Here is a 56,092-nt window from a genome sequence, read left to right as displayed (position 1 = left end):
GGCGCGGATCGCCGGCGGTCTGGCTCTGCTTCAGCGCGTCGAGCACGGCGAGACGCGTCCGCGTGTTGAGTTCCTGCTTGGCCGCGAAGATCTCCTCGGTGGAGAACTTCTTGTCCTGGTTCAGCGAGATCGCCGAGAGCGAGCGGTTGTCGAGCGAGGACAGGTCGGCGAGCTGTCCGGTCTTGCGGCGGGAATCGTAGACCAGCTCCTTGCCGCTCTTCGCCGCCTCGCTCTTCTGCCGATCGAGGAAGGCGCGCACGTCGCCGGCGATGCTGCTGAAGTCGCGCGTCGTGCTCTTCGTGGGAGGCGCCGTCCCCGCCAGCGCGGCCGCGATCGGATCGCCGGAAATTCCAGATGGCGCCGTGTTCGGATCCTGCTGCGTCGCCTGATAGCCCTTCAGCACCGCGGCGCGTTGGCTGGCCCAGGTTGCGGTGGCCTTCTCCTCATCGCTCGCACCATCGAGATAATCGAGCGCGGCCTTGTAGCTGACGCTGTAGTCGCCGGTCAGGCGCGTGGTCGCCAGCGACGGTTCCAACGCCTTGTCGAAGCGCTGCTTCAGTTCGGTGGTCGCAACCGCCTGCTCGTCCGGCGTGAACTTGCCGCCATTGTTGGTCGAGATCGCAAACAGCGAGCGACGGTCCAGCGTCGAGAGATCGATGGTGGTCTTGCCGTCGACGATCGGTGCCTTGACGCCGGCGACCGTGTAGAGCCGGTCGAGCGTGATGCGCGCATAGCTGGTGACGGCGGCAAAATCCGGCAGCGGCGCCTTGGCGAGCTGCGCGCGGGCGGCGTCCGACAGTGTGAGGTTGGTTGCGGCGTTGGATGTCGAGGACGCCGACAGATCGCCGGCGGTGCCGTCGCCCGACAAGGTCGCCGCCAGCGAGGGCGTCGCTGCTGCCCGCGCATAGGCCGAACCATATTGGGCGTAGGGATTGGACGTGGTGCCGATCGAGGTCATCGGGCGGTCCCTGCATTGGCGCGAGGGGCGATGTCTTAAGAAATCGTTGCTTCGTCAGGACCTTCGCAGGGCATGGTTAACAAATTGCGAATTGTGTCGAAATATTTCCATCGCGACGCAACTCGCTGCGTCGGCGGCCTATTTGTCGACGACCCAGGCGTGGCGGCGCTGGGTAAAGACCGATTGCGACGGCGCGGGAAAATCCGGGTCCGCGAAGGCGCCGACCGCAACTCCGATCAGATCCGGCGCGCGATGCGGCTCCCAATACACCGACGATCCGCAATTCGGGCAGAAATGAAACACCACAGCAGACCCGCTGCCGCCGATGCGACTGTATTCGCGCGCTTCGCCCTGCGGCGCCACGTCGGCGCGCGGAAAGAACGCCGCGACGCCATAGGTGCTGCCGGTTCGCTTCTGGCACTCCAGGCAATGACACAGCGCTACTGTGACGGGCTCGCCCTGACAGGTGACGCGGAGCTGTCCGCAGGCGCATGTCGCGAGCCGCGCCATCATCGCCTGCCCTTGCTGGCGACCAGCCGATGAATGACCTTGCCGGACGAAGCGCTGACGACCTCCGCGTCGAGCAGCAATTCGGCTGCCGCCAGCTCAGCGCGCACCAGCGCGGTATCGAACGCCGCGTAGAGCCGGCCATGGGCATCGCGCGCATCGTCACCTCTGGTGACGCGCCAGCTCAGATAGAAGATGCCGCCGGGCTTCACGACGTCGAACATGCGACGCACCGACAGCGCGATCAGCGCGTGGTCGAGATGCATGATCACGGTCTCGCACAGCACATTGTCGAAGCTGTTGGCGGCGATGCCGGACAGATCGGGCAGTTCGGCGCGGATGAAGCGCAGCGCCGGGTAGCGGGTGCGAGCTTCCGCGAGCAGGCCATCGGAGGCATCAAAACCTTCGGCCGGGAAGCCATTGGCGTTCAGCCACGCCACCTCGCGGCCGCTGCCGCAGCCGATATCGGCGGTCGCGCCGCCCTTGATGAGGAAACGCGTGACGATGTCGTGCAGATCGACCGGGGCCGGCTGTTCGTGCCAGTCCTGCGCAAACGCCGCCGCATCCTTGTCGTAAGCGGCGAGCGTCGCGCGGTCCATCGATCAGCCCTCGATCCTGGAGAAATCCGCCACCGCACGCGTCGCGGCACGGATCTCGTTGAGCAGCTTCAGGCGGTTTTCGCGCACCTTCGGATCGTCGTCGTTGACCTTGACCTTGTCGAAGAACGCATCGACCGCCGGACGCAGCTTCGCCATCGCGCTCATCGCAGCGGCGAAGTCTTCCTTGGCGACGGCGGCGGAGGCCTCGGCCTTCACCTGGTCGATCGCCTTGGCCAGCGTCTTCTCCTCGGCGAGCTTGTAGAGCGCGGCGTCAGGCGCGCCGTCAAAGGTCCGCTTGTCCTTCTTCTCCTCGATCGCGAGAATGTTGCTGGCGCGTTTCGTGCCAGCGAGCAGGTTTTTGCCGTCGTCGCTGTCGAGGAATTTGCCGAGCGCCTCGACGCGCCGGACGACGAGCAACAGATCGTCCTGGCCGCCGAGCGAGAACACGGCATCGACGAGATCGTGACGCGCGCCCTGATCGCGCAGCTGGACCTTCAGGCGGTCGGCAAAGAAGGTTAGCAGATCGTTCGGCAGTGTTTCGGCATCGGCCTTGAGCGACAATCCGAGCAACGCGGATTTGGCCGTCTTCAGGATCGGCAGGCGCAGCGTATTCTCGACGATAAGCCTGATCGCGCCGAGCGCCGCCCGGCGCAGCGCGAACGGGTCCTTCGAACCCGTCGGCTTCTCATCGATCGCCCAGAATCCCGCGAGCGTATCCAGCTTGTCCGCCAGCGCCACCGCGACGCTGACCGGATCGGTCGGCACGCGATCGGTCGGCCCCTGCGGTTTCCAGTGCTCCTCGCTGGCGGCCGCGACGGAGGCATCCTCGCCCTGCGCCAGCGCGTAGTATTTCCCCATCAGGCCCTGCAACTCGGGGAATTCGCCGACCACTTCGGTCAGCAAATCCGCCTTCGCGAGGTGCGCGGCGCGCCTGGTCTTCTCGACGTCGGCGCCGACCAGCGGCGCGATCTCGGCGGCGAGACGTTCGATCCGCTTGATCCGTTCTGCCTGGGTGCCGAGCTTCTCATGGAACACGATCTGCTCGAACTTCGGCAGCCGGTCCTCGAGCTTGGTCTTCAGATCGGTTTCGTAGAAGAACTTCGCGTCCGACAGTCGCGGACGGATCACGCGCTCATTGCCGGCGACGATGGTCTTGCCGCCGTCGGGCGCCTCGATATTGGCGGTCAGCACGAACTTGTTGGTCAATTTCCCCGTCTTGGGATCCCTGACCACGAAGCACTTCTGGTTGTTGCGGATGGTAGCGCGGATCACCTCGTCCGGGATCGACAGGTACTGCTCCTCGAACGATCCCATCATCACGACCGGCCATTCGACGAGGCCGGAGACCTCGTCAAGCAGCACCTGGTCTTCGACCAGTTCGAGGCCCTGCGCGAACGCCAGCTCCTTGGCGTCCTCGAGGATGATGTCCTTGCGCGCCTGCGGATCGAGGATCACCTTCGCGGCCTTCAGCTTGGCCTCGTAATCCTCGAAGCGGCGCACCGAAATCGGACCCGGCGCCATGAAGCGATGGCCGTAGGTGGTCTGCCCGGCCTCGATGCCGTCGACGGAGAACTTGACGATGTCAGGCTCCTCGGTCTCCAGACCGAAGGTCGCGGTGATGGCGTGCAGCGGGCGCACCCAGGTGAGCGAGCCTGATTTGGCCGAGCGCGCGCCCCAGCGCATCGATTTCGGCCAGGGGAAGGTGCGGATGATCACCGGCAGCATTTCCGCGATCACGTCGATCGCGGCGCGGCCGGGCTTCTCGATCAGGGCGATGTAGAAGTCGCCCTTCGCATCTTTCTGGATTTTTGCTTCATCCAGCGACTTGAGACCGGTTGCTTTCAGAAAACCCTGCACCGCCGCATCCGGGGCGCCGATCTTTGGGCCGCGACGTTCAGTCTTCAAATCGGGCTGGCGCGCGGGAATGCCGTGCACGGTCAGCGCAAGGCGGCGCGGGGTCGCGAACGCCTTGGCGCCCTCATATACGAGGCCTTCGGCGACCAGCTTCTCGGTCACCATGCGGCGCAAATCGTCGGCCGCCTTGGCCTGCATGCGCGCGGGAATTTCTTCGGAGAACAGTTCGAGGAGAAGATCGGGCATCAGACCGCCCTGCCCGTTTCGGTGTGAATCCATGCCTCGCCGCAGGCCTTCGCCAAATCGCGCACGCGCCCGATATAGCTCTGCCGCTCGGTCACCGAGATGACGCCGCGGGCATCGAGCAGGTTGAACACGTGGCTCGCCTTGATGCACTGGTCGTAGGCCGGCAAGGCCATCAGATGTTCCTTACTGTTGCCACCCTCGCGCCAGCCGGCGGCGAGATATTTGCGGCAGGCCTCTTCCGCCATCCTGAATTGCTCGAACAGCATCGCGGTGTCGGCGTACTCGAAATTGTGCCGCGAATATTCCTGCTCGGCCTGCAGGAAGACGTCGCCATAGGTCACCTTCTCGGCGCCCTCGCGGCCGTTGAAGTTGAGATCGTAGACGCGGTCGACGCCCTGCACATACATCGCGAGCCGCTCGAGCCCGTAGGTGAGTTCGCCCGCGACCGGCGCGCATTCGACGCCGGCGACCTGCTGGAAGTAGGTGAACTGCGACACCTCCATGCCGTCGCACCAGCATTCCCAGCCGAGACCCCAGGCGCCGAGCGTCGGGCTCTCCCAGTCGTCCTCGACGAAGCGGATGTCGTGGACGGCGGCGTCGATGCCGATCGCGGCCAGCGACTTCAGGTACAGTTCCTGAAGGTTCGCCGGCGACGGCTTCATGATCACCTGGAACTGGTAGTAGTGCTGGAGGCGGTTGGGGTTTTCGCCGTAGCGGCCGTCCTTCGGCCGCCGCGAGGGCTGCACATAGGCCGCGTTCCAGGGCTTTGGCCCCAGCGCACGCAGCGTGGTCGCGGGATGGAAGGTGCCGGCGCCCATTTCCATGTCGTAGGGCTGCAGGATGACGCAACCCTGCTCGGCCCAGAACCGCTGGAGGGCCAGGATGAAGCCCTGGAACGAACGTTCCGGGCGCATGTGGTCAGGCAGGGCGTCCATCGTTGGAATCGATCTCGCGGAGGGGTGTGAGGCGCGCGGGACCGTATCGGCGGCAGCCAATGGAATCAAGGCGATGCCGGAAAATCCGGCACCGCCATTTTGCGGATTTTAGAGCTGGTTAGCCCGGGCGATAGGCCCCGGTCACGGGGTCGCGGCGAAGGGTCTTGATTTCGCCCGCGCGGGTGGCCTCGGCCACGCGGGACAATCGCGCCTCTTCGAGTTCCTGGTTGATCCGGACGGCCGTCTTGTACGCCCAGCGGACCACGGCCAGGCTTCCCAAGACGCCTGCGAATGCAATCAGCGGCGGCATCGGTCGATCCTTGTCGTTCACGTCTGTCAGGCCCCCAATGCCAAGCATTCTCGCGCAAGGCGGCCTGCGCCGCAATCGCGGTTTTGGGACTAAATGGCGCGCTCACATCCCTGTGTTCACAGCCCGAATCTGGCCCAAATCGCACGGGTTTCCAGCGCCGAGATCACCTCGTCCGGCAGCGCGGCCAGCCCATCCAGCGCCGCCAGCGACCCTGCCCCCGGCGCCCGGCGGCCCAGCAGGCCGGACAGCAAGCCGCTGGCCGGCGCAATCACCGGGGTCAGCACCTTGTCGCCATAGCGGGCCCGCAGCGTGGAGCGGATGTCGCCGATGCCATCGGCGAGCCCGAGACCGATCGCGGTATCGCCGGCCCAGTACTCACCGGTGAACAGCACGTCGTCGGCGCCATTGAGCCGGCTGCCGCGGCTCTGCCTGACCAGCGCGATGAAGATCGCATGGATCTCGCGCTGGATCGCCTTCAGCCGGGCGACGTCGTCGGGGTTCTCGGGAAGGAAGGGATCGAGCATCGCCTTGTGGCTGCCCGCCGTGTAGAGCCGGCGCTCGACCCCGATCTTCTTGATCAGCCCCTCCAGGCCAAAGCTGCCGCCGACCACGCCGATCGAGCCGAGGATAGAGGACGGATCGCAATAGATCTCATCGCCCGCGCAGGCGATCATGTAGCCGCCGGAGGCCGCGACGTCCTCGACGAACACCAGCACCGGCAGCTTCTTCTCGGCGGCGAGTTGCCGGATGCGCAAATAAATCTGCCGCGACTGCACCGGCGAGCCGCCCGGCGAATTGATCACCAGCGCCACCGCCTTGGCATTCCGCGTACCAAAGGCGCGCTCCAGCATCTTGGCGACGCCGGAGAGTGTCATGCCGGGCCGCAGTGGCGTCACCGCACCGATCACGCCTGCCAGCCGCACCACCGGCACGACGGCCGCCCCGCGCCTGAAGCGCGCCGGCAGCATTGCCTGCACGCGTTCGAGCAGTCCCGAACGTCCAGCGTGATCACTTCTTTGTTCACTCATGCCGTTACCTCGAATTAACCACTTTTTATCACGCCACTGTCATTGGAATCCGTGGAACGCGTTTTGCATTTTGTCATTGGGGCTGCAATGCGCGAGCGGAGAGGGACTCATGAAAATCTATCTGCTGATTTTGCTGATCGGTACACTCCTGGCGGCGATCCACTTCACGTCCACGCCGGACCGCCAGTCGGAAACGGCTTCGCAGTGATTTAGTGCCTCTGACGACGTGGGCAGCGCCCTGCCCGCTAGCGCCGCGCCAGCGGCAATTCCCCCTTCCCAGCCAACACCTCCTGCACCCATTTATTGGGCACGCCTGACTCTTCATTGAGCAGCAGTGCGGCATGGAGCCGCGTCGGCGCCCGGCCGCCCTTGGTCGCCCGCACCAGGATTCGGATCGCCGGCGACGTCCCGTCGCCGTGAACCGGCAGGATCTCGACACTGCCAAAGCCGCGGTCCAGCGCGGCCAGCACCTCGGCAATGCCGTCGGCCCGCCAGATCAGCGCAAGCTGCCCGTTCGACTTGAGAATCCGCCGCGCCGCGTGAACCCAGCCGGCCAGCGTGGTCGCGGTCGCGACATGGGCGCGCTCGCGCACACCGTCCGGCGAGGTGCGATGCCGCGACGGATCGTTAAACGGCGGGTTCATCAGCACGACGTCAGCGCTATCGGGCCCGAGGCCGGAATCATCGAAGGCCGCGGCGCCGGCTTCGACATCAAGCACGATCACCTCCGCCATGATCGCGTTGGTGCCGGCGTTATTCCGCGCAAGCTCGGCCAGGGCCGGGTCGATTTCGACCATGACGAGTTCGATCCCCCTCACCCGCCGCGCCACCGCCAGCCCGGCCGCGCCGACGCCGGAGCCGAGATCAACGACGCGGTCGCCTGATCGAGCCGGTGTCGCCGCGGCGAGCAGGATCGCGTCATGGCCGGCGCGGTGGCCGCTGCGGGGTTGCCGCAGGCGCAATTGGCCACCGAGAAATCCGTCTTCGGTGATCTCGGCGGCCGGAGACTCCTTTTTTGACGCGTTTTCTTCACGCGAACCGGGGTCCACTTCGCTTGAAAACGCTCTAATCATCGGCCCGCAATTCGTGGCCGAGGCCGGCATCGGTCAGGAGCTGGCGGGCCTCGTGGTTGTCGTCCTCATGCACCAGGATCCGCCGCGGCAGCACGCCCAGCGAGCCCTCGATGATGCTCATGTTCTGGTCCAGCACCAGATGATGGATGTTAGCGCTGTCGAGCAGCGCGCCAATGGCGGAGACCAGCACCATGTCATTGGTCCGTACCAATTCCCGCAAAATACGCTCTCCTGTCGCCCCGGCTGTGCGGCACTTGCGCCACATGTCAATAACTTGATGGCCTTGCCGCTGCACCGCGCAGTTTCTATTGTTATAGCTGAGCATAGTGCGTATTCGGCAAAATTGGAGACCAGCGTGGCGGTTATTGTACCCTTCGAAAGCCCGTCCAATGCTTCGATCGACGGGCTGGTGGGACTTGTCGCCGCCGACATGGAGCGCGTCAACGCGACGATCCTTTCGCGGACCGGTTCCGAGGTCACCATGATCCCCGAGGTCGCCAACCATCTGATCTCCTCCGGGGGCAAGCGGCTGCGCCCGATGCTGACGCTGGCGATGGCCCAGCTCGCGGACTATTCCGGCGACGGCCATATCAAGCTCGCCGCCGCGGTCGAGTTCATGCACACCGCGACCCTGCTGCATGACGACGTGGTCGACGAGAGCGAGCTGCGCCGCGGCAAATTGTCCGCGCGGATGCTGTGGGGCAACGAGGCGAGCGTGCTGGTCGGCGACTTCCTGCTCGGCCAGGCGTTCCGGATGATGGTCGAGGTCGGCTCGCTCCGCGCCCTCGACATCCTCTCGGCCGCCGCCGCCACCATCGCCGAAGGCGAGGTGATGCAGCTTGCCGCAGCCAAGAACACCGCGACCACCGAGGACGAATATCTCGCCGTGATCCGCGGCAAGACCGCGGAGCTGTTCGCCGCGGCCTGCGAGGTCGGACCCGTGATCGCCAACCGCCCCAAGGCCGAGCAGACCGCGTGCCGCTCGGTCGGCATGAATCTCGGCATCGCCTTCCAGCTCGTCGACGACGTGCTCGACTATGGCGGCAAATCCGCAAAACTCGGCAAGAATGTCGGCGACGATTTCCGCGAGGGCAAGATCACGCTCCCGGTGGTGCTCGCCTTCCGCCGCGGCAATGACACCGAGCGCAAATTCTGGATCCGGGCGCTCGAGCGCGGCGAGATCGGAGCGGCCGATCTCGACCACGCCATCGGCCTGATGACCAAGCACCGCGCCCTCGAAGACACCATCAGCCGCGCCCAGCACTACGGCGCGATGGCCGTCGACGCGCTGGCGCTGTTCCCGCCCTCACCGATGAAGACGGCGCTGGAAGAGGTCGTCGCATTCTGCCTGGCGCGCTCTCATTGATCTAGGCACTCGCGAGCAACAAGACGGTGTCGTCCCTGCGAAAGCAGGGACCGATACTCTGCGGCCAGAGTTTTAGGCGGGACTCGTCATTCCGGCGTCACCCAAATAACAACCATCGGTGGTTGTGGGTCCCTGCTTTCGCAGGGGCGACACCAGGGTTTGCTGCTCCGGCGCCCGTTACTCCTTCACCGGCACCCAGATCTCCAGCCCGCCATTGCCGGTGCTCGCGTCGAACTTCTCGTCGTAGCGCTCGAAGTTCGGCGCGTCCGCGACCTTCATGCCGGATTGCGGCAGCCAGCGATTCCAGATCGTGTTGACGGTGCGGCGGATGGTCGAGATGTGGTCGGCGTGGGTGAACACGACGTATTTCTGCTCGGGAATGCGGACGCGCGCGAACTCGCGCGGCAGGTCGGAGAAATCGGCGACCTCGACGCCGGCGATGTAATCGAAATTGCCGGCATCGTCGCCGTTGCAGCAAACGCCATAGGCGACGTTACCGACCTGGCGGGGGATGTGCGCGCATTGCTGGTGGAAGCCCTGCCACTGGTTGGGAATACCGGCATCGCTGCCATTGCCGTGATTGTAACGCTCGCCGATGCCGGCGACGAGGAACGCCTTTCCGGTGGCAATGCGCGGCGGATCGATGTGGTCGAGAGCTGTCGAGATCATGGTGATCGGCTCCTGGAGATTGAGCGTCGTCAGGCACGTTGTCGCGCGCACCGTCTCGGGCGTGACGCCGAAATGGTCGCGAAACGCGCGGGTGAATGCTTCGTGGGAGCCGTAATCCGCATCCAGCGCGAGGCTGAGAATATCGGGCGCACCGGCCGCGAGTTGGCGCGCGGCTTCGCTGAGGCGGCGCGCCCGCACATAACGCATCACCGAGAACCCGGTCGCTTCCGCGAACGCACGTACAAGATGGAAGCGCGAGACGCCCGCAACGGCGGCAATCTCGTCGAGCGTCAGCGGCGCGCCGAGATGGCTTTCGATGTACCAGAGCGCCTTCTGGGCTGGATTCATGGATGACGGCTTTCCTGTAAAGCTCGGGCATCATGCACCGCTGCCGCGCGCGGCATTTGACAGTCCTTGCTGCCCGGCGGTGAAACCGCGGTTCCGCTCCACGGAAATTTACCCGCAAAGCCGTCGCTGGCAACAATGTTGCAATCGTGCATACTCGCCGACGCATCGATCCGACGGCTCACCAAGCTGCCCGATAATCAAGACTGCAAGAGCCGCGGCCAGCATGTCAGGGAGGACAATGATGCACCACCAACGCTTGAGCTATGCCAACTGCGTCAAGTCCGCGGCGCTTGCGGGGCTTTTGACGATCGCCTTCGCAAGCGCAGCCAACGCGCAGAAGAAATACGATCCGGGCGCGACCGACACCGAGATCAAGGTCGGCAACATCATGCCCTATTCCGGTCCGGCGTCCGCCTACGCCACGATCGGCAAGACCGAAGCCGCCTATTTCAACAAGCTCAACAGTGAAGGCGGCATCAACGGCCGCAAGGTCAACTTCATCTCCTACGATGACGCCTACTCACCGCCGAAAATGGTCGAGCAGGCCCGCAAGCTGGTCGAGAGCGACGAGGTGCTCCTGATCTTCAATCCGCTGGGCACGCCGGGCAACACCGCGATCCAGAAATACATGAACGCCAAGAAGGTGCCGCAGCTGTTCGTCTCCACCGGCGCGGCCAAGTGGAATGATCCGAAGAACTTCCCGTGGACCATGGGCTGGCAGCCGAGCTACCAGGTCGAAGCGCGCATCTATGCCAAGTACATTTTGCAGAACTATCCGGGCAAGACCATCGGCGTGCTCTATCAGAATGACGATTTCGGCAAGGACTATCTGATCGGCCTGCACGACGGACTCGGCGACCAGGCCAAGAAGCTGATCGTCGTCGAATCCTCCTACGAGACCTCGTCACCAACGGTGGATTCGCAGATCGTGCAGATCAAGGGCGCCAACCCCGACATCTTCGTCAACATTGCAACGCCGAAATTCGCGGCGCAGGCGATCAAGAAAGCCGCCGAGCTCGATTGGCATCCGGTGCAGTTCCTGACCAACGTGTCCGGCTCGATCGGCGGCGTGATGAAGCCGGCCGGCTATGAAGCGAGCCAGGGCGTGCTGTCCACGGCGTATCTCAAGGACCCCAAGGATACCGAGTGGAAGAACGATCCGGCGATGACCGAGTGGCGCGCCTTCATGACCAAATGGTATCCCGAAGGCGACCTCGACGACGCCGCGACCGTATTCGGCTATGGTGTCGCCAAGGGTCTCGAGCAGGTGTTGCGGCAGTGCGGCGACAATCTTACCCGCGAGAATCTGATGAAGCAGGCGGCCAGCCTCAACTTCGAGATCGGCATCTATCTGCCCGGCACCAAGATCAAGACCGGGCCGGACGACTATGCGCCGATCGAGCAGTTGCAGATGATGCGCTTCAAGGGCGAGAGCTGGGAGCGGTTCGGCCCCATCATGAGCGGCGAGAAGAGCAGTTGAGGGCTTTCCTCCACAACTTTGCGGTTCGTGATGCCCGGCCGTGCGCCGGGCATCCACGTCTTCGACATGATTCACGAGCAAGACTTGTCGCAAGCAAGACTCGTTACGAGCAAGATTTGCGATGGCCGGAACCCAGACCAGCCGAAGCGACGCCGTTCTTCAGGCTCAAGTGTCCGGCCACCACGAATTCCAGGCACATCCTGCGATCGGAAGGACAACAACAATGAAAATCACCGACGTCCGCGCCCACCATATCCGCATTCCCTATGACGCCGGGCCCGCGAGCTTCCGCCAGGGAGCTTCCGCGATCTCGGCGCTCGACATGGTGCTGGTCGAGGTTTCGACCGATGCCGGCCTCACCGGCTGGGGCGATGCGTTCGCCTATGTCTGCCCGAAGACGAGTTGCACGGCGGTGGCCGAGATGATCGCGCCGCAGGCGCGCGGCCTCGAGGTGCCCGACGCGGCCAGCATCCCCGCCGCGATGGAGCAGATCCAGCGCAACCTGCATCTGTTCGGCCGCTACGGCATCACGATGTTTGCGATCTCGGCGCTCGACATCGCGCTGTGGGATCTCGCCGGCAAGGTGAAGGGCGTGCCGCTGCATCAACTGATCGGCGGCGCGAAGCGCAGCACGATCCCGGCCTATGCGAGCCTGATGCGGATCGGCAATCCGGCGCATATCGCCGCCGAATGCAAGAAGGCGATCAAGCTGGGCTATTCCGCGATCAAGCTGCACGAGACCACCGTGCCTGCGGTGGCCGCCGCGCGCGAGGCGATCGGCCCCGGCGTGCCGCTGATGGTCGACATGAACTGCCCGCTGGACGGACCAGCGGCGATCCAGTTCGCGCGCGACTGCAAGCAGGCCGCGCCGCTGTTCCTGGAGGAGCCGGTCTGGCCGCCGGAGGATTTTGCGACGCTCGCCGAGGTGCGCAGAGAAGGTCGGCTCGATATCGCGGCCGGCGAGAACGCCTGCACCGTGCATCAATTCCGCCAGATGATGACCGCGGGCGCGGTCAGTCACGCGCAGCCCTCCGTGATCAAGGTCGGCGGCATCACCGAATTCCTCAGGGTGGCCGTCCTCGCCGACGAGTTCGGCGTCCAGGTGATTCCGCACTCGCCCTATTTCGGGCCGGGCTTCCTCGCCACGCTGCATCTGATGGCGATCCGCGACGCAGGGCTGATCGAGGTGTTCTTCATGAAGCGTCCCGCCTGCCTGTGGGGCGACCGCATCGACGTCGACGCCAACGGCCATGTCGCCGTGCCGCAGGGCCCCGGACTCGGTTACGAGCCGGATCGCGACGTGATGGAGAAGTATCGGGTGGCGTAGCTGAGACACGCTTCCTGTCATTGCGAGGAGCGAAGCGACGAAGCAATCCATCGTTCCGCACGCGCGGTGGGATGGATTGCTTCGCTTCGCTCGCAATGACGGTTTTCTACTTCGACCCGTCCTTGGCGGCGGGCGCGGCATCCTTCGCCGGCGGCGCGTCGGCCTTCTTCTTCAGGTCCTCGGTCAGCTTGACCTGCGCGGCCTGCAGATCGGTGACGAGCTTCTGCAAGCTCGCGATCTGCCGGTTGGCGGCGTCGAGCTTCTGCCGATGATCCGATGTGAGCTTGTTGATCGTCTTCTGCAGGAAATCGACGTTGCTCTGCAGACAGCTGGTGCGCCGCTCCATGGTTTTCTCGACGGTGCAGATCTCGATGCCGGGAACGTCCTGCGCATGCGCGGTTGCGGCGACGCCGAGTGCGAGCGGTGCCAGCAAGGCGAGAACAAAACGAGCAGTCATCGGCGTCTCCAGGCAAATGCGTCATTCACAGTTTTGTGCTCGCGACGCTGAAAGCGAGGCAGACATACCACACTGAAACCGCATTCAAGCGGTGTGCTTCACCCATTACGGGACTACTCGTGGGGACGGGGGCCTCGGAACTTGTTTGGTTCGATCCCTTTTGGCTCGGCCTTGGGCAGTGGAGACAGATCGCATGGCAACGCGCGAAAAACGGATGGCGCAATTCGACGGCAATGGCGAACCTGCGCCGGAACAGCGCGTGGAAGTACTTTGTGAGGATCATAGCGGAACGTATCAGCTGCCGTTCGCCTGCCGCTTCGTCAACGGCCAGTGGCGCAATGACACCACCGGCGGCGCGCTGGAAGCCAATGTCATCGCCTGGCGGAAGCCGCGCGAGAAGCAGGCGGGCATCGCCTGAGACCGGCATCGGCGCGCGCTGTTTCAAAACGCGACGCGCGCGCACCGTGTCTTAAGATTTGGAACGCGGGTGGAACGAACCGCGTCCGAATCACTGATCGAGCAGCGTACCGCGTTGTTCACGGCTAGATGTGGTCATCAGCCCGAGGCTGCGCACCACATACAGAAGCATGACGATCGGCCGCAGCCAGCGGCCGATAACAAAGGTTAACTCCTCCGCAGACGACATTGCGATCCCTCCTCTCTGTACCCCTGGCGATCATTTCCACGGCGTGATCGGCGGCACCGTTTCGGTCGCCGGCGGCACGTCCACGGTCTTGAAATCGGCGGGGCTGACGATCTCGAGGTATTCCATGTCCTTCGAGTAATCGAACAGGTAGTGGGTGATGCCGGGACGCTGATGGATGACGTCGCCGGCCTCGACCAGCGTCTCCTTGTCCTCGTACATGAAGCGCGCCCAGCCCTTGGTCATGATGACGATCTGAAAATCGCACAGATGCTTGTGCCAGCCGGTGCCCTGCTCCGGCGGCATGTCGGGATTGGCCTTGACCAGGTGACAGATCACCTGCCCGCTGGTGGCATCGGCGATGCCGAGATCGCGATACAGGAAGAAGTCGCGCAGACCTCCGCCCTTGAACTCGGTGTCACCGGGTTTGACGTGGGAAAATTTGCTGACGACGGCGTGCTGGTTCATTTCAAGCCTCCACGGTTCTCGTGTTCGCGAGATCGCGGCGCGGCTCGGCGTCCAAATTTTCGGCAGCGTCGCATCGTCGCGGTCACAGCTCGGCCATTGCCATGCGAAATCCTTGCCAGCCGGGTTGGGCTGCGGCGAACCGTCTCGCCATGCGCTGACATCGCCGCGGAAGCATTTGGAGCGAGGCGCGAATTTGCGCTTCGACGGCTGTCGTGCACACCCGTCGCGTGGCGCCAATGCCTGACGCCGACGGCACGTCCATTGAGCAAGGCTTGCCTCGTGCTTGAGCCGCCGATGCAGGCAGGCCGGCCCGGGCACTGCCTAATATTCGACCTCGAGCTCCTCGACGTCGGCCGGCTCCGCCTTCGCGGCCTCGATCCATTCCTGCATCTCGGGCATCGTCATGATGGTGCTGGCATACACCGTAAGCGCAGGCTCGAGCTTGACGTCATAGGTCATGAAGCGGGTCACGACCGGCGCATACATCGCGTCCGCCATGGTGCGGCGTTCGCCGAACAGGAACGGCCCGCCCGATGCGCCGAGGCAGTCGCGCCAGATGGTGCGGACGCGGTCGATGTCGGCCTGCGCCCGCGACCAGATCTTGAAGCCGGGGAAATGGCCCTTGAGATTGACCGGGAGCGACGAGCGCAGCGTGGTGAAGCCGGAATGGATTTCGCCGGAGATCGAACGGCAATGCGCGCGCTGAATCCGGTCTTCCGGCAGCAGCCCGGCATGCGGCATGATCTCGTTGAGATACTCGCCGATCGCCAGCGTATCCCAGACCGTCGCACCGTCGTGGCGCAGGCAGGGCACCAGGATCGAGGACGACAGCAGCAGCAGCTCGGCGCGGGCCGACGGGTCGTCGGGCGCGGTGACCACCTCCTCGAACTCGAGCCCGGCGAATTTCGCCAGCAGCCAGCCGCGCAGCGACCAGGAGGAGTAATTCTTGCTGCTGATGGTGAGTGTCGCTTTCGCCATATCGGTCCCTCACGCCTGAACGCGTCCTCAGCTCCCGGACATCGCGCGCCGGTTCAGCCGCCGCGCACCCGGCGCCATCAGTTTTTGCAGCAAGCCACGTGCCAATTTGCCGGGCGGCCGGCCCCGCCTCTGGCGTCGATATTGCATGGCAAGCCGGGCCACGGGTGGATGCGTATGATGTCAATGCTGTACCAGGCCTATCAGAACCACATGGACCTCACCGCGCCGTGGCGAACCGGCGCCGCGGCGGCGTTGCGCTATCTCAATCTGGTGCCGCGCGGCGCGTCCTACCGGACGTTCGGCCGGCTCGCCGCCGCGCTCGAGCTGATCTCGCGCTCCAGCCTGAGCTATGCCCGTCCCGACTACGGCATCGGCAGCGTGACCGTCGGCAACAGGGAGTTAGAGGTGACGGAGGAGGTCGCCTATGCGACGCCGTTCGGCTCGCTGCTGCATTTCAGGAAGGTGGACGGACCGGAGCAGCCGCGGCTGTTGCTGGTGGCGCCGATGTCCGGGCATTTCGCCACGCTGCTGCGCGGCACCGTGAAGACGCTGCTGCAGGACCACGACGTCTACATCACCGACTGGCACAACCCGCGCGACATCCCGCGCAGCAAGGGCCGCTTCGGGCTCGAGGATTACACCGACCATCTGATCGACTTCCTCGGCCAGCTCGGCCCGCGCGCGCATATGGTGGCGATCTGCCAGCCTTCGGTGTCGGCGCTGGCGGCCGCCGCGATCATGTCGGAGGACAATCATCCGGCGCGGCCGGCCTCGCTCACCCTGATGGCCGGGCCGATCGACACAAGGATCCAGCCGACCAAGGTGAACGAATTCGCGAAGAGCAAGCCGATCAAATGGTTCGAGGACAATCTGATCAATTACGTGCCGATGCAGTGCAAGGGCGCGTTGCGCCAGGTCTATCCCGGCTTCGTGCAGCTCACGGCGTTCGTGTCGATGAACCTGGAACGCCACATCAAGCAGCATATCGATCTCGCCGATCATCTCGCCAAGGGCGAGACCGCCAAGGCCGCTGTGATCAAGACCTTCTACGACGAATATTTCGCGGTCATGGATCTGCCGGCGGAGTTTTACATCGAGACGGTGCGCGACGTGTTCCAGGAGCATCTGTTGCCACAGGGCATGCTGATGCATCGCGGCCGCCCGGTGAATCCGGCGGCGATCCGGCGCATGGGGTTGATGACCGTGGAAGGCGAGAAGGACGACATCTGCTCGATCGGCCAGACGCTCGCCGCGCAAGACCTCTGCACCGGGGTCCGCACCTATCGCAAGGTGCATCACATGCAGGCCGGCGTCGGCCATTACGGCGTGTTTTCCGGCAAGCGCTGGAACAACGAGATCTACCCGCTGCTGCGCGATTTCGTGCATGTGAATTCGTGAGAGATTCCCGGTAGCCCGGATGAAGCGAAGCGCAATCCGGGAAGGTGTTTCTGCGGAGTAGCCGGCCCCGGATTTCGCTCCGCTTCATCCGGGCTACGAAATCTCGCCTCCCGACACTGCTCCATTCCATCACTGCGCGCCTCGCAAAGACGCTGCGGCTAGCCATGCCTGCCCTCGCGCAGTAGTCTCCCCGGCCACGACGACCCGCTTCCGAAGAATCGTCCAGGGAGAAACTCCATGCGCGCGCCTACCGCCCTCCGTGCCCTCACGCTCGCCGTCATCGGCGCCCTCGCCTTCACCTCAGCCGTATCCGCCGCCGAAGTCCATGTCATGATCTCGGGCGGGCTGACGGCGGCCTACAAGGCGCTGGTGCCGGAGTTCGAGCGCAAGACCGGGCACAAGGTGGTGACCGCCTTCGGGCCGTCGATGGGCACCACGACCAATGCCATTCCGGTACGGCTGGAGCGCGGCGAGCCGGCCGACGTGCTGATCATGGTCGGCTATGCGCTCGGCGATCTCATCAAGCAGGGCAAGGTGGTGGCCGACAGCCGCGTCGACCTCGTGAAGTCGCCGATCGGGATCGCGGTGAAATCAGGCGCGGCGAAGCCGGACATCGGTTCGGCCGACACCGTCAAGCAGGCGCTGCTGGCGGCGAAATCGGTCGCCTATTCGGACAGCGCCAGCGGCGTCTATGTCTCGACCGAGATGTTCGCAAAGCTCGGCATCGCCGATCAGATGAAGGACAAGGCGCGGATGATCCCGGCGACCCCGGTCGGCGAGATCGTGGCCAAAGGCGAGGCGGAGATCGGCCTGCAGCAGATCTCCGAGCTGAAGCCGGTGACCGGCATCGACATCGTCGGCCCATTGCCGGAGCCGTTGCAGAAGATCACGGTGTTTTCCGCCGGGATCGCGACGGTTTCAAAGGAGCGTGAGGCCGGCAAGGCGCTGATCAGCTTCCTCGCCTCATCAGATGCGCGCGACGCGCTGGTCAAGAGCGGCCTCGATCCGATCGCGGCGGGTGGGACGCATTAGCGGCGTCCGACTCTCTCCCCGTTCTACTCCCTCCCCGTCATCCTGAGGAGCCCGCACTTGCGGGCGTCTCGAAGGATGCACGGCCCGGCTGGTGGCCGTCGATCCTTCGAGACACCGCTTCGCGGCTCCTCAGGATGACGGGGATAAATCAACGCAAATCAGATTCCCTACCGCAAGTGATGCGCGCCGTAGGCCAGCAGCACCACCACGACCAGCGCCAGCAGCAGGGTGGTCGACTTCCAGAACAGCACCGGATTGCGCTCGATCAGCGGGGTCGATGACGTCGTCAGATATTTTGCGTTGGGATTGCGCAGGTCGAACAGGAATTCCGAAAAGCTCTCGTAGCGCTTGAGCGGATTGGCGTGCACGGCGCGCTCCAGCGCGCCGTCGACCCAGGTCGGGACGTCGCGGCCGGCATGCGCGGCCGGTCGGTAGACCAGCCGGTTGAAGTCGGACCGCGTCCGTGCCCGCGCGATCTGCGCACCATAGGGCAAGCGTCCCGTCAGCATCTGGTAGGTGACGACGCCGAGCGAGAACAGATCGGAGCGCGCGGTGCCGCCCTCGCCGAGGAAATATTCCGGCGCGGTGTATTGCTGGGTGCCCAGGATGTCCTCGACGCCCGCCGGCACCGCGTCTGCGACACCCGCAATCCGCGTCGAGCCGAAATCGATGATCTTCACCGTGCCGGTCCTGTCGATCATGATGTTGTCGGGCCTGACGTCCTGATGCAGCATCTCCTTGCGGTGGAAGGCGCGCAGCCCTTTTGCAATTTGCTCGGTGATGTCGCGCACCGTCTCCAGCGCCGGTGCGGGATTGTCCGTGATCCACTGCGTCAGGGTCTGACCGTCGATATATTCCATCGTGACGTAGAGGAAGTTGCGCTTGCGCTGCGGCAGAAACGGCTTCAGCACATGCGGGCTGTCGATCCGCCGGGCGACCCACTCCTCCATCACAAAGCGCTTCAGATAGGCCGGATCGTCGCGCAGGTCGATCGAGGGGATCTTGATCGTGACCGTGGTGGCGCTGTCCTCATCGACCGCGAGATAGATGTGGCTGCGGTGCGATGCGTGCAGCTCGCGCACGATGCGATAGCCGTCGAACAGCATCCGTGCGTCGAGCAGCGGCGGCAGCGGCAGTTCGGTGGGCTGGCCGAACACCTCGCCGGCATCGCCGTCGGGCAATTCGTCGATCCGGACGATCTGCACGGTGAGATTGTCCGGGCTGCCGTTCTCATAAGCCTGCTCGACGATCGACTTCGCGGCAACATCGAGATCGGCGGCGCCGTCTTTGATCGCCTTCGCCAGCTGCCGCGCCGGGACATGCTCGTAGATCCCGTCGGTCACCAGCAGGAAGATATCGCCGCGCTCCAGCGGGAGAGCCTGGTAGTCGATCTCGAGCTGCGGGTTCACGCCGAGCGCGCGGCCGAGATAGCTCTGCTGCGAGGAGATCACGACGCGGTGGTCGTTGGTCAGTTGCTCGAGGCTGTTGCCGGCGACGCGGTAGATCCTGGAGTCGCCGACGTGGAACAGGTGCGCGGTGGTCGACCGAACGACCAGGGCGCTCAGCGTGCAGACGTAGCCCTTGTCCTTGTCGTAGGGATTCTGGCTGCGCCTGGTCTGCGCGTGCAGCCAGGAATTGGTCGCCTCCAGCACGCGCTGCGCCGAGGTTTTGACCGACCAGGATTCCGAGGTGCAGTAGTAGTCGGTCAGGAAGCTCTTGACCGCGGACTCGGCGGCGATGCGGCCGACGCTGCTCGAGGAGATGCCGTCGGCGAGCACCACGGCGATGCCCTTCAGGCCGAGCAGCGGCTCGTCGGGGATCAAGGCGCCGTGGAAGTCCTGATTGGCGTCCTTGCGGCCCTGATCAGAGAATTGCCCGACCGATATTTTCAGCGCGCGCGGCATCGACCGTCCCAAGCGAATGGGGCCCTCCGCGACAGGAGAGCCCCATAAGCTAGCCAGGATCAAGCCGCGAGGCGCTGGCGCTTCGGGGCCGTCTTCACATGCGTGGTGTAGAGCGTGAGCCCGGTGAAGGCGAGACCGCCGGCGAGGTTGCCGAGCACGGTCGGGATCTCGTTCCAGATCAGGTAATCCATGATCGAAAACTTCGCATGCAGCATCAGTCCGGACGGGAACAGGAACATGTTCACCACCGAATGCTCGAACACCATGTAGAAGAACACCAGAATCGGCATCCACATCGCGATCACCTTGCCGGGCACCGTGGTGGAGATCATCGCGCCGACGACGCCGGTCGAGACCATCCAGTTGCAGAGCATGCCGCGGATGAACAGCGTGGCCATGCCCGCCGCGCCATGCGCCGCGTAGCCCAGCGTCCGCCCCTCGCCGATGTTGCCGATGGTCATGCCGACCTTGTCGGGCTCCTGCGTGAAGCCGAACGTCGTCACGAACGCCATCATGAACGCCACGGTGAGTGCGCCTCCGAAATTGCCGATGAAGACGAGGCCCCAGTTGCGCAGCACGCCGCCGAGTGTGACGCCGGGGCGCTTGTCGAGCAGCGCAAGCGGCGAGAGCACGAACACGCCGGTCAATAGATCGAAGCCCAGCAGATAGAGCATGACGAAGCCGACCGGAAACAACAATGCTCCGACAAGCGGCTGACCCGTATTGACGTTGATCGTCACGGCGAACCAGGCCGCCAGCGCGAGGATCGCGCCGGCCATGTAGGCGCGGATCACGGTGTCGCGCGTCGACATGAAGATCTTGGATTCGCCGGCATCCACCATCTTGGTGACGAATTCGGACGGAGCGAGATAGGCCATTCGTAAAATCCCCTTGCGCAATTCGGCCGCGCCGGCTGCCTGCCGGAAGCGACGCGGGTTGGTTGAAATGCTCGTCCGGGGAAATGGGGCTGCAACGATTGCTCGAGACGCCCGGGCCGGGCGCCTTGATCCCCTCGCCTCGGCCAGCACTGGCCTCGGCAATCCGGAGGACGGCAGTCGTCATTGACTGGTGCAATCAAAAGCAATGGATATGCCAACCGGATTCGCTGGCGGCAGGCCTAAAATCTATTTCAATACAATGAGTTAGATAGCCAGCGCAGGAACCGTCCGGTGCGGTGGCGCGGAATTATGCATCATGCACAGATGTCGCCCACGCCAGATGTGCGGCTTACTTCACCTCGGTGCGAACCGGCGAGCCCTTCAGCCCGTTGTTGTCGTAGGCCTTGCGCAGCGTGCCGTTGGCGATCGCCTCCGTCATGAACCTGGTGGCGAAAGCCGCGGCGAGCGGATGGTTGAGCGGCACCGCGACCGCGGTGACGGTCTGCTTGAAGGTCTCGTCCAGCACGCGCGTGCCCGGAATCTTCTTCGCCATCGCATAGAGCTGATCGCGCGACAATGCGAAGGCGTCGATCTCGCCGCTCTTCAGGAGATTGAAGATCTCGTCATAGGTCTGATAGCCCGTGACCTTGGCGTGCTTGAGATGGGCGATCGCGCCGCGCATCGTCGTGGTGGCGTTGACGGCGGCCACCTTGACGCCGTCCTGGTCGAGCGCGGCGAAATTCGTGATCGTCGAGCCGGGCTTGACGATATAGGTGGCGTCGGCAACCTCATAGATCGGCCCGAACGTCATCTTGGTCTCGCGCTCGGGATCCTTGGGCAGGAAGGTGATGTCCCAGGTGTTCTTGGCCGCCGCGTCGGTGATCTGGCCGGAATTCTGATGCACGACATATTCGACCGGGATGCCGAGTTGCGCCGCCATCTCGCGGCCGAGATCGACGGGAACGCCCGCATAGCCGTTCTCGGTCTTGGTCGACCAGAACGCGCCGCCGGCCGGGCTGATCGCGATCGCGACCCGGAGCTTTCCGGTCGGCGCGATCTGATCCTTCGAGGCGTCGGCATCCGCTGATGTGGCCATGACAATCACTCCCAGAACGAGGCCAGCCAGACGCAGCAGTCGAGACGACATCGGACGTCCTCCACGCCGAATCTTGCTGTCCGGCAGGCGCGCAACAAACCGCACGGCGCGGCCTTGTGCAAGCGCCGGTTCTCGCAAGGGAGCTATCCGTATCGGCCTATCTGACCCGGATGGTGATTTTTTCGGAGACGACCGGCGGGCTGAATGGAAAGTGCTTGGCGTCGCCCAGCACCAACTGCAGGGTGTGCTTGCCGGGCGCCAGGTCGAGTTGCGTCTCGGTCTGGCCCGCACCGAAGTGCAGGTGAGACTTGTCCGACGGAATCGGCTCATTCGGATTCAACGGCTCATTCACGTCGATCAGCAGATGGTGATGGCCGCTGTTCGGGTAGTCGTCGCCGGCATGGGTGACGCCCATGTTGCGCAGCCCAAAGCGGCACCAGAACGGGCTCTTGAGCTTGGCGCCGTCGCGCGGCCAGATGAAATACAGCTTGGTGTCCTTGCCGGCCGGCTTGTTCTGGGCGTCGGCCGGGGCCGCGAACAGCGTCAGTGCCGCAGCGAGCATGATCAAGCCTGCACTTTTCATAGCCCCTCCATGAAGCCTGGCGATCAGGGATGATCGCTCAGGGAGACAGCGCGACCCGGAAACCGTGGGTCGGATAACGGACATTGGTGTCGTAATTATCGCGATTGGCCGGGCGCACATAGCGTGCGTCGTTCTTCCACGAGCCGGAGCGGATGACATGCGAGGCGCAGTCGCCGCCGGACCAGACCGCACCGTCGGTCGGCGCGCCCTGGTAGTTCCTGTGCCAGCAATCCTCGACCCACTGATCGACCCCGCCGCCCATGTCGTAGAGGCCGAACGGATTCGGCTTGTAGCTGCCGACCTTGACCGGCTGCTCGGCCGCACTGTCGCCGCCGCAATCCTTGCATCCGGCGTGGCCCGATTGCATCTGGTCACCCCACCAGTATTTCGATTGCGTTCCGCCGCGCGCCGCATATTCCCACTCGGCTTCGCTCGGAAGCCGGTAGGGCTTCTTGGTGCGCTCGGCGAGCCAGGTCACATATTGCTTCGCATCGCTCCAGCTCACATTGGTGACCGGAACGTCGTCCTTGCCGCTGGCCGAGAAGCCACAGGCCTTGGCCGTCGCGCAGGCGTTCCATTCGCGGACCGTGACCGGATATTTGCCCATGGCAAAGGGCTTGACCGTCACCCGGCGGATCGGCCGCTCGGAAGGATCGTCATTGCTTCCCATCGAGAAGCTGCCAGCTTGAAGCAAGACCAGTTCGGGCTCCGGCAGCTCCGGGGTGGGGCTCGCGGAGGGCGCGGGTTGAGGCGACGCCTGCTGCGTCGGTGCTGCCGGGGTCGGACTTGCGGTTTGGGTCGGAGCCGGGCTTGGTGCCGGCGGCTGGACGGCAGGCGATGCCGTCGGTGACGGAGGCGCCTGTGCCACGTCGGCCGGCTTGCCGCGCGGTTGCGCCAGCAGATACCAAAGCACGCCACCGGCGATGATCGCGACCGCCAATCCGAGCAGCGTGAGCAGAATGGACTCGCGGCGTCTGCGCGTCCTTTGGTACGCGGCTGCATCCGGCAGCACGCGATAAACCCGGACCGGATCGGTGATGTTCTTGACCTTGCGGTCGCCGAGCGATTCGTATCCGCAGACCATCTTGTGCTTGATCTGCTCGTAGATGCCGCCGGAGATGAAGACGTCACCCGGCGCCGCGATTCCTTCCAGACGCGAGGCCACGTTGACGCCGTCGCCATAGATATCGTCGGGCTCGATGATGACGTCGCCGAGGTTGACGCCGATCCGGTACTCGATCCAGTGATCTCGCGCGACCGCCGCGTTGCGGCCGATCATGTTCTGCTGGATCACGATGCTGCAACGGACGGCCTCGACAGGACTGTCGAACATCGCGATAAAGCCGTCGCCGGTGGTCTTGACCAGCTTGCCGTGGTGCTCGGCGATGGTGGGCTCGATCAGGTCGCGCAGGGTCCGCTTGACGCGCGTATGCGTGCCTTCCTCATCGAGCTGCATCAGCCGGCTGTAGCCGGCGATATCGCCGGCAACGATCGCGGCCAGGCGCCGCGGCATTGAATCGCCGGGAGGCTGTGTATTGTCGGGCTGTGACCGGCCTGACTTGAAGTCGCGAATTTCTCCCATGGCGCTCCGGCTGCTCCAAAAAAATTGCGTGCTCGAGGCGCAACCGGCGCCGTCGTCCCCGAGGCCCGCTTGAACCTACCACACCTTCGGGTTGGAACAAAGTTGGCGAACCGTGACCAGGTCACGGTTTGCCGGCGGTGCCCGAGCGGCGCACCGCAGGTCGGCACACGCATTGCCTCAACGGCGGATGGCGCAAAACGCCCCGTGTCAGCCCGCCTGCGTCGCTGGGGTGCGGATCTCGCGCGGCAGGATGATCGCGGCCACGATGGCCAGCAGGCACAGCGCCGCGAACGCGCGCAGCATCATCGAGAAGCCGCCCTGGTCGTACAGCCAGGCCACCAGGCCGACGGAAGCGCCGGCCGCGGTGAAGCCGACGAAATAGCGCACCGCATAGGCGCGCGAGCGCCATTCCTCGGTGGTGTACTTGCCGACCATGGCATCGTTCACCGTGACCTGGCCGAACGCGCCCATCACGATGCCGATCGAGACCACGATCAGCGGCAGGTTGGACAGGCTCGCCGCCAGATAAAGGAACGGCGCCAGCAGGAACGACAGCGGCAGCGCCACCGTCTTCAGCGAATATCTGTCGAGCAGCTTGCCGATGGTGTACTGCGTCATCGCGCCGAACACATAGACCCCGGCCGCGATCACGCCGAGCAGCGCCGGGCTCCTGGTCAGATCAGCAAGCCGTTCGGCGAACAGCTTCGGCAGCGCCACCGTCACTGCGTTGAAGGTGGTGGAGATCGCGATCACCACGATCAGGAGCGACAGCACCACGCGCCACATGTCCTCCTTGGCGACCCGCACCTGCGCGGCGGCCTGCCTGGAGCCCTTGCGGTCCTCATGCACCACCGTCATCGCAAAGACGATGCCGATCAGCACCGTGACCGTGCCAGGCACGATGAACGCCCAGCGCCAGCCGAGATACTGGCCGATCACGCCGGTGACCAGCGCCGACGAGGCGACCCCGAGATTGCCCCAGACGCCGTTGATCCCCATCTGGGCGCCGAGCTTCTCGGCATAGGACACGATCATCGCGGTGCCGACCGGATGATAGATCGAGGCGAAGATGCCGATCGCCAGCAGTGCGGCGCCGAGTTGCAGCGGCGTCTGCGCGAAGCCGACCGAGATCATCGACAGGCCGATGCCGACGAAGAAGATCACCATCATGTGGCGGCGGCTCCAGCGGTCGCCGAGCCAGCCCGTGACCAGCGAGCCGGCGCCGAAGGCGATGAAGCCCGGGGTCGCATAGGGCAAGAGTTCCGAATAGGCCATGCCGAGCGCCGGGCCCATGATGATGACGGCGGCAGCGAAAATCAGCATCGCGTAGTGATCGATGAAATGGCCGGCGTTGACGAAGCTGATCACCCGGCTGGGACTGTTGCTTGGACCGTTCATCGGCACCGTCTCTCACGCGATTCTTCAATTGCTCGAAAATAGGTTATAGGTGCTTGTCCTGACGGGATGTCGCCAATGACTATCGCTGAGCCGCCAATAAGAGCCCTCCACCAGGACCGGCGCGTCACCGGGGACGGCGTGCATCTGGTGGCGCGCAGCTACCGCAAGGGCGTCCGGCTCGACCCGCACATGCACCGCGAGGCACAGCTGGTCTATGCCGCCAGCGGCACCATGCAGGTGACGACGCCCAAAGGGCGCTGGCTCGTGCCGCCGGACCGCGCGGTGTGGGTCCCTGCCCTGCTCCCGCACGCGATCGACGTGCTCGCCGACATCGAGATGCGCACGCTGTATTTCGACCAGGCTTGGCTCGCGCGCGAAAAGCGCAGCGACAGCCTCAACCACGAATTCGTGGTGCGGGTGTCACCGCTGGTGCACCAGGCGATCCTGGCACTGTTCGACGTCTCATGCGGACGCGAGCGCACCGCTCTGTTGATCCGCCTCGTGATGCTGGAGCTGCACCAGGCCGAGGATTCGGCGACCTTCATCCCGCTGCCGCAGGAGCCGCGCTGCCGCCGCGCCGCCGACATCGTGCTGGCCGATCCGACGAAGGACCACGACATCGATGCGCTGGCGCGCGCGGTCGGCACCTCGGCGCGGACGCTGTCGCGGCTGTTCTCGGCGGAGACGCAGCTCTCGTTCAAGAGCTGGTGCCAGCGCGCCCGCATCGCGGCCGCGATCGAGCGCCTGTCGAGCACCGCGAACGTTTCGGTCAAGCAAGTCGCCTCCGACCTCGGCTATGCCAGCGTGCCGGCATTTTCCCACGCGTTCCGCCAGGTTACCGGCAAGACACCGACCGCGTTCGCGGAGAAAACGTGAACGGGATTCGCCACCGGGCGCAGCGACGACGAATTATACCGCTGTCGCGCTGCGACATATTTCCGTACGATCCATGCGCTTGATTGCTGTGCTCCCGACCTTAAATCCCGTGTAAGGTCCGGCTTCACTGGATGCGACCCGCTGGATACGAACTGCCCATGGCCAACGCCTTTTTCTCCGACCTGCTCTCGACGATTTCCGAACGCGGCCGCGTCCTGCTCGGCCGCGCCAGCCCGGCCAATGACAAGCAGGATGCCTCCGAGCTGCTGGAATTGTGCGAGGCGCTGCTGTCCGGCCGCGGCGAGGCCTCCGGCACCGCGATGGCGCGCGAAGTGCTCGACCGCTACCACCACCTCGATGCCGCCGGACGGCTGTCGTTCTTCCAGACGCTGGCCCGCGATTTCGGCCCCGATCACGCCAAGCTGGCGGAGGCGATCGAAAGCTGGCGCGCCAAGGCCAATGGCGACGACGCCAGCGACCTGCATTTCGCCTCCGAGCCGCGCCGCCAGGAATTGATCCGCCGGCTCAATCGCGCGCCGGGCGGCACCGGCGAGCTGGTGTCGATCCGGTCGGATCTGCTTTCATTGATGAAGGGCAACAAAGACCTCGCCGCGCTCGATCGCGACGTGGTGCATCTGCTCTCGTCCTGGTTCAACAGGGGATTCCTCGTGCTGCGCAGGATAGACTGGTCGTCGCCGGCCAATATTCTGGAGAAGATCATCCGTTATGAGGCCGTGCACGAGATCCGCGATTGGGACGATCTGCGCCGCCGCATCGATCCGATCGATCGCCGCTGTTACGCCTTCTTCCATCCGGCGCTGGCCGACGAGCCGCTGATCTTCGTCGAGGTCGCACTGACCGAAGCCATCCCGGGCGCGATCGCGCCGCTGCTTGCGGAAGAGCGCGAGCCGGTCCCGGTCGAGCGCGCCCGCACCGCGGTGTTCTATTCGATCTCCAACACCCAGCGCGGCCTTGGCGGCATCTCCTTCGGCAGCTTCCTGATCAAGCAGGTGGTCGAAGAGCTGCGCCGCGAATTGCCGAAGCTCGACAACTTCGTGACGTTGTCGCCGGTGCCGGGCTTCATGCAGTGGGTCAAGCAGGCCGACGACGTGCCGCTCACCGATGAGGACCGCCAGCTGCTGGAAAGCCTCGGCAAGCCCGACTGGTTCGAGAACGCCGAGCTCGCCACCCAGCTGCGCGCCGTGCTGGAGCCGCTCGCCGCCTACTATTTCCTGAAGGCGCGAACGCCGAAGGGACGGCTGATCGATTCGGTCGCGCGCTTCCATCTCGGCAACGGCGCACGGCTGGAGCGGATCAACTGGCTCGGCGACCTCTCACCCAAGGGCCTGCGCGAATCCGCAGGCATCATGGTCAACTACCTCTACCGCCTCGACGACATCGAAAAGAACCACGAGGCCTACGCCAACAATGGCGACGTAATCGCCTCGAGCGCGGTGAAGAAGCTGTTGAAGGGCGAAGGCCGGCGGCTGCTGGACATGCGGCTGGGGTGACGGGGATGCAGCGCAATCCCTCCCCTCGTCGTCCCGGCTCCCGTGCGCAATTGCGCACTAGGCCGGGACGACATCGAGTATGTTGCGTCATCGAGAGTGATACATTCATGGTCTCTCAAGATGACGGGGCAGTGAACATCGACAATCACGGCGCGGCGGTCGACGCCCTCGGCACCTAAAACCTCGCCCTTGCCATCAGCCTTACCGTGCGGCCCTGCCCTGGCGAGATGTTGTTGTTGCCGTCGGCCGACGCCCAATAGCCCTTGTCAAAAATGTTCTCGACGTTGAGCTGGGCGCTCCAGGTCTCGTCGATCTTGGCATAGATCGCCGCGTCGAAGCGCACGAAGCCCGGCAGGCGCACCGTGTCGTCGGACGAGGCGAAGGAATCGCCGAAATAAATCACGCCGAGCGCGGCGGCCCACATCGGCGTGAACTGATACTTGTTCCACCAGGCAAACTGATTGTACGGCACCAGCTGAACGCGGTTGCCGGGCACGACGGTCGCCGAGGTCGCGCCGGTGATTTTCGCGTCGGTGTAGGCATAGGCCAGCGACGATTGCCACTGCTCGGTGACATAGCCGGTCAGGCTCGCTTCGACGCCTCGCGTGAGCGTGCTGCCGGAGGGGAAGAAGAAGCCGGGATTGTTGCCGTCGGCGATCGGCTGGTTGGTGCGGTTCAGATTGTAGACCGCGGTCGAGAACAACAGCTTCGGATTGATGTTCCATTTCATGCCGAGCTCGACATTCTCGAAGCGCTGCGGCTGCAGGATCAGGGTGCCGTCGTTCAGCGCGCTGAACTGGTCGCCCGAGGCCGGCAGGAAGGAGACGCTGTAGGCGGTGTAGACCGACATCGAATCGATCGGCTTGATGATGAGGGCGCCCTGCGGCGACACCAGATTGTCGACGCGATTGCGATTGACGTTGGTGTTCATGTCGGTGGCCGACATGTCGTAGCGATCGAACCGCGCGCCGGCGATGATCTGCACGCCGCGCGAAATCTCGATGGTGTCCCTGAGATAGCCGGACTGGATGTTCAGCGCATAGCGGCTGTTCGAATCGGGCGTGGTGACGCCGTCGCTGTTGGTGCCGGTGAAATGGTGAAGAAACGTCACCGGGCCGAAATAGGTCGGCGCGAACGGGTTCTGCACGATGGTGTTGGTGCCGTTCGGGAACACGCCGGTGTTGCGGATGTCGACGCCGGTCTGCCGGCCGAACTCGGTGCCGAAGCCGACGGTGTGGAACAGCGGCCCGGTCCAGGTCTTGTAGGTGAAATCGGTCTGGTTGAAGACGTTGTCCCGGTTCGTCGTGTGCTGATAGGCGCCGAGATTGACCGCGGTGTCGGCGGGATTGACCGCGCCGGCGAGCGGGCCACCGGTCGGGTAGACGTTCTGATAGAACTTCTGGTAGTCGGCGGCGATGGTGCCGTTGCGCACCGTCAGCCCGTTCTCGAAATCGTGCTCGATGATGGCCATGCCGGTCTGCACCGTCGCCTGCGCAGTGTTCAGGCTTGGGCTGCCGAAGAAGGTCGAGAAGTCGCCGTTCGGCGCGAACGGCGTCGTCGGGTTGAAGCGGGTCGCGCCGCCCGGCAGCCCCTGCGAGGGATTGCCGCGATCGGCGGTGCGCTCGTCGTGGAAGTATTCATAGCTCAGTTTGATTTTGGTGTTGTCGTCGGGCTTCAGCGTCACCGTCGGATTGATGCCGTAGCGCTCCAGATGATTGAAATCGCGGAAGGCATCGGCGCCTTCGTAGAACACGTTGAGCCTTGCTGCGACGTTGTCGTTGATCGCCTGTCCGGCATCGAGGCTGACGCGGCGATCGCCCCACGAGCCGGTCTGCGCCGTCGCCTCGTAGACGCGGTTGCCGTCGGCCTCCTTGAGGGTGCGATTGAGCAGGCCGCCGCCGGCGCCACGGCCGAAGGTCAGCGCGCTCGGCCCCTTCAGCACCTCGATGCTCTGGGCGTTGTACATGTCGCGGAAATACTGCACATCGTCGCGAAAGCCGTTGACGAAGAAGTTGGCGCTGGAATCGACGCCGCGGATCACGAGCTCGTCGCGATTGCCCTCGCCCTGGTGCACCGCAACGCCGGGGACGTAGCGGGTGACGTCGGTGAGGCCCTGGTAGTTCTGGTCGCGGATCTGCTCCCGCGTGATCACGTTGAGCGATTGGGGGATGTTGACGATGGCGGTGTTGGTCCTGGTCGCAACCGACGTACTGTTGGCGAAATAGCCTGACGTGCCGGTGCGGGCGTCCTGCGATTCCGCGAAGGGTTTTGCTGGCGCCGCAGGCGCGAGCCGCCGCGCCGTCTGGGTGCGGCGGCCTCGTGCGGCGGCGGTGTTGCGCGCGGCCTTCGGTGCGCTGCGGCGGCGTTGCGTGGCCGGCGCCGTGACGGTCACCGGCGGCAGCGACGAGGCGCCGGCCTGCGCCGACGCCGATTGCGCCTGCGCGGCAGACGTTGCGAGCGGAACGCCCAGCACGAGATAGCTCGCCGTGAGCAGCGACAGCTTCGCAAGCAAAGCGATGCGACGATTGTTTTTTGATCTTGATGTCATGACGTCGTCCCCAAGCAACTCTCGCCTTCGCTGAAGGCGATGCGCCGTCCTCTAGAGAGGTGAGGCGCTGTGCGTCCAGACGACGGGCCTGAGAAAATTTTTGCGTGACGACGGAATAAAATTGTGACGAATGGACGCGGATACAGCTCGCGGCGAGCGCAGGATTGGAAAAGTCAAGGATGCGAATGGTTTCTGTCGGCTTCCGGATTTGCGCCGGGAAACGAAGGACGGCGCTCGCGCGCCGCCCTTCTTGTAGAGATTCCAGATTGTAGTGGTTCTAAAACGATCGGGACGTCTCGGTCACGCGGTTGCGGACCGCGGCCGCAGCCCTGCCGGCAGATGCGCGTCGATCCAGCCGGTGATCGCACGCTCGTTGCGATGGTAAAGCAGGCCTGCCGCGATCACGGCAATGCCGATCAGCGACAGCGAGAACGGAAACCACAGCGAGTCCTTGAACACGACGTCGGCGAGGTGGCCGAGATAGAGGCAGATGCCGAACGCGCCGAACACCGCATAGGCTCGCCGCATCAAAATCACGGCGATCACGATCAGCCCGACGTTGAGCAGGCAGTACACCGCCTTGCTCAATTCGGTTGAGCCTTCGGACGCGCTAATTCCGCCCCAGAACGCCATCAAGCCGAACAGATGCAGCCAGAACGCAAAGTCACCGTTGCGGCTGCGGTAGTCCACGATCCATGCCACCGCGAGCACGGCAAGCCCGAACCAGATCGAGACCCTGCGGCGCATCTCGAAATCGGCGTGAGCCATGCCGCTGAACCACGGCGCCAGATCCATCGACATGAACCACAGCGCGACCGAGATGATCGCGACGATGAAGGCGAAGCGGTAGTAACGCAGCGCGACGATGCCGGCGGCGATCGTCGCAATCTCCATGAAGATCCAGCTGCCCTTCACCCAGACGTAGAAGTCCTGCACGGTTCCCGGCTTGCCGAACTTGCCCCACCAGCCAAGCTCGTCCTGGATGCCGTAGACCGCGAGCGGCGCCATCGAGACCGCGATCGCGATCAGCAGGCCGCCGGGAACCCGCAGATTCTTCCGGTACCAGAGATGGTGTCCTGCGAAGGTGAAACCGGTAGCGTAGGCGATCGCACAGATCGTCAGCGCCCTGCCGCCCATCTGGGTGAAGGCCAGGGTCGAGAACAGGCCCATGGCACCGATCACGATGAGCGCACCGGCGTACCAGAGCACATGCGCGGCATCGAACTTGGCGGCGGGACTTGCATCGCCCGCCGGACCCCGCCCTGCGCTGCTCGCCAGGAAAGCGAGCAATCGTTCCAGATCGGCCGGGCTGATCACGCCGGCATCGGCGGCTTCCCGGAGCTCCTTGGCTGAATATGGCATACGGCACTCCTCACGGCCGGTTCCGCGCCTGCTCCCGATCATCTGGGAGAAAGACGCCCTGTTCTCATGAGTATATCCAGAAATGAGCAACGTTCAATAATTTCTTGAGCGTCGCTCACAATATTTTGCAAGCGAACTCAAGCCCGCCCCGCGCCCAGCAGATCGGCAGTCGCTGGCCGGACTCAGTCCGCCAGCGCCTTCATCTCCTTGTAGAGATCGGATTTGCCCTCGAAGCCGATGCCGGGAAGGTCGGGCATCACGATGTGGCCACCCTCGACGCGCACGCCGTCCGGGAAGCCGCCATAGGGCTGGAACAGGTCGGGGTAGCTCTCATTGCCACCGAGGCCGAGGCCGGCCGCGATGTTCAGCGACATCTGGTGGCCGCCATGCGGGATGCAGCGGCTCGGCGACCAGCCGTGGGTCTTCAGCACCTCGAGCGTCCGCTGATATTCGCAGAGCCCATAGGACAGCGCGCAATCGAATTGCAGCCAGTCGCGGTCCGGCCGCATGCCGCCGTAGCGGATCAGGTTCCGCGCATCCTGGTGGCTGAACAGGTTCTCGCCAGTCGCCATCGCACCCGGATAGAACTCGGCCAGCGCGGCCTGCAGCGCGTAGTCGAGGGGATCACCGGCCTCCTCGTACCAGAACAGCGGGTACTCGCGCAGCATCTTGGCGTAGGCGATCGCTGTCTCCAGATCGAAGCGGCCGTTGGCGTCGACCGCGAGCTGCGCCTCGCTGCCGATCTCCTTCAGCACCGCCTCGATGCGCTCGCGGTCCTCGGCGAGCGGCGCGCCGCCGATCTTCATCTTCACGACGTTGTAGCCGCGGTCGAGATAGCCGCGCATCTCCTTGCGCAGCGCGCCGAGATCCTTGCCAGGATAATAGTAGCCGCCGGCGGCGTAGACGAAGACGCGCGGATTGGCTGATAGCCCGTGGCGCTCGGCGAGCAGCCGGAACAGCGGCTTGCCCGCGATCTTCGCCACCGCGTCCCATACCGCCATGTCGATGGTGCCGACCGCGACCGAGCGCTCGCCATGGCCGCCCGGCTTCTCGTTCGACATCAGCGCCGACCAGACCTTGTCCGGATCGAGATTGCCGCCATCAGCATCGAGCAGCGATTTCGGATCGGCTTCCTTGAGGCGCGGCGCAAAGCGCTCGCGGATCAGACCGCCCTGCCCATAGCGGCCGTTGGAATTGAAGCCGTAGCCAACCACCCGCTTGCCGTCGCGCACCACGTCGGTGACCACGGCCACCAGGCTCGAGGTCATCTTGGTGAAGTCGATATAGGCATTGCGGATCGGCGAGGAGATCGGTTTTGTGACCTCGCGGACGTCGACGACGCGGACAGACATGGGGATTCGCTTTCAGGTTACTTGCCGCGTCATTCCGGGATGGTGCGCAAGCACCAGACCCGGAATCTCGAGATTCCGGGTTCACGCTTCGCGTGCCCCGGAATGACTGCGTCCTACTTCTTATCCCGGAAATACGGCTCGACCGGCCCGTGCACCTTGATGGTCAGCGGATTGCCGTAACGGTCCTTGGCGTTGCCAGCCGTGACGCGGACCCAGCCTTCGCTGATGCAGTACTCCTCGACATTGGTCTTCTCGGTACCCTTGAATCGGATGCCGACATCGCGGGCGAGAATATCCGCATTGTAGTACGGGCTGTTCGGATCGACCGAGAGGCGGTCGGGGAATTGGTCGTTGGTGTCGTTGTCGTCGCTCATAGCAGCGCCTCGATTTCCTTCCTCAATCCTTCGGGCCGGGCGGTCGGCGCATGCCGCGCAACGACCTTGCCGACGCGATCGACCAGGAACTTGGTGAAGTTCCATTTGATCGCGGGCCCAAGCAGGCCCGACTTCTCACGTTTCAGGTGTTCGTACAATGGATGCGCGCCGCTTCCATTGACGTCGATCTTGGCGAACATTGGAAACGTCACGGCGTAGTTGGTCTCGCAGAACGCGGCGATCTGCTTCGCATCGCCGGGCTCCTGCGCGCCGAACTGGTTGCAGGGAAAGCCGAGCACGGCAAAGCCGCGCGCCGAGAGGCCGGCGTGCAGCTCCTGGAGGCCCTTGTACTGCGGCGTGAACCCGCAGGCGCTCGCCGTGTTCACGATCAAAAGCACCTGGCCCTCGAACCGCTGCAGCGGCACGTCGTCGCCGGCGAGCGACTTGGCGGTGAAATCGTAAACGGTCGCCATCTTAATTGACCGGATCGATCGGCGACGACGGCGTGCCACCGGCCTCGACCGCCTCGCCGGCCGCAAGACAGAGATCCTCGCGGTAGCGTCCGGCCACCAGTTGCACGCCGACCGGGATCCGTCCCACGAGACCGGTGGAGACCACGAGCCCGGGAAGCCCCATGAACGGGATCGCGATCTGCGGCAGCTGCGCGTGCCACACCCGCGCGAACGAGGCCTCGTCCTTGCGGTCGAGATGGTCAGGGAACGGCAGCTCGCCGGACACCGGCATCAGCAGCACCAAATATTTCTCGAAGAAGGCAAACCATTCGCGCGTCAAGGTGGCGCGGCGGGTCAGCGCCTGCGACAGGTCGAACGGATGCACCCGGGCGCGGACGCCGCGCAGGCAGGCGAGCGCGCCGGGATCGCCCTCGCGCTCGGCGAAGGCGAGCTGGGCCTCGTAGCCGTCGCCGAGCCAGAGCCGGGTCTGTATCTCGGCCGCCTCGCGCAAGGACGGCGTGTTGGCAATTTCCTCGACGATCCAGCCGGCCTTCTGCAATCGCTTGCCGGCGTCGGCGACCGCGGCGACCACTTCCGGCACCGGATCGAGACCATCGGGATTGAGGCACATCGCAACGCGCTTTTCGCGCGGCGGGCCTTCGAGCGGCACCGGCGCATACCAGGGGTCGCGATAGTCCGGCGCCGACATCGCCGCGAGCGAGATGCGCAGGTCGTTGACGGTGCGCGCCAGCGGGCCCGACACCGCGCTGATCTGCGGGCCGATCGGACGCTCCGGCAAAGCCGAATTGAAGGCCGGGATGCGGCCCATGCTTGGCCGCAGGCCATGCACGCCGCAGGCATAGGCCGGATAGCGGACAGAGCCGGCGATATCGGTGCCGTGGGCGATATGGCCGATGCCGGCCGCGACCGCCGAGCCCGCGCCGCCGGACGAGCCGCCCGGCGTGATGCCGCCATCGCGCGGGTTCTTGGTGTCGCCGTGAATGAGATTGGTGGTGAACCAGCGATAGGAGACCGCCGGACAGTTGGTGCGGCCGAGCAGCACCGCGCCCGCCTTGCGCAAATTGGCGACCACCGGGTTGTCGACCTTGGCGATGACGTCGCGCTGTGCCTTCAGCCCGTTGGTGGTGGCGTAGCCCTCCTGGTCGACATTGACCTTGATGGTGACGGGTACGCCGGCGAGCGGCCCGACCGCCTCGCCGCGCGCGATCGCCGCATCGACCTTGGCGGCCTGCGCCAGCACGTCGTCCGGCCGGTGATCGACCACCGCGTTGAGCTTCGGGTTGACCGCGTCGAGCCGGGCGAGCCCGGCCTGCGCCGCCTCCTTCGCCGACACCTTCTTCGATTTGATGAGGCTGGCGAGCTCGGCCGCCGACAGACGCCAAATATCCTGCATGTGCAACTCCGTGTGACGCTGCGTTTTAGCGCCACGCGGAGAACATGACCAGCGGCCCGCCGCCCGATGTTTCAGCGGACATGCGCGATGTAATAGGCAAGGTCGCCGATCTGCTCCTTGGCGACCGTCTGCATCACGTCCGCCATGGTGGCGTCGTAGCCGTGGCGGCTGTTGTCCTTGTATTCGGCCAGCGTCTTGGCGAGGTAGTCCTCGCGCTGGTTGGCGATGCGCGGGACGTTGTCCTTGCCGGAGAAATCAGTGTTGTGGCAGCTGTTGCAGCGGTTCTGCTGCGCCAGCGCCTGGCCACGCGCCATCCGCGCGGGATCGCCGGCATCGGCGGGCGGCGTGGGCTTCGGCAAGGTCGCGATGAAATCCGAGAAGCTGCGCAAATCGTCGTCGGTCAGCGGCTTCGCCATCTCGTTCATCGGCTCGAACACCCGCAGCTTTTCGCGGAACATGAAGAGCTGGATCAGCGCATAGGGCGCCGTCTGGCCGCCGAGCGACGGCGTGTTCTCGGTTTCCGACGTGCCGTGCTCGCCATGGCAGGCAAAGCACGCCGCGGCGCGCTCCTGGATGGTCTCGGCATTTGCGGAGAAGCTGAGAGCGGCGAGCGCCGCGACGAGTGCGAGCTTACGCATCGGTCCATCCTTGCATGCACTTCAAAAGAAAATCGGGGGCAGCGGACGCTGCCCCCAATCCGTGGCTTCAACTTACTGATTGGCGACCTTCGGCTTGCCGTAGCTGACGCGATAGACCGCGCCGTTCCAGTCGTCGGAGACCAGCAGCGAGCCGTCCTTCAGCAGCATCACGTCGACCGGGCGGCCGATATACTTGTTGTCATCGAGGAAGCCGGTCAGGAACGGCTCCATCGACTTCACCGTGCCGTCCTTGTTCAGCCTGACGGCGACCACGTCACCACCCTGCTTCTGCGACTTGTTCCAGGAGCCGTGACGCGCGACAAAGATGACGTTCTTGTAGCTCTTCGGGAACATGCTGCCGGTGTAGAAGCGCATGCCGAGCGACGCGGTATGCGGGCCCATCAGGCCGACCGGCGCGGTGTAATCCTTGCAGTTCTTGCCCCAGCCGAGCTCCTGGTCGATGATGTTGCCCTGGTAGCAGTACGGTGCGCCGAAATCCTCGCCCGCCTTGGTGATGCGGTTGAGCTCGTCTTCCGGCACCGTCTCCGACAGCCAGTCGCGGCCGTTGTCGGTGAAGTACATCTGCTTGTTCTCGGGATTCCAGTCGAAGCCGACCGTGTTGCGCACGCCGAGCGCGTAGACCTCGGCGCCGGAGCCATCGAGATTCATGCGGCGGATCTGGCCGTGGTCGGCGTCATGCAGCACGTTGTTGCCGGGCTGTCCGACCGGAACATAGAGCTTGTTGTCGGGACCGACGGCGATGAACTTCCAGCCATGCGCCTCGTCCTTCGGCAGCTTGTCGTAGACGACGGTCGGCTTCGGCGGGTTGTCCAGATTGTCCTCGATCTTGTCGATCTTGGAGACCTTCGAGAGCTCGGCGATGTAGAGCGTGCCGTCCTTGAAGGCGACGCCGTTCGGACGATAGAGGCCGGAGGCGATCACCTTGACCGAGCGCTTGCCGTCCTTGTTGACGATCGCATAGACCTTGTCGACGAGCCGGCTGCCGACGAACACCGTGCCCTTGTCGCCGAGCGCCAGCGAGCGCGCATTGGCCATGCCGGCCGCATAGACCTCGACATTGAAGCCGGCCGGCGCCTTGAGCTTGGCGAGCGGAAGCTTGTCGGGCGCGGACGGCAGCGGCGGCGGCGCCACCGGCGCGAGCTTGGCGGCGGCTTCATTGTCCGGACGCCCGATCAAGGGCGAGCCAGGCGGCAGCGGCTGGGCCGCGGGGGCGGCACCTGCCACCGGCGCGGCTGGCTGTTGCGCCGCAGCAGAGAGCGTGAACGCCCCGAGCATGGCCCCCGCGAGCAGCAAGCTGCGCGGTGCGAACGAGTGTTTTTTCATGAAGATCTCCCCTGGGTGGAAGCCGTTGTTGATTGCGCCATTGACGTCGCCCGGCGCCGTTCGGCTTTCCGTTCATAGTCTTGTGAATTTGTCCGGACAATTGCAATCGGAAACATGCCGCCATCGGCCAACGCATGGTTGTGACCACGCGGCGGGCCAGCGCGCGTCAGTGCCTTGTCATCGAGCGGTCCGGACGGTCGAGAATCGCCTCCGTGAATGGAAACTCCAGGACGATCTCGCCCTCGTCGTCCGTCACCTCGATCACGGCGCTGAGCAGCGCGCCGTCGGCACCCTCGGTCTTGAGCAGTTCGCGAATCATCGCGCGCGCCATCTCCCACGCACGATCCGGATCCCGCAGGATTTCGCCGTCGGGATCGGAGATCAGCTCGTCGCCGATACGGGTATTGAAGAAATAGCGTGGCATCGGCTGAACTCGGCTCGGTTAGTCGCTTCCCGTCAGGGGAGAGCACAGGATCGTCACAGGACCTTCGGAGGACCGCAGGGCCCTGTTTACTTATTCCAAGATCACCATTCACCGTGTGGCGAACAACAGGAAAAAGGTCTGATGCCACGGGCTTTTGACGGGAAACACGCGCACAAATTTGTGAGTGGGCAGAACTTGCCTGCCGCAGTGCAGCATACCTTGCGAGGCGGCACCTTACAGAAAATTTAACTGGCGAACTTTTCCAACCACAGTACTTTACTCTGCAGGGCGGAAAGTTCGTCCGGTTGCAACAAGGAGAGCCAAATGGCCTGGAAAGCACCGAAGATCGTGGAAGTGTCGGTCGGCATGGAAATCAACATGTATATGTGCGCAACCCGCAAGTAAGCGGCAGCGCCCCATACACGTTTAGCGTTTTAGCGCAGGTGGACATCCGGGCGTAACACGCTCCCGAGCAAGGGGGTGTGTTTCAAATCCGGGGTCCACCTCGTAACGTTTCTGGGTCCAACAAACTTCTCCAGGGCCAAGCTTCTCCAGGGGACGGATCATGCTTCGTGTCGTCGTCCTGGGTGCCGCGGCGGGTGGCGGCGTTCCGCAGTGGAACTGCGGCTGTGCCGTCTGCAGGACGGCGCGAAGCGACCACCCCGAACTGCAGAGCACGCAAGCCTCGATCGCCGTCAGCGGCGACGGCGTGCACTGGTTCCTGGTCAATGCGTCCCCGGATCTGCGCCAGCAGCTGATTGCCACGCCGCAGCTGTATCCGAAGCACGGCGCACTGCGCCACAGCCCGATCGCGGGCGTCATCCTCACAAATGGCGAGATCGACGCGGTGGCCGGGCTGCTGTCGATGCGTGAGGACTCGCCGTTCACGATCTACGCGCATGAGCGGGTGCTTGCGATCCTGCGCTCGAACAGCATCTTCAACGTGCTCAGCGACAAGAACGTCGACCGCCGGCCGATCGCGGTCGACCAGGCCTTCGAACCGGCCCTGCCCGACGGATCGCCGTCCGGGCTCGAGGTGCTGCCGTTCGAGGTTCCCGGCAAGGGCGCGTGGTATCTCGAGGGCAAGGCGCATCCGGCGGGCGCCGACGGCGTCGGCGATACGCTCGGCCTGCGTATTGCGGACAGGCGCAGCGGCAAATATTTCTATTTCCTGGCCGCCTGCGCACGGGTGACTGACGACCTGAAATCGCGGCTCAAGGGTGCCCCGCTGGTGTTTTTCGACGGCACGGTGTGGCGCGACGACGAACTGATCGCGGCGGGCCTCGGCAACAAGACCGGCCAGGGCATGGGCCATATCGCCATGTCGGGCGATCAGGGTGCAATCGCCAGCCTCGCCGGGCTCGACATCGGACGAAAAGTGTTTTTGCATATCAACAACTCCAACCCGGCGCTGCTTGGGACCTCGGCCGAACGCAAAGCGGCCGAGCAGGCGGGCTGGCAGATTCCCTCCGACGGAACGGAGATCGTGCTGTGAATGTCGTGCCTACCACCGGAATGACCGCGCTCTCGATCGGCAAGGGCATCACGCTCGACAGTGCCGAGGAGATGGAGGCGACGCTGCGCACGATCGGTGCCACGCGCTATCACAGCCTGCACCCGTTCCACCGCCTGCTGCACGGCGGCAAGCTCAACAAGGGCCAGGTCCAGGCCTGGGCGCTGAACCGCTATTACTATCAGAGCACGATCCCTTTGAAGGACGCGATGGTGATCTCGCGCTTCCGCGACCGCAACACAAGGATCGAATGGCGTCACCGCATCGAGGATCACGACGGCGATCTCGGCAATGAAGGCGGCATCGAGCGCTGGCTGAAGCTGACCGAGGGCCTCGGCCTCGACACCGCCTATGTTGAATCCACCGAAGGCATCTTGCCGGCGACGCGCTTCGCCGTCGAAGCCTATGTGCATTTCTGCCGCGACCGCACCCCGCTGGAGGCGATCGCCTCCTCGCTCACCGAATTGTTCGCGCCGAACCTGCACGAGGAGCGTATCTCGGGGATGCTGAAGCACTACGACTTCGTCAACCCTGATATCATGAGCTATTTCAGCCGCCGCCTGACCCAGGCGCCGCGCGACGCCGGCTTCGCGCTCGACTACGTCAAGCAGCACGCCAGGACGTCGGCGGAGCGCGAGGCGGTCTGCAACGCGCTGATCTTCAAGACCAACGTGCTGTGGGTGCAACTCGATGCGCTCTATCACGCCTATGTCGACGGCCAGATTCCGCCCGGCGCCTTCGTGCCGAAGACAGGTTAGAGACAACGTCATGGCCAGCCGCAACATCAGCGTCAGCGAGACCAGCCGGCCGAAACTGCCGCGCCATACCAAGCTGAAATTCGACGAGACGCGGCAGGTCTGGGTGATCCTGGCGCCGGAACGCGTTCTGGCGCCGGATGACATCGCGGTCGAGGTGCTGCAACTCTGCGACGGCGTGCGCAGCGTCGCCGCGATGGTCGACCAGCTTGCGGAGAAATATGCCGCCCCGCGCGAGGCGATCGCAACCGACGTGATCGCCATGTTGCAGGATCTGGCCGACAAGGGCTTTCTCACCGAAGCGCGCGAGAGCACAGCATGAGTGACACGCTCGCCGACAACAAGACAACGACAGCAGGCCCAACCGACGGGCTCGCGGTGCTCGAGCAAACGCGCTCGGCGGCTGAGACCTACGGCATTCCCCTTGCGGTGCTGCTCGAGATCACCCACCGCTGCCCGCTGCAATGCCCGTACTGCTCCAACCCGGTCGAGCTCGACCGCGGCTCGACCGAGCTCACCACCGACGAATGGAAGAAGGTGCTGAGCGAGCTTGCCGAGCTCGGCGTGCTGCAGATCCATTTCTCCGGCGGCGAGCCGACCGCGCGCAAGGATATCGTCGAGCTGGTGCAGCACGCGACCGATGTCGGGCTGTATTCGAACCTGATCACCTCGGCCGTGCTGCTGACCAGGGACAAGCTTTCGGCGCTGGCCGATGCCGGCCTCAGCCATGTGCAGATCAGCTTCCAGGGCAACGAGCCCATCGTCGCCGATCGCGTTGCGGGCCTCAAGGACGCGCATCGCAAGAAGCTCGAGGTCGCGAAATGGACGCGCGAGGTGGAATTGCCGCTCACGGTGAATGCGGTGATGCACCGGCAGAACCTGCACCAGCTGCCCGACATCATCCAGATGGCGGTCGACCTCGACGCCGACCGGCTCGAGGTCGCCAACGTGCAGTATTACGGCTGGGCGTTGAAGAACCGCGCCGCGCTGATGCCGACGATCGAGCAGATCGAGGAAACCAGCCGCATCGTGGAGGAAGCCCAGGTGCGCCTGAAGGGCACGCTCGCGATCGACTATGTGGTGCCGGATTACTACGCGCTGCGGCCGAAGAAATGCATGGGCGGCTGGGGCCGCCAGTTCTTCAACATCTCGCCGGCCGGCAAGGTGCTGCCGTGCCACGCCGCCGAAAGCATCACCGGGCTCGAATTCGAATCGGTGCGCTCGAACCATTCGATCGCCTGGATCTGGCAGAATTCCGAGGCCTTCAACCGCTATCGCGGCACCGGCTGGATGCCGGAGCCGTGCAAGAGTTGCGAATTCCGCGAGGTCGATTACGGCGGTTGCCGCTGCCAGGCCTTTGCGCTGACCGGCGATGCCGGCAACACCGACCCGGCCTGCGCGCTGTCGCCGCGACACGAGGAGATCTTCAAGCAGGCCGAGCGGGAATCCGCCGGCACGCAGAACCGTTTCCTGTATCGCAACTTCGCCGGCGGCACGCTGGAGACGGACGAACCCCGGAACGAATCCCAGGACAAGCGCAATGGCGCCTGACGCCGATGTCGGCAAGGCCGCGAGGCGTGCCGATCCCTTTGCGCCGCTGACGTCGGAATGGCTCGACGTCGGCGATGGCCACGATCTCCATGTCGAGAGCGTCGGGCGCGAGGGCGGCATTCCCGCGGTCTATCTGCATGGCGGCCCCGGCAGCGGCTGCCAGCCCGATCATCGCCGGCTGTTCGATCCCGAGCGCTTTCACGCCGTGCTGTTCGACCAGCGCGGCTGCGGTCGCAGCCGGCCGAAAGGCAGCCGCGACAACAACACGACGCAGCACATGATCGCGGATATGGAGAAGATCCGCGAGCGGTTCGGCTTCGCGCGCTGGATGGTGGTCGGCGGCTCCTGGGGCGCGACGCTGGCGCTGGCCTATGCACAGGCCCATCCCGAGCGGGTCAGCGGGCTGGTGCTGCGCGCGACGTTTCTCGGCACAGCCGAGGAGCTGGACGATGTTTTCCTGCGCGCCTTGCCGCGCTTCTATCCCGCCCTCTCCGAGGACTTCCTCAACTTCCTGCCCGAGAGCGAGCGTGCATCGCCGCTTGCGGCCTATTATCGCCGCATCCTCGATCCCGACGCCGCCGTGCATGCGCCGGCCGCGCGCGCCTGGCACGACACCGAACGCGCGCTGTCGGAGCACACGCCGAAGCAGACGCGGCTCGACCTCAAAGCCTCAGGCGCCCTGCCCTCGACGCCGTTCATGGAGGCGCACTACTTCGCCAACAATTGCTTCATGCGGCCGCACCAGTTGATGGATGAGGCCGGCAGGCTCGCCGGCATTCCCGGCATCCTGGTGCAGGGCCGCTACGATCTGTTGTGCCCGCCCGCGACATCGCACGCGCTCGCTGCGCGCTGGCCGGGCAGCGAGGTCCGCATCGTCGATGGCGCAGGCCACATCCTCTATGATCCCGGCATCCGCAACGCCGTGATGAAGGCGATCGCCGACCTCGCGGCCAAGCGCTAGAGCGTTTTCGAGCGAAGTGGGCACCGGTTCGCGTGAAGAAAACGCGTCAAAACAAGAATCTAGAGCTTCGGTTCTGATTCAATCAGAACCGAAAATGCTCTAGCCCGCCGCAGGAACACCCTCGACATCAGGAGCCGGTGAAGAACTCGACCGGCTCCCTTGCTTCCCTCAATGTTTGCACTTGCCGGGAGGACATGCTGGCGCTGCCCGTGGCGCGGGCGCAGGCCTTGGCGGCGCCGCCATTCGCGGCGGCGGTGCTGCGCGTTGCGCCTGCATCGCCGGCCGTGGCGGCGGCGCAACGTGCGGGGCCGGAGCCGGTGCCGGACGCGGCGCAACGGCGGCGGCGCGCGGCGGCGGGGCAACCGGCCGCGGCGGCGGAGCTGCGGCACGCACCGGCGGGGCTGCAACGTGCGCCGGCGCGGGCCGGGAGACCGGCGCCGGCGACACCGCGGCGCGGGCGGGCGCCGGGCGCGCGACCGGCGGCGGCCGTGTCGACATCGCGCGGTTCGCCGGTGACGGCGCCGCCGAGGGCTTCACGTTTGCGGTCGGCGCGGTCGCGGCATGCGGGAGCGGTTGCGCGCCAGGCTTACCGGCGGCCGCGGGTGAGGAGGGCGCGTTTGTCGCCGGGGCGGCACCGGGCTTGGCCGGAGGAGCAGGCTGCGCATTGGCAGGCGCCATCGCGGTCGCCGGCTTGCCCGGCACCACCGCATTCGGCTTTGCCCCAGGTTGCGCGGCGCCGGGTTGTGCGGCGCCGCGTTGTGCGGCTCCCGGCGGCACAGCGCCATGCTGCATGGCATTGGCCGGTGCGGTCGCCGACTGCGGCAGCGGCGGTCCATTTTTCGCACCCGGCAGGGTATGGGCACCCGGTGTGCTAGGCGCGCCCATCGCATTCGGAGCGGCGGCAGCATTCGGAGTGGCAGCAGCGTTTGGTGCGGCGCGTGGAGCTCCCATCGCCGCACCTTGCGCGGGCGTCACGCCTTGCGGAGCGCCCGGCAGGTTGGCGCGCTGCATTGCCGCAGCCGGCAGGCGCGGTGCCGCCGTCACCGGCGCGCCGCCCATCGCCGCCGTCACCCCGGCCGCATGGAGCTGCGCCGGCGTCGGGTTGGGATTGTTGATGACCGTGTTGATGACAGTGGTGTTGTGGATGTTGTTGAATACGATGTTGTTCTGCGGCGGCACGACATAGGCCGGTGCGGCGACATAGGCCGGCATCGCCACGAACATCGGCGTCGGCAGCACGTACAGGCCGATCGGCGGCGGCGGTGGCGGCAGCACGACGAAGTCCGGCGGCGGCGGCGGCAGGAAGACCACCGGCGGCGGCGGAGGCGGCGCGAAGTCGAACACCGGATCGCTGTAGTACAGCACCGGACGGTCGACATAGACGACCTCGTCGGGCGGCGGCGGCGGCACGTCGTAGTCGAGCGCCGTGAACTGCGGCGGCGGCTCGAGCGCGGCCGACAGATAGGTGAGCCGGCGCCTTGCGTCGTAGGCATGCGGCCCGCGCGGATAACGCCGCAGGTACGACCAGTACGCATCAGGCGTGTCGGCATTGTAGGTGCGCCGCCAGGTGATGGCCTCGCGCCGCGCCGCCACGATCGCGCGCACGCGCTTGGCCAGCGGATCGTTTGGATAGGCTTGCAGGTAATCCTCGTAGCCCTGCAGCGTGTCGCGCTCCAGCGCCGCGGCGTAGGCATCCTGCGCCGAGAAATCGCGGATCGGCTTGGTGCGCAGCCCGGCATCGACCTTCTGCGGCGGCGCGTCCGGCTTGCGCTCGAAGAACATGAAGGGCGCGTCGACCTTGTGCGCATCCCACGGGATCTCGGCGCCCTTGGTCATCTCGTTGACGCGCAGGCGAACGCGGTCGAACACCTCGGGCAAGGTCAGGCCGCCGGTGCGGATCATTTCCGCCAACGCCTGCGCATAAGGCCCGTAAGGCGGCGCACCGTCAGGGGCGACGGTGCCGGGCGCCGAATTGAAGCCGATCAGCATCTTCGGATCGGGATCGACCAGCGCAAGACCGCCGGCCAGCGGCTGGCCTTCCTTGGCGAACGGATTACTGCGCGCCGCATCGAGCACGATCACGCCGGCCTTGATCGGCAGCGCCGAGAGTTGATGGCTGTAGTCGGAGATGCGGATCGCCTCGACCGGCACGTCGGTGTCGCGGGCAATCTTGGCGTCGACCGGCACGAAATAGTTCTCGCCGGTGAGCTGCACGCCGTAGCCGGCGAGATAGACAAAGGCGACGGCATTGGGCCCCGCCTCCTGCACCTTCTGGATGAAATCGCGGAACGATTTGCGCAGCGTTTCGCCGTCGAGATCGCGTGCGCCGATCACGTCGAAGCCGGCGGCCTGCAAGGTCTGCGCGATCAGGCCGGCATCGTTCGCGGCGGTCTGCAACGCGCCGGCCTCATAGGCGCCGTTGCCGACGACAAGTGCGAGACGCTTTTCCTGATCCTGCGCATGCACGGGAAGCGAGGCGAACGACACCAGACCGACGATCAATGCCCACAGAATGCGTGCCATGGTGGCCGTCCCTTTTCTTCTCGAGAGTTGGTGTAACGAATGAAATGCTACCTCTGTGAACCGGTGCTGAACAGGATTGCAGCAATTGTGGCAATCCTTGGTCTGCGCTGCCGGGAACCGGCTTCCCTGGTACGCGCGATCAGGCGATATTGCGCGGATAAAACAGGCAAAAAAGGAGCACTCGATGCCAATCGCCGGACAAGGCATGCTGCTGACTTCGATGGATATCGACAGCTTGCACGAAGCTGAATTCAATCGCTGGTACGACCGCGAGCATCTCGAGGAACGGGTCGCCATCGACGGCTTCCTGGAAGCCCGCCGCTACGTCGCCCATGACGGCAAGCCGAAATATCTCAGCCTGTACTCGACCGCGACCTTCGATGTGCTCGAGAGCCCGGCCTATCGCAAGGCGCTCGCCAACCAGACCGACTGGTCGAAGGCCAATATCGCGCGCTTTCAGAACATGATCCGCGGAGTCGCGCGGATCACGATCAGCCGCGGCGTCGGCAGGGGCGCAGCGCTCGGCATCATCCGCCTGCGCCCGCCCGTCGAAGGCGCGGACAAACTTCGCGCTGCATTGCGGGAGCAACTCGATCCAGCCTCGCGCGACGGCATCATCTCGATGCACCTGCTGGAGAACGACCCTGACCTGTCGAAGCCGCTCACGCCGGATGCGGAGAAACCCGATCCCGGCGCCGGCGACTGGTTCGTGCTGATCGACGCCACCGACGTCAGCGCGGTCCCCGCAGCGGCCGCAGGCATCACCGGCAATGCAGCCTTGAAGCCGCTCGTGATCACCAGCGGCGTCTACAGGCTGTTGTGGGATATCGCGAAGAGCGACCTTCCGCGCCCGTAAAGCACGATCCGGAAACGTGCGAAGCGCTTTCCCGAAAAAAATCTTCTCAACAAGTGGCGGCGCAGATCATGCTGCACCGCCACATAACGCAATCGAGATTAACGCTACACGCGCATCAGCCGCGCGAAAGCTGATGATCGGACAATTTAGCCTTTGCCTTCTCTGGAACGGCTCTAATAAGATAAGCCTATGATCCAATTCAAAAACCAGAACAACGCAACGTGAGCGTTCGTCGTCAACGATAAGGCCGCGCGGGTCTGGCATTTTCGCGCGGGTCAAAGGTAGGAATGAAACCGACTGATATCTCGGCGCCGGATTACTTTCATAAAGTAGTCGATTGCCAATGGGCCTGCCCCGCACACACCCCTGTTCCCGAGTACATCCGGTTGATTGCTGAGGGGCGTTACAGCGACGCCTACATGATCAATTGGAAGTCCAACGTGTTCCCCGGCATTCTCGGGCGCACCTGCGACCGTCCATGCGAGCCGGCATGCCGCCGCGGCCGGGTCGAGGACAATCCGGTCGCGATCTGCCGCCTGAAGCGCGTCGCCGCGGACTTCAAGGACGACATCAAGCATCGCCTGCCGAAGCCGGGACCGAAGAACGGCAAGCGCGTCGCGCTGGTCGGCGGCGGCCCCGCCTCGCTCACGGTGGCGCGCGATCTCGCGCCGCTCGGCTATCACTGCACCGTGTTCGACGGCGATCCCAAGGCCGGCGGCATGATGCGCAGCCAGATTCCGAAATTCCGCCTGCCCGACAGCGTGATCGACGAGGAGACCGACTACATCCTGAACCTCGGTGTCGAGTTCAAGGGCGGCCAGCGCGTCGACAGCCTGAAGCAGCTGCTCGCCGAGAACTATGACGCGATATTCGTCGGCAGCGGCGCGCCGCGCGGCCGCGAGCTCGACATCCCCGGCCGCAAGGAGGCCGCCGCCAACATCCATATCGGCATCGAGTGGCTGGCCAACGTCTCGTTCGGCCACGTCGACAAGATCGGTCGCCGCGTCATCGTGCTCGGCGGCGGCAACACGGCGATGGATTGCTGCCGCACCGCGCGCCGCCTCGGCGGCGAAAGCGTCAAGGTGATCGTCCGATCCGGCTTTGAGGAAATGAAGGCCTCGCCGTGGGAAAAGGAAGACGCGCTTCACGAGGACATCCCGATCCTCAACTACATGGTGCCGGTGGCCTTCAAGCATGTGGCCGGCAAGCTGATCGGCGTCACCTTCCAGAAAGTGAAGGCGGAGTACGACGCCAAGGGCCGCCGCAATCTGGTGCCCTCGGGCGAGCCTGACGAGACCGTGCCCTGCGACGATGTGCTCGTTGCGGTCGGCCAGGAGAACGCGTTCCCCTGGATCGAAGCCGATTGCGGCATCGAATTCGACAAGTGGCACATGCCGAAGGTCGATCCCAAGACGTTCGTCTCGACCAATCCGAAGGTGTTCTTCGGCGGCGATGCGGCGTTCGGGCCGAAGAACATCATCTGGGCGGTGGCGCATGGCCACGACGCCGCGCTCTCCATCCACCGATTGCTGTCCGGCGAGGACATCAACGAGCGCCCGCTGCCCGAGGTGCACGTCTCCTCGCAGAAGATGGGCATCCACGAGTGGAGCTACGACAACGACATCTCCGCCGACAAGCGCTTCAAGGTGCCGCATCGCGACAAGGTGGTCGCGCTGAAGGACATCCGCGCCGAGGTCGAGCTCGGTTACGACCTCAAGCTCGCGGTCGGCGAGGCGCAGCGCTGCCTGAATTGCGACGTGCAGACAGTTTTCTCCGCGCCGCTGTGCATCGAATGCGACGCCTGCGTCGACATCTGTCCGATGGACTGCATCAGCTTCACCGAGAACGGCGAGGAGGATGATTTGCGGCAGCGGCTGAAGGCGCCCTCGCCGCGTCACGACCAGGCGCTCTACGTCTCCGGCGACCTCAAGACCGGCCGCGTCATGGTGAAGGACGAAGACGTCTGCCTGCATTGCGGGCTGTGTGCCGAGCGCTGCCCGACCGGCGCCTGGGACATGCAGAAGTACCTCATCGATATGGTTCAAGCGGGATCAACATGTCAGTCCAAAGCCCGATCAGCAGCGTAAACGACTTCGTCGTCCGCTTCGCCAACGTCAACGGTTCGGGCTCGGCTTCCGCCAACGAACTGTTCGCGCGCTCGATCCTGCGCCACGGCGTGCCGGTCTCACCACGCAACATCTTCCCCTCCAACATCCAGGGCCTGCCGACCTGGTATGAGGTGCGCGTCACCGAGGACGGCCATCTCGGCGCCCGCGGCGGCGTCGACTTGATGGTGGCGATGAACCCGCAGACCTGGGACAAGGACGTCGCCTCGATCGAGCCCGGCGGCTATCTGTTCTACGATTCGACCAAGCCGATGCCGTCGTCGAAATTCCGCGAGGACATCACCGTCATCGGCGTGCCGCTGACCGCGATCACCAACTCGACCTACACCGATCCCAGGCAACGCCAGCTGTTCAAGAACATCATCTATCTCGGCGCGCTCTGCGCCCTGCTCGACCTAGATCCCAAGCTGGTCGAGCAGCTGATCGGCGAGCAGTACAAGGGCAAGGAGAAGCTGCTCTCCTCCAACGTCCATGCGCTGCATCTCGGCCGCGACTGGGCGCTGCAGAACCTGAAATGCCCGCTCGGGCTGCGGGTGAAAAAGTCCGACAAGGTCGGCGACCGCATCTTCGTCGAAGGCAACAGTGCGGCCGCGCTCGGCGCCGTCTATGGCGGCGCCACCGTGTGCGCCTGGTATCCGATCACCCCGTCATCGTCGGTGGCGGAAGCCTTCACCAGCCACTGCAAGAAGTATCGCCACGATCCCGAGACCGGCAAGGCGAAATACGCGATCGTGCAGGGCGAGGACGAACTCGCCTCGATCGGCATCGTGATCGGCGCCTCCTGGAACGGCGCGCGGGCCTTCACCGCGACCTCGGGTCCGGGCATTTCGCTGATGACCGAGTTCATCGGCCTGTCCTATTTCGCCGAGATCCCGGCCGTGATCATGAACATCCAGCGCGCCGGCCCCTCGACGGGCATGCCGACCCGCACCCAGCAATGCGACGTGATCGCCTGCGCCTATGCCTCGCATGGCGATACCAAGCACGTGCTGCTGTTCCCGGAGGATCCGGCGGAGGCGTTCGAGTTCGCCGCGGCCGCCTTCGACCTCGCCGAGCGGCTGCAGACCACGATCTTCCTGATGCTCGATCTCGACATCGGCATGAACCACCGGCTGTGCCGTCCGCTGAAGTGGGACGACGCGAAGCAATACGACCGCGGCAAGGTGATGACGGCGGAGATGCTCGAGGAAGGCCGCGACTTCGGCCGCTATCTCGACGTCGACGGCGACGGCATCCCCTATCGCACCTATCCCGGCACGCATCCGACCAAGGGTTCCTACTTCACCCGCGGAACCTCGCGCGACCGCTACGCGCGCTATTCCGAGGAAGGCGCGGTCTACGCCGACAACATGCAGCGCCTGGTGCGCAAGTTCGAGACCGCGCAGGACATGGTGCCGCGGCCGCTGCAGGCCAATGCGGCGAAGCCGACCAAATACGGCGTGATCTATTTCGGCTCGACCTCGCCCGCGATGGACGAGGCGATCGGGATCCTGGAGGCGCGCGGCCATCAGCTCGACCGCATGCGCATCCGTGCCTTCCCGTTCCACTCCAGCGTCGCGAGCTTCATCGCCGACCACGATTTCGTCTACGTGGTCGAGCAGAACCGCGACGCGCAGCTCCGCCAGCTGATCGTCAACGAGAACGGCATCGACCCCGTCAGGCTGGTGCCGATCCTGCACTATGACGGCACGCCGATCACCGCGCGCTTCATCGCAGGCGCGATCGGCGACCACCAGGATCATCTCAAGGTGACCCCTCTCCGCAAGGCCGTGACATGACCTACATTGCAAAGCCGAAGTTCCATCATCCCGGCCTGAAGAAGAACGAGCTGGGCTATACCCACCGCGACTACGAGGGGAAGATCTCGACGCTGTGCGCCGGCTGCGGCCACGATTCGATCACCGCCTCGATCATCGAGGCCTGCTACGAGCTCTCGATCGAGCCGCACCGGGTGGCGAAGATTTCCGGCATCGGCTGCTCGTCGAAGACGCCGGACTACTTCCTCGGCAATTCGCACGGCTTCAACTCGGTGCATGGCCGCATGCCGTCGGTGCTGACCGGCGCCAACCTCGCCAACCGCGACCTGATCTATCTCGGCGTCTCCGGCGACGGCGATTCCGCCTCGATCGGCTTCGGCCAGTTCGCGCATTCGATCCGGCGCGCCGTCAACATGACCTATATCGTCGAGAACAACGGCGTGTACGGCCTGACCAAGGGCCAGTTCTCGGCCACCGCCGACCGCGGCTCGAAGTCGAAGAAGGGCGTCACCAACACCGACAATGCGATCGACCTGGTCGCGATCGCGCTGCAACTCGGCGCCACCTTCGTGGCGCGCAGCTTCTCCGGCGACAAGACCCAGCTGGTACCGCTGATCGCGGCTGCGATCCGCCACAAGGGAGCGTCCTTCATCGACGTGATCAGCCCCTGCATCGCCTTCAACAACCACGCCGGCTCAACCAAGAGTTTTGACTATGTCCGCGAGCACAATGACGCGGTGAACCGTCTCGACGTGCTGGTCGGCCGCGATCCGATCAGCGTCGACTATGCGCCGGGCACCGTGCAGGTGGTCGAGCAGCATGACGGCTCGCGGCTCGCGCTGCGCAAGCTCGACGCCGACTACGATCCGCATGATCGCCTCGGCGCGATGACCTTCCTGCAGAAGCATGCGGCCAAGGGCCAGATCGTCACCGGTCTGCTTTACGTCGATCCGGACGCCGAGGATCTGCACACCCATCTCGACACTGTCGAGACGCCGCTCAACACGCTGGACGAGCAGGCGCTGTGCCCCGGCTCAGCGGTGCTCGACAAGATCAACGCCAGCCTGCGCTGAGCAGTGGCAGCACACTCCATGTCGTCCCTGCGAAAGCAGGGACCCATAACCACCGATGCAGATCGTCAGGCTACGCTGGAACGACGAGTCCCGTTCACAACAGAAGCCGCGGCGTATGGGTCCCTGCTCCCGTGCGCAATTGCGCACTAGGCAGGGACGACAGCGGAGTTGGTGACCGCTACTTGTCGCTCAAGACGTCGCCGAACAGCGCCCAGGACTTGCCGTCGAACCGCGCCATCTGGATTTGCCGGATCGGCGTCACATTGTCGGGCTCGGTCTGCACCTTGATGCCCGGCAGCAGCATCGGCAATTCGAGCGCCTTCAGATTGGTCGCCTGCTTGATGATGTTGTCGCGGCTGTAATCACCGTTGCAGTTCTTCAGCACCGCCGTCATGACCTGCGCCACCGTGTAGCCCTGCACGTTGAAGAGGTCGCCCGGGCTCGCATTCGGCTGGTACTTCTTCATCCAGGCCGCAAACTCCTTCTGCGCGGGATCGTCGGCCCAGCGCGGATCGGTCGGATCCTTCAGGTAGAGGCCGGTCACGACGCCGATCACGTTCTCGAGGCCGGCCGGCTCGAGCACCGCGGAGACGGAGTTGGAGACGGTCGGCAGGATGGTCAGCGGCTTCCAGCCCATGCTCGCCGCCTTGCGCAGCGCCTGGGCCGCGAATTTCGGCGTCGCCTCGGCGAAGAACACGTCCGCGCCGGACTCGCGCATCGTCACCATCTGGGAATCGATGGTGGGATCGGTCGTGAGATACGTGGTCTCCGCGACGATCTGGCCGACATGCTCGCCGAGCCCGTCCTTGAAACCCCTGAGATAGTCCTTGCCGGCATCCTCGTTCGGCGTGATGACGGCGATCTTCGCATCCGGCTTGGTCTTCAGGATGTATTTTGCGTAGAGCCGGCCTTCGAGCTCGTAGGTCGGATTGAAACCGACCGTCCACGGGAATTGCTTTGGATCGTTCCAGCGTGTCGCGCCGGAGGACACGAACAGCTGCGGCACGTGCTTGATGTTGAGGTACTTCTGCACCGAGATGTTCGGCGCGGTGCCGACCGCACTGAAGACCGCGAGCACCTCGTCCTGCTCGACGAGCTTGCGGGTCTGCTCGACCGTCTTCGACGGCGAATAGGCGTCGTCGAGACTCTCGAAGTCGATCTTGCGGCCGTTGATGCCGCCCTGATCGTTGAGCATCTGGAAATATGCGGCTTCGGCATGCGCGATCGTGCCGTAGGCCGACGCCGGGCCGCTATAGGGCGCGGTGTTTCCTATTCTGATCGCGGTGTCGGCTGCGATGGACGGCGAGATCGACGAGGCGGTGAGCGTGGTGACGGCGAGGAGGCCCGCCAGGCAAGAGCGAGTTGACAAGGGCATATCCTTTTCTTGGTTTTCTTGACGCGGCGCACCTTATCAATCGCGCCCGCGCAGGCAATCGCGAAGAAGACTGCAATGAGATTTCCGCATGCCGGCAATCGCATTCGCTCGCCGAGCATCGTGCGCTTTCAAGATCCGGAATGTTGCCGTGATGTTCATGATGTGAGCCTTCGATAGTCACGAAGGTTCACCGAGCAAGACTCGCATTCCGCGCGGCGGTGTGCGCCGCGCTCATGTCAGCGAGAACATGATCCTCAAGCCGCGACCGCCGCCGCGCGCGGGCTGACGACATATTCCTTCAGCACCTTGTCGGTGCCGTCGATTTCGGTCAGCGCGACGTCGTAGGACCACAGATCGGCGAGATGCTGCAGCACGCGCCGGGCATCGGTCTCGTTGAGCTGCGCGCCCTTCACGGTGGTGTGACGCAGCATCAGGCGGCGATCGCCGTCGAGATCGACATCCACGACCTCGATATTGGCGTCGACGAAGCCTACGTCGTATTGCCGCGCCAACTCGCGGCGGACCCGGCGGTAGCCGCGCTCGTCGTGGATCGCGTCGACCTTGATCCCCTGGCTTTCCGCGGGGTCGTCGTGCAAATGGAACATGCGGAAGCGCCGGATCAGCGCCGGGCTGAGGAACTGGTTGATGAAGCTCTCGTCGCGGTAGTTGCTCCAGATCTCGCGCAGCACGCCCTCGACGTCGCCCTTGCCGGCGATGTCGGGGAACCACGCGCGGTCCTCGTCCTCCGGATTTTTCACGATCCGCTCGATGTCCTGCATCATGGCGAAGCCGAGCGCGTAGGGATTGAAGCCGGAATAGCGGCGGTCGTCGAATTCGGGCTGGAACACCACATTGGTGTGCGACTGCAGGAATTCGAGGAAATTGCCGTCGGTGATCCGGCCCTGCTGATGCAGCCGGCTCATGATCCGGTAATGGACGTAGGTCGCGGTGCCCTCGTTCATCACCTTGGTCTGGCCCTGCGGGTAGAAATACTGCGCGATGTGGCGCACGATGCGGATGAGCTCGCGCTGCCAGGGTGCAAGGCGCGGCGCGGTCTTCTCGAGGAAATAGAGGATATTCTCCTGCGGCAAGCCGAGCAGCGCGCGGCGGCGCTCGGCCGTGAGCGTAGCCTTGCTCTTGGCCTTGGTGTTCGGCACCGTTCGCCACAAATCGTTGAACACGCTTTCCTCGTGCTGCCGGCGCTCGCCGGCCCGCTTCTCCTCGGCACGCAAATCGAGCGTCTTCTTTCCGGGATAGCGGTCGACACCATGCGACATCAGCGCATGCGCGGCATCGAGCGTTCGCTCCACCGTCTCGCGGCCATGGCGGTCCTCGCAGACCGAGATGTAGCCCTTGGCGAATTCCAGATAGTCGAGAATGCCGTCGGCGTCGGTCCACTGCTTGAACAGATAGTTGTTCTTGAAGAAGTGATTGTGTCCGAACGCCGCGTGCGCGATCACCAGCGTCTGCATCGTCGCCGTGTTCTCCTCCATGAGATAGGAAATGCACGGCGAGGAATTGATCACGATCTCATAGGCGAGGCCCATCAGGCCCTTGCGATAGGACGCTTCCTGGAACGCGAACTGCTTGCCGAACGACCAGTGCTTGTAGAACAGCGGCATGCCGACCGAGGAATAGGCGTCGAGCATCTGCTCGGCGGTGATCACCTCGATCTGGTTGGGATAGACGTCGAGTCCGAGCTCGGTGCGCGCGATTTTCTCGCAGGCGTCGTGGACCCGCTGCAAGGTCTGGAAATCCCAATCGGCGCCCTCGAACAGCCGTTCCCCGGAAGAACCCATCACGCTACACCCTTTCCTGCTTGCTGCGGCGCTTGAACAGGTCCTGGAACACCGGGAAGATCTCGCCGCGCTCACTCACCTTGCGCATCGACAGCGGCTCGCCCTCGTTGCGCAGGCGCTCATAGAGGGTCCAGAGCGAGGAGTCCGGCATGTCGAAGGTGTAGTTGGCGGCTTCGCCGACCTCAAGATAGGCGAAGAACTGGCAAACCGGCAGGATCTTGTCGGTCAGGAGGTGACCGGTCAGCGCGCTGTCGGAGGTCATGTTGTCGCCGTCCGAGGCCTGGGCGGCGTAGATGTTCCAGTCGGCCGGACGGAAGCGGGTGCGGACGATATCGTTCATCGCGACCAGCGCGCTCGACACCAGCGTGCCGCCCGACGCCGGTCCATGGAAGAACGTGTCCTCGTCGACCTCTTCGGCGCGGTCGGTGTGGCGGATGAACACGATCTCGACGTGCTTGTAGCGCCGCTTCAGGAACACGTAGAGCAGCATGTAGAACCGCTTCGCCAGATCCTTCATGTGCTCGGACATCGAGCCCGAGACGTCCATCAGGCAGAACATCACGGCCTGCGCCACCGGCTTCGGCACCGTCTCGAAGCGGCGGTAGCGGATGTCGATCGGATCGATAAAGGGAATCCGCTTGACCTTGGCCTTCAGCGCTTCGAGCAGCGTGAGCAGTTCGCGGCGGCGCGTATCGTCCTCGCATTCCGCAAGCTCGGCCTCGAGCGTCTCGATCTCGTCCTTGCGCGGCCGGCGCAGCGCCACACGCCGCGCCAGCGCCCGGCTCACCGTACGGCTGATCGAGATGTTGGCGGGCGAGCCCGATGTCGCATAACCCGCGCGCCGGAGGCCCTCGCTCTCGGTTTCCGCGAGCTTGCGCTTTTCAAGGTCGGGCAATTCGAGGTCGTCGAGGAAAAGGTCGACGAACTCCTCGCGGCTGAGCACGAAGCGGAAGGCGTCCTCGCTGTCGCCCTCGCCAGCGCCGGAGCCCTTGGCACCGCTCTGGTTCGGGCGCTGCAGCCAGTCGCCCTCGACGAACTTCTTGTTGCCGGGCAGCACCATGTCACGCGTGCCACCCTCGCGCCGGAACCGCGGCTCGTCCATGCCGTCCAGCGGGATCGTCACCTCGCCGCCCTCCAGGACATCCTTGATGTCCCGGTCCTGCGACGACTTCTTGACAGCTCCCTGCACCAGCGCCTTGGCGCGCCGCAGGAAGCGCTGGCGGTTCTCCAGGCTCTTGCTACCCGGATTCAACCGCCGATCGACGATATGCATGACCACGTTGCATCTGCCTCACGCCGGATGCGATCATGTCGCATCGCATTCTTATTGGACGGGACCGAACGAGACGGAAAGCCGCTGCCGGCTTTCCGGATCGCGCACTAGCCGGCCTGCTTCACCCGCATGTACCACTCGACGAGCCGACGGACCTGGCGCTCGGTATAACCGCGCTCCACCATCCGCTCGACGAACTCGCCGTGCTTCTTCTCGGTCTCGCCGTCCTTCTTGGAACCGAACGAGATCACCGGAAGCAGATCCTCGACCTGCGAGAATATCCGCTTCTCGATCACGTCGCGAACCTTTTCGTAGGAGGTCCAGCTCGGGTTCTTGCCATTGTTGTGCGCCCGCGAGCGCAGCGAGAACTTGACGACCTCGTTGCGGAAGTCCTTCGGGTTGGCGATGCCGGCCGGCTTCTCGATCTTGGTCAGCTCCTGGTTCAGGAGTTCGCGGTTCATCAGCTGGCCGGTGTCGGGATCCTTGAAGTCCTGATCCTCGATCCAGGCATCGGCGTAGTCGACATAGCGGTCGAACAGGTTTTGGCCGTAGTCGGCGTAGGATTCCAGATAGGCCTTCTGGATCTCGTTGCCGATGAACTCGGCATAGCGCGGCGCGAGATCGGCCTTGATGAATTCGAGATAGCGCTTCTCGGTCTCGTCAGGCAGCTGCTCGCGGCGGATCGCCTGCTCCAGCACATACATCAGGTGCACCGCATCGGCGCCGACTTCGGTGGTGTCATGGTTGAAGGTCGAGGCGAGCACCTTGAAGGCAAAGCGGGTGGAGACGCCGTCCATGCCCTCGTCGACGCCGGCCGCGTCCTTGTACTCCTGAACGCTGCGCGCCTTCGGATCGGATTCCTTGAGGCTCTCGCCGTCATAGACCCGCATCTTGCCGAACAGCGTCGAGTTCTCGTGCTTGCGCAGCCGCGACATCACCGAGAAGCGCGCCATCGTCTCCAGCGTCGCCGGAGCGCAAGGTGCTGCGGCAAGCTCGGAGCCCTGGATCAGCTTCTCGTAGATCTTCTGCTCCTCGGTGACCCGCAGGACGTACGGGACCTTGATGACGCAGATGCGGTCGATGAAGGCCTCGTTGTTCTTGTTGGTCTTGAAGCTCTG

52 protein-coding genes (2 of these 52 only partly in view) are annotated in these 56,092 nt (G+C 64.6%); 18 read left to right on the top strand and 34 right to left on the bottom strand.

The genetic code is table 11. From position 1 onward, the window contains the following. From AC1VNY_RS02765 to AC1VNY_RS02725, 9 genes are all read right to left on the bottom strand, one after another. On the bottom strand, positions 1-958 hold the 5' portion of the coding sequence (locus tag AC1VNY_RS02765) for a hypothetical protein (protein ID WP_482404006.1). It extends 143 nt beyond the left edge of the window; 958 of the gene's 1,101 nt are visible here — the first part of the coding sequence; its start codon is at positions 956-958; the stop codon falls past the left edge of the window. A gap of 138 nt (positions 959-1,096) precedes the next feature. Then, positions 1,097-1,471 carry a GFA family protein gene (locus tag AC1VNY_RS02760; RefSeq protein ID WP_038383006.1) on the bottom strand — a complete coding sequence of 125 codons (375 nt, stop codon included), beginning with the start codon at positions 1,469-1,471 and terminating at the stop codon, positions 1,097-1,099. After that, the gene (locus tag AC1VNY_RS02755) at positions 1,468-2,064 is read right to left on the bottom strand and encodes a class I SAM-dependent methyltransferase (RefSeq protein WP_482404005.1); all 597 of its coding nucleotides are present in this window, start codon (positions 2,062-2,064) and stop codon (positions 1,468-1,470) included. Before AC1VNY_RS02755 ends, AC1VNY_RS02760 begins: the two co-directional genes overlap by 4 nt. 3 nt (positions 2,065-2,067) lie before the next feature. Next, positions 2,068-4,164: a glycine--tRNA ligase subunit beta gene (gene glyS / locus AC1VNY_RS02750; RefSeq protein WP_482404004.1), complete on the bottom strand. Its 2,097-nt coding sequence runs from the start codon at positions 4,162-4,164 to the stop codon at positions 2,068-2,070. After that, positions 4,164-5,099, bottom strand: a complete 936-nt coding sequence (locus tag AC1VNY_RS02745) for a glycine--tRNA ligase subunit alpha (RefSeq protein WP_482404003.1) — start codon at positions 5,097-5,099, stop codon at positions 4,164-4,166. The genes glyS and AC1VNY_RS02745 overlap by 1 nt, the downstream gene beginning before the upstream one ends. Before the next feature lie 118 nt (positions 5,100-5,217). Beyond that, positions 5,218-5,409 carry a hypothetical protein gene (locus tag AC1VNY_RS02740; RefSeq protein WP_026193154.1) on the bottom strand — a complete coding sequence of 64 codons (192 nt, stop codon included), beginning with the start codon at positions 5,407-5,409 and terminating at the stop codon, positions 5,218-5,220. 116 nt (positions 5,410-5,525) lie between these two features. Continuing rightward, positions 5,526-6,437, bottom strand: a complete 912-nt coding sequence (locus AC1VNY_RS02735; protein WP_028343707.1) for a S49 family peptidase — start codon at positions 6,435-6,437, stop codon at positions 5,526-5,528. A 245-nt stretch (positions 6,438-6,682) separates the two neighbouring features. Then, entirely contained in the window at positions 6,683-7,486 is an 804-nt protein-coding gene (locus AC1VNY_RS02730; RefSeq protein ID WP_482404029.1) for a tRNA1(Val) (adenine(37)-N6)-methyltransferase, read from the bottom strand. 16 nt (positions 7,487-7,502) lie between these two features. Further along, entirely contained in the window at positions 7,503-7,730 is a 228-nt protein-coding gene (locus tag AC1VNY_RS02725; RefSeq protein WP_026193157.1) for a putative signal transducing protein, read from the bottom strand. 135 nt (positions 7,731-7,865) lie between these two features. Between AC1VNY_RS02725 and AC1VNY_RS02720 the strand changes: the two genes are divergently transcribed. Beyond that, the gene (locus AC1VNY_RS02720; RefSeq protein ID WP_038383001.1) at positions 7,866-8,876 is read left to right on the top strand and encodes a polyprenyl synthetase family protein; all 1,011 of its coding nucleotides are present in this window, start codon (positions 7,866-7,868) and stop codon (positions 8,874-8,876) included. Between the two features lie 177 nt (positions 8,877-9,053). Here the strand turns inward: AC1VNY_RS02720 and AC1VNY_RS02715 are convergent, their stop codons facing one another. After that, a complete protein-coding gene (locus AC1VNY_RS02715) occupies positions 9,054-9,893 on the bottom strand; it encodes an AraC family transcriptional regulator (RefSeq protein WP_057014919.1) in 840 nt (279 codons plus the stop codon). 238 nt (positions 9,894-10,131) lie between these two features. On the opposite strand from AC1VNY_RS02715, the gene AC1VNY_RS02710 reads away from it, so the two are divergent. After that, the gene (locus AC1VNY_RS02710) at positions 10,132-11,373 is read left to right on the top strand and encodes an ABC transporter substrate-binding protein (protein ID WP_051002824.1); all 1,242 of its coding nucleotides are present in this window, start codon (positions 10,132-10,134) and stop codon (positions 11,371-11,373) included. A gap of 223 nt (positions 11,374-11,596) precedes the next feature. After that, entirely contained in the window at positions 11,597-12,700 is a 1,104-nt protein-coding gene (locus AC1VNY_RS02705; protein WP_028343703.1) for a mandelate racemase/muconate lactonizing enzyme family protein, read from the top strand. A 106-nt stretch (positions 12,701-12,806) separates the two neighbouring features. Here the strand turns inward: AC1VNY_RS02705 and AC1VNY_RS02700 are convergent, their stop codons facing one another. Further along, positions 12,807-13,157, bottom strand: a complete 351-nt coding sequence (locus AC1VNY_RS02700; RefSeq protein WP_482404002.1) for a hypothetical protein — start codon at positions 13,155-13,157, stop codon at positions 12,807-12,809. Positions 13,158-13,350: 193 nt separating this feature from the next. Between AC1VNY_RS02700 and AC1VNY_RS02695 the strand changes: the two genes are divergently transcribed. After that, positions 13,351-13,575, top strand: coding sequence for a hypothetical protein (locus AC1VNY_RS02695; protein ID WP_482404001.1), 225 nt, complete (start codon positions 13,351-13,353; stop codon positions 13,573-13,575). 90 nt (positions 13,576-13,665) lie between these two features. On the opposite strand, the gene AC1VNY_RS02690 is transcribed toward AC1VNY_RS02695, so the two are convergent. From AC1VNY_RS02690 to AC1VNY_RS02680, 3 genes are all read right to left on the bottom strand, one after another. Beyond that, positions 13,666-13,803, bottom strand: a complete 138-nt coding sequence (locus AC1VNY_RS02690; RefSeq protein WP_438073537.1) for a hypothetical protein — start codon at positions 13,801-13,803, stop codon at positions 13,666-13,668. A gap of 30 nt (positions 13,804-13,833) precedes the next feature. Continuing rightward, entirely contained in the window at positions 13,834-14,268 is a 435-nt protein-coding gene (locus tag AC1VNY_RS02685; protein WP_016848368.1) for a cupin domain-containing protein, read from the bottom strand. Between the two features lie 321 nt (positions 14,269-14,589). Then, positions 14,590-15,246 (bottom strand): glutathione S-transferase, encoded by a 657-nt coding sequence (locus AC1VNY_RS02680; protein ID WP_482404000.1) that lies wholly within the window; start codon positions 15,244-15,246, stop codon positions 14,590-14,592. A gap of 174 nt (positions 15,247-15,420) precedes the next feature. On the opposite strand from AC1VNY_RS02680, the gene AC1VNY_RS02675 reads away from it, so the two are divergent. Both AC1VNY_RS02675 and AC1VNY_RS02670 read left to right on the top strand, forming a co-directional pair. Beyond that, entirely contained in the window at positions 15,421-16,644 is a 1,224-nt protein-coding gene (locus AC1VNY_RS02675; protein ID WP_028343699.1) for a polyhydroxyalkanoate depolymerase, read from the top strand. Positions 16,645-16,881: 237 nt separating this feature from the next. Next, positions 16,882-17,676 carry a substrate-binding domain-containing protein gene (locus AC1VNY_RS02670; protein ID WP_482403999.1) on the top strand — a complete coding sequence of 265 codons (795 nt, stop codon included), beginning with the start codon at positions 16,882-16,884 and terminating at the stop codon, positions 17,674-17,676. A gap of 167 nt (positions 17,677-17,843) precedes the next feature. Here the strand turns inward: AC1VNY_RS02670 and AC1VNY_RS02665 are convergent, their stop codons facing one another. From AC1VNY_RS02665 to AC1VNY_RS02640, 6 genes are all read right to left on the bottom strand, one after another. Continuing rightward, on the bottom strand, positions 17,844-19,580 hold the full coding sequence (locus tag AC1VNY_RS02665) for a bifunctional protein-serine/threonine kinase/phosphatase (RefSeq protein WP_482403998.1): 1,737 nt from the start codon (positions 19,578-19,580) through the stop codon (positions 17,844-17,846). 59 nt (positions 19,581-19,639) lie between these two features. Further along, positions 19,640-20,458, bottom strand: a complete 819-nt coding sequence (locus tag AC1VNY_RS02660; RefSeq protein WP_038382991.1) for a formate/nitrite transporter family protein — start codon at positions 20,456-20,458, stop codon at positions 19,640-19,642. A 349-nt stretch (positions 20,459-20,807) separates the two neighbouring features. Continuing rightward, entirely contained in the window at positions 20,808-21,554 is a 747-nt protein-coding gene (locus tag AC1VNY_RS02655) for a transporter substrate-binding domain-containing protein (protein WP_482403997.1), read from the bottom strand. Positions 21,555-21,711: 157 nt separating this feature from the next. After that, positions 21,712-22,137 (bottom strand): DUF4399 domain-containing protein, encoded by a 426-nt coding sequence (locus tag AC1VNY_RS02650; RefSeq protein WP_482403996.1) that lies wholly within the window; start codon positions 22,135-22,137, stop codon positions 21,712-21,714. A 37-nt stretch (positions 22,138-22,174) separates the two neighbouring features. Continuing rightward, positions 22,175-23,719, bottom strand: a complete 1,545-nt coding sequence (locus tag AC1VNY_RS02645; protein ID WP_482403995.1) for an SUMF1/EgtB/PvdO family nonheme iron enzyme — start codon at positions 23,717-23,719, stop codon at positions 22,175-22,177. A gap of 207 nt (positions 23,720-23,926) precedes the next feature. Next, positions 23,927-25,117: an MFS transporter gene (locus tag AC1VNY_RS02640; RefSeq protein ID WP_482403994.1), complete on the bottom strand. Its 1,191-nt coding sequence runs from the start codon at positions 25,115-25,117 to the stop codon at positions 23,927-23,929. A gap of 75 nt (positions 25,118-25,192) precedes the next feature. On the opposite strand from AC1VNY_RS02640, the gene AC1VNY_RS02635 reads away from it, so the two are divergent. Beyond that, entirely contained in the window at positions 25,193-25,993 is an 801-nt protein-coding gene (locus AC1VNY_RS02635; protein ID WP_482403993.1) for an AraC family transcriptional regulator, read from the top strand. 158 nt (positions 25,994-26,151) lie between these two features. Next, on the top strand, positions 26,152-27,504 hold the full coding sequence (locus tag AC1VNY_RS02630) for a malonyl-CoA decarboxylase (protein WP_482403992.1): 1,353 nt from the start codon (positions 26,152-26,154) through the stop codon (positions 27,502-27,504). 175 nt (positions 27,505-27,679) lie between these two features. On the opposite strand, the gene AC1VNY_RS02625 is transcribed toward AC1VNY_RS02630, so the two are convergent. The 9 genes from AC1VNY_RS02625 to AC1VNY_RS02585 all read right to left on the bottom strand — a co-directional run bounded on the left by AC1VNY_RS02625 (position 27,680) and on the right by AC1VNY_RS02585 (position 37,412). Further along, positions 27,680-30,052: a TonB-dependent receptor gene (locus tag AC1VNY_RS02625; RefSeq protein WP_482403991.1), complete on the bottom strand. Its 2,373-nt coding sequence runs from the start codon at positions 30,050-30,052 to the stop codon at positions 27,680-27,682. Between the two features lie 300 nt (positions 30,053-30,352). Then, positions 30,353-31,414: a hypothetical protein gene (locus AC1VNY_RS02620; RefSeq protein WP_482403990.1), complete on the bottom strand. Its 1,062-nt coding sequence runs from the start codon at positions 31,412-31,414 to the stop codon at positions 30,353-30,355. 182 nt (positions 31,415-31,596) lie between these two features. Then, the gene (locus tag AC1VNY_RS02615; RefSeq protein ID WP_482403989.1) at positions 31,597-32,766 is read right to left on the bottom strand and encodes a mandelate racemase/muconate lactonizing enzyme family protein; all 1,170 of its coding nucleotides are present in this window, start codon (positions 32,764-32,766) and stop codon (positions 31,597-31,599) included. Between the two features lie 113 nt (positions 32,767-32,879). Continuing rightward, positions 32,880-33,140: a DUF3297 family protein gene (locus AC1VNY_RS02610; RefSeq protein ID WP_482403988.1), complete on the bottom strand. Its 261-nt coding sequence runs from the start codon at positions 33,138-33,140 to the stop codon at positions 32,880-32,882. Further along, positions 33,137-33,613, bottom strand: coding sequence for a glutathione peroxidase (locus tag AC1VNY_RS02605; RefSeq protein WP_038382982.1), 477 nt, complete (start codon positions 33,611-33,613; stop codon positions 33,137-33,139). The genes AC1VNY_RS02610 and AC1VNY_RS02605 overlap by 4 nt, the downstream gene beginning before the upstream one ends. A gap of 1 nt (position 33,614) precedes the next feature. Next, on the bottom strand, positions 33,615-35,006 hold the full coding sequence (locus AC1VNY_RS02600; protein ID WP_482403987.1) for an amidase family protein: 1,392 nt from the start codon (positions 35,004-35,006) through the stop codon (positions 33,615-33,617). A 71-nt stretch (positions 35,007-35,077) separates the two neighbouring features. Continuing rightward, positions 35,078-35,644 (bottom strand): c-type cytochrome, encoded by a 567-nt coding sequence (locus AC1VNY_RS02595; RefSeq protein WP_482403986.1) that lies wholly within the window; start codon positions 35,642-35,644, stop codon positions 35,078-35,080. Between the two features lie 72 nt (positions 35,645-35,716). Continuing rightward, positions 35,717-36,988, bottom strand: coding sequence for a PQQ-dependent sugar dehydrogenase (locus tag AC1VNY_RS02590; protein ID WP_482403985.1), 1,272 nt, complete (start codon positions 36,986-36,988; stop codon positions 35,717-35,719). Between the two features lie 166 nt (positions 36,989-37,154). Beyond that, complete coding sequence (locus tag AC1VNY_RS02585; RefSeq protein ID WP_016839844.1) at positions 37,155-37,412, bottom strand: DUF6894 family protein; 258 nt, start codon at positions 37,410-37,412, stop codon at positions 37,155-37,157. A 324-nt stretch (positions 37,413-37,736) separates the two neighbouring features. On the opposite strand from AC1VNY_RS02585, the gene pqqA reads away from it, so the two are divergent. From pqqA to pip, 6 genes are all read left to right on the top strand, one after another. Further along, positions 37,737-37,817 (top strand): pyrroloquinoline quinone precursor peptide PqqA, encoded by an 81-nt coding sequence (gene pqqA, locus AC1VNY_RS02580; RefSeq protein WP_035635412.1) that lies wholly within the window; start codon positions 37,737-37,739, stop codon positions 37,815-37,817. Between the two features lie 160 nt (positions 37,818-37,977). Continuing rightward, positions 37,978-38,907, top strand: coding sequence for a pyrroloquinoline quinone biosynthesis protein PqqB (gene pqqB / locus AC1VNY_RS02575; RefSeq protein ID WP_482403984.1), 930 nt, complete (start codon positions 37,978-37,980; stop codon positions 38,905-38,907). A gap of 20 nt (positions 38,908-38,927) precedes the next feature. Continuing rightward, complete coding sequence (pqqC, locus tag AC1VNY_RS02570; RefSeq protein WP_482404028.1) at positions 38,928-39,683, top strand: pyrroloquinoline-quinone synthase PqqC; 756 nt, start codon at positions 38,928-38,930, stop codon at positions 39,681-39,683. 10 nt (positions 39,684-39,693) lie between these two features. After that, the gene (gene pqqD / locus AC1VNY_RS02565) at positions 39,694-40,002 is read left to right on the top strand and encodes a pyrroloquinoline quinone biosynthesis peptide chaperone PqqD (protein WP_016839838.1); all 309 of its coding nucleotides are present in this window, start codon (positions 39,694-39,696) and stop codon (positions 40,000-40,002) included. After that, positions 39,999-41,231 (top strand): pyrroloquinoline quinone biosynthesis protein PqqE, encoded by a 1,233-nt coding sequence (pqqE, locus tag AC1VNY_RS02560; RefSeq protein WP_482403983.1) that lies wholly within the window; start codon positions 39,999-40,001, stop codon positions 41,229-41,231. Before pqqD ends, pqqE begins: the two co-directional genes overlap by 4 nt. After that, positions 41,221-42,192 (top strand): prolyl aminopeptidase, encoded by a 972-nt coding sequence (gene pip / locus AC1VNY_RS02555; protein WP_482403982.1) that lies wholly within the window; start codon positions 41,221-41,223, stop codon positions 42,190-42,192. Before pqqE ends, pip begins: the two co-directional genes overlap by 11 nt. A gap of 168 nt (positions 42,193-42,360) precedes the next feature. Here pip and AC1VNY_RS02550 read toward each other — a convergent pair whose 3' ends face one another. After that, positions 42,361-44,715 carry a caspase family protein gene (locus AC1VNY_RS02550; protein WP_482403981.1) on the bottom strand — a complete coding sequence of 785 codons (2,355 nt, stop codon included), beginning with the start codon at positions 44,713-44,715 and terminating at the stop codon, positions 42,361-42,363. Between the two features lie 184 nt (positions 44,716-44,899). On the opposite strand from AC1VNY_RS02550, the gene AC1VNY_RS02545 reads away from it, so the two are divergent. The 4 genes from AC1VNY_RS02545 (at position 44,900) to AC1VNY_RS02530 (ending at position 50,527) form a co-directional block, all read left to right on the top strand. After that, positions 44,900-45,571, top strand: a complete 672-nt coding sequence (locus AC1VNY_RS02545) for a hypothetical protein (RefSeq protein WP_482403980.1) — start codon at positions 44,900-44,902, stop codon at positions 45,569-45,571. A 287-nt stretch (positions 45,572-45,858) separates the two neighbouring features. Next, positions 45,859-47,658, top strand: a complete 1,800-nt coding sequence (locus AC1VNY_RS02540; protein WP_482403979.1) for an FAD-dependent oxidoreductase — start codon at positions 45,859-45,861, stop codon at positions 47,656-47,658. Beyond that, positions 47,628-49,475 carry a 2-oxoacid:acceptor oxidoreductase subunit alpha gene (locus AC1VNY_RS02535; RefSeq protein WP_018273082.1) on the top strand — a complete coding sequence of 616 codons (1,848 nt, stop codon included), beginning with the start codon at positions 47,628-47,630 and terminating at the stop codon, positions 49,473-49,475. Before AC1VNY_RS02540 ends, AC1VNY_RS02535 begins: the two co-directional genes overlap by 31 nt. Then, positions 49,472-50,527, top strand: coding sequence for a 2-oxoacid:ferredoxin oxidoreductase subunit beta (locus tag AC1VNY_RS02530; RefSeq protein WP_028332672.1), 1,056 nt, complete (start codon positions 49,472-49,474; stop codon positions 50,525-50,527). The genes AC1VNY_RS02535 and AC1VNY_RS02530 overlap by 4 nt, the downstream gene beginning before the upstream one ends. Before the next feature lie 178 nt (positions 50,528-50,705). On the opposite strand, the gene AC1VNY_RS02525 is transcribed toward AC1VNY_RS02530, so the two are convergent. The 4 genes from AC1VNY_RS02525 to AC1VNY_RS02510 all read right to left on the bottom strand — a co-directional run. Continuing rightward, a complete protein-coding gene (locus AC1VNY_RS02525) occupies positions 50,706-51,902 on the bottom strand; it encodes an ABC transporter substrate-binding protein (RefSeq protein ID WP_482403978.1) in 1,197 nt (398 codons plus the stop codon). A 254-nt stretch (positions 51,903-52,156) separates the two neighbouring features. Continuing rightward, on the bottom strand, positions 52,157-53,701 hold the full coding sequence (locus tag AC1VNY_RS02520) for a SpoVR family protein (protein WP_482403977.1): 1,545 nt from the start codon (positions 53,699-53,701) through the stop codon (positions 52,157-52,159). Positions 53,702-53,705: 4 nt separating this feature from the next. Then, a complete protein-coding gene (locus AC1VNY_RS02515) occupies positions 53,706-54,974 on the bottom strand; it encodes a YeaH/YhbH family protein (protein WP_482403976.1) in 1,269 nt (422 codons plus the stop codon). Between the two features lie 107 nt (positions 54,975-55,081). After that, positions 55,082-56,092 carry the 3' portion of a PrkA family serine protein kinase gene (locus AC1VNY_RS02510; protein WP_028342433.1) on the bottom strand. It continues 933 nt past the right edge of the window, so only the last 1,011 of its 1,944 coding nucleotides appear in the window; its start codon lies off the right edge, out of view — the gene reads right to left on this strand; its stop codon occupies positions 55,082-55,084.

The sequence above is a fragment of the Bradyrhizobium ferriligni genome (assembly GCF_056837965.1).
Note: the sequence above shows the minus strand (reverse complement) of the source record. Positions and strands in the feature narration are given on the sequence as shown.

Coding starts and splice junctions, on each gene's coding strand:
- AC1VNY_RS02760 (WP_038383006.1), bottom strand. CDS start 1,471: ATGATGGCGCGGCTCGCGACATGCGCCTGCGGACAGCTCCGCGTCACC.
- AC1VNY_RS02755 (WP_482404005.1), bottom strand. CDS start 2,064: ATGGACCGCGCGACGCTCGCCGCTTACGACAAGGATGCGGCGGCGTTT.
- glyS (WP_482404004.1), bottom strand. CDS start 4,164: ATGCCCGATCTTCTCCTCGAACTGTTCTCCGAAGAAATTCCCGCGCGC.
- AC1VNY_RS02745 (WP_482404003.1), bottom strand. CDS start 5,099: ATGGACGCCCTGCCTGACCACATGCGCCCGGAACGTTCGTTCCAGGGC.
- AC1VNY_RS02740 (WP_026193154.1), bottom strand. CDS start 5,409: ATGCCGCCGCTGATTGCATTCGCAGGCGTCTTGGGAAGCCTGGCCGTG.
- AC1VNY_RS02735 (WP_028343707.1), bottom strand. CDS start 6,437: ATGAGTGAACAAAGAAGTGATCACGCTGGACGTTCGGGACTGCTCGAA.
- AC1VNY_RS02715 (WP_057014919.1), bottom strand. CDS start 9,893: ATGAATCCAGCCCAGAAGGCGCTCTGGTACATCGAAAGCCATCTCGGC.
- AC1VNY_RS02710 (WP_051002824.1), top strand. CDS start 10,132: ATGATGCACCACCAACGCTTGAGCTATGCCAACTGCGTCAAGTCCGCG.
- AC1VNY_RS02705 (WP_028343703.1), top strand. CDS start 11,597: ATGAAAATCACCGACGTCCGCGCCCACCATATCCGCATTCCCTATGAC.
- AC1VNY_RS02700 (WP_482404002.1), bottom strand. CDS start 13,157: ATGACTGCTCGTTTTGTTCTCGCCTTGCTGGCACCGCTCGCACTCGGC.
- AC1VNY_RS02695 (WP_482404001.1), top strand. CDS start 13,351: ATGGCAACGCGCGAAAAACGGATGGCGCAATTCGACGGCAATGGCGAA.
- AC1VNY_RS02690 (WP_438073537.1), bottom strand. CDS start 13,803: ATGTCGTCTGCGGAGGAGTTAACCTTTGTTATCGGCCGCTGGCTGCGG.
- AC1VNY_RS02685 (WP_016848368.1), bottom strand. CDS start 14,268: ATGAACCAGCACGCCGTCGTCAGCAAATTTTCCCACGTCAAACCCGGT.
- AC1VNY_RS02680 (WP_482404000.1), bottom strand. CDS start 15,246: ATGGCGAAAGCGACACTCACCATCAGCAGCAAGAATTACTCCTCCTGG.
- AC1VNY_RS02675 (WP_028343699.1), top strand. CDS start 15,421: ATGATGTCAATGCTGTACCAGGCCTATCAGAACCACATGGACCTCACC.
- AC1VNY_RS02670 (WP_482403999.1), top strand. CDS start 16,882: ATGCGCGCGCCTACCGCCCTCCGTGCCCTCACGCTCGCCGTCATCGGC.
- AC1VNY_RS02665 (WP_482403998.1), bottom strand. CDS start 19,580: ATGCCGCGCGCGCTGAAAATATCGGTCGGGCAATTCTCTGATCAGGGC.
- AC1VNY_RS02660 (WP_038382991.1), bottom strand. CDS start 20,458: ATGGCCTATCTCGCTCCGTCCGAATTCGTCACCAAGATGGTGGATGCC.
- AC1VNY_RS02655 (WP_482403997.1), bottom strand. CDS start 21,554: ATGGCCACATCAGCGGATGCCGACGCCTCGAAGGATCAGATCGCGCCG.
- AC1VNY_RS02650 (WP_482403996.1), bottom strand. CDS start 22,137: ATGAAAAGTGCAGGCTTGATCATGCTCGCTGCGGCACTGACGCTGTTC.
- AC1VNY_RS02645 (WP_482403995.1), bottom strand. CDS start 23,719: ATGGGAGAAATTCGCGACTTCAAGTCAGGCCGGTCACAGCCCGACAAT.
- AC1VNY_RS02640 (WP_482403994.1), bottom strand. CDS start 25,117: ATGAACGGTCCAAGCAACAGTCCCAGCCGGGTGATCAGCTTCGTCAAC.
- AC1VNY_RS02635 (WP_482403993.1), top strand. CDS start 25,193: ATGACTATCGCTGAGCCGCCAATAAGAGCCCTCCACCAGGACCGGCGC.
- AC1VNY_RS02630 (WP_482403992.1), top strand. CDS start 26,152: ATGGCCAACGCCTTTTTCTCCGACCTGCTCTCGACGATTTCCGAACGC.
- AC1VNY_RS02625 (WP_482403991.1), bottom strand. CDS start 30,052: ATGACATCAAGATCAAAAAACAATCGTCGCATCGCTTTGCTTGCGAAG.
- AC1VNY_RS02620 (WP_482403990.1), bottom strand. CDS start 31,414: ATGCCATATTCAGCCAAGGAGCTCCGGGAAGCCGCCGATGCCGGCGTG.
- AC1VNY_RS02615 (WP_482403989.1), bottom strand. CDS start 32,766: ATGTCTGTCCGCGTCGTCGACGTCCGCGAGGTCACAAAACCGATCTCC.
- AC1VNY_RS02610 (WP_482403988.1), bottom strand. CDS start 33,140: ATGAGCGACGACAACGACACCAACGACCAATTCCCCGACCGCCTCTCG.
- AC1VNY_RS02605 (WP_038382982.1), bottom strand. CDS start 33,613: ATGGCGACCGTTTACGATTTCACCGCCAAGTCGCTCGCCGGCGACGAC.
- AC1VNY_RS02600 (WP_482403987.1), bottom strand. CDS start 35,006: ATGCAGGATATTTGGCGTCTGTCGGCGGCCGAGCTCGCCAGCCTCATC.
- AC1VNY_RS02595 (WP_482403986.1), bottom strand. CDS start 35,644: ATGCGTAAGCTCGCACTCGTCGCGGCGCTCGCCGCTCTCAGCTTCTCC.
- AC1VNY_RS02590 (WP_482403985.1), bottom strand. CDS start 36,988: ATGAAAAAACACTCGTTCGCACCGCGCAGCTTGCTGCTCGCGGGGGCC.
- AC1VNY_RS02585 (WP_016839844.1), bottom strand. CDS start 37,412: ATGCCACGCTATTTCTTCAATACCCGTATCGGCGACGAGCTGATCTCC.
- pqqA (WP_035635412.1), top strand. CDS start 37,737: ATGGCCTGGAAAGCACCGAAGATCGTGGAAGTGTCGGTCGGCATGGAA.
- pqqB (WP_482403984.1), top strand. CDS start 37,978: ATGCTTCGTGTCGTCGTCCTGGGTGCCGCGGCGGGTGGCGGCGTTCCG.
- pqqC (WP_482404028.1), top strand. CDS start 38,928: ATGACCGCGCTCTCGATCGGCAAGGGCATCACGCTCGACAGTGCCGAG.
- pqqD (WP_016839838.1), top strand. CDS start 39,694: ATGGCCAGCCGCAACATCAGCGTCAGCGAGACCAGCCGGCCGAAACTG.
- pqqE (WP_482403983.1), top strand. CDS start 39,999: ATGAGTGACACGCTCGCCGACAACAAGACAACGACAGCAGGCCCAACC.
- pip (WP_482403982.1), top strand. CDS start 41,221: ATGGCGCCTGACGCCGATGTCGGCAAGGCCGCGAGGCGTGCCGATCCC.
- AC1VNY_RS02550 (WP_482403981.1), bottom strand. CDS start 44,715: ATGGCACGCATTCTGTGGGCATTGATCGTCGGTCTGGTGTCGTTCGCC.
- AC1VNY_RS02545 (WP_482403980.1), top strand. CDS start 44,900: ATGCCAATCGCCGGACAAGGCATGCTGCTGACTTCGATGGATATCGAC.
- AC1VNY_RS02540 (WP_482403979.1), top strand. CDS start 45,859: ATGAAACCGACTGATATCTCGGCGCCGGATTACTTTCATAAAGTAGTC.
- AC1VNY_RS02535 (WP_018273082.1), top strand. CDS start 47,628: ATGTCAGTCCAAAGCCCGATCAGCAGCGTAAACGACTTCGTCGTCCGC.
- AC1VNY_RS02530 (WP_028332672.1), top strand. CDS start 49,472: ATGACCTACATTGCAAAGCCGAAGTTCCATCATCCCGGCCTGAAGAAG.
- AC1VNY_RS02525 (WP_482403978.1), bottom strand. CDS start 51,902: ATGCCCTTGTCAACTCGCTCTTGCCTGGCGGGCCTCCTCGCCGTCACC.
- AC1VNY_RS02520 (WP_482403977.1), bottom strand. CDS start 53,701: ATGGGTTCTTCCGGGGAACGGCTGTTCGAGGGCGCCGATTGGGATTTC.
- AC1VNY_RS02515 (WP_482403976.1), bottom strand. CDS start 54,974: ATGCATATCGTCGATCGGCGGTTGAATCCGGGTAGCAAGAGCCTGGAG.